The sequence below is a fragment of the Leptolyngbya sp. AS-A5 genome, from assembly GCF_039962495.1.
Classification (GTDB): Bacteria; Cyanobacteriota; Cyanobacteriia; order Leptolyngbyales; family Leptolyngbyaceae; genus Leptolyngbya.
The window spans coordinates 1-48111 of the sequence record NZ_JAMPLL010000027.1 but is presented as its reverse complement, the minus strand read 5'-3'; the positions used below and the strand labels follow the sequence as shown (position 1 = coordinate 48111).

Annotated in this window: 42 protein-coding genes; 22 read left to right on the top strand and 20 right to left on the bottom strand. The window is 48.0% G+C overall.

All coding sequences use genetic code 11. The features are described 5' to 3' along the window. Positions 1–36: 36 nt before the first annotated feature. Both NC980_RS21255 and NC980_RS21250 read left to right on the top strand, forming a co-directional pair. A complete protein-coding gene (locus NC980_RS21255) occupies positions 37–3726 on the top strand; it encodes an alkaline phosphatase (protein WP_199298509.1) in 3690 nt (1229 codons plus the stop codon). Positions 3727–3881: 155 nt separating this feature from the next. Beyond that, entirely contained in the window at positions 3882–4250 is a 369-nt protein-coding gene (locus NC980_RS21250; protein WP_199298508.1) for a Dethiobiotin synthetase, read from the top strand. A gap of 21 nt (positions 4251–4271) precedes the next feature. Here NC980_RS21250 and NC980_RS21245 read toward each other — a convergent pair whose 3' ends face one another. Beyond that, on the bottom strand, positions 4272–5147 hold the full coding sequence (locus NC980_RS21245) for a DUF2267 domain-containing protein (RefSeq protein ID WP_190376763.1): 876 nt from the start codon (positions 5145–5147) through the stop codon (positions 4272–4274). 231 nt (positions 5148–5378) lie between these two features. Between NC980_RS21245 and NC980_RS21240 the strand changes: the two genes are divergently transcribed. Beyond that, entirely contained in the window at positions 5379–5867 is a 489-nt protein-coding gene (locus NC980_RS21240; RefSeq protein WP_190376761.1) for a YbjN domain-containing protein, read from the top strand. Positions 5868–5966: 99 nt separating this feature from the next. Here NC980_RS21240 and NC980_RS21235 read toward each other — a convergent pair whose 3' ends face one another. After that, positions 5967–6440 carry an orange carotenoid protein N-terminal domain-containing protein gene (locus NC980_RS21235; protein ID WP_190376760.1) on the bottom strand — a complete coding sequence of 158 codons (474 nt, stop codon included), beginning with the start codon at positions 6438–6440 and terminating at the stop codon, positions 5967–5969. A 384-nt stretch (positions 6441–6824) separates the two neighbouring features. Here NC980_RS21235 and NC980_RS21230 point away from each other — a divergent pair, with 384 nt between their 5' ends. Continuing rightward, on the top strand, positions 6825–7532 hold the full coding sequence (locus NC980_RS21230; protein WP_190376759.1) for a biotin/lipoate A/B protein ligase family protein: 708 nt from the start codon (positions 6825–6827) through the stop codon (positions 7530–7532). Here the strand turns inward: NC980_RS21230 and NC980_RS21225 are convergent. The 3 genes from NC980_RS21225 to NC980_RS21215 are packed head-to-tail and all read right to left on the bottom strand — an operon-like array spanning position 7516 to position 9326. Continuing rightward, a complete protein-coding gene (locus NC980_RS21225) occupies positions 7516–8076 on the bottom strand; it encodes a molybdenum cofactor guanylyltransferase (RefSeq protein ID WP_190376758.1) in 561 nt (186 codons plus the stop codon). The genes NC980_RS21230 and NC980_RS21225 overlap by 17 nt on opposite strands. Continuing rightward, complete coding sequence (locus NC980_RS21220) at positions 8076–8468, bottom strand: TIGR02588 family protein (protein WP_190376757.1); 393 nt, start codon at positions 8466–8468, stop codon at positions 8076–8078. The genes NC980_RS21225 and NC980_RS21220 overlap by 1 nt, the downstream gene beginning before the upstream one ends. Before the next feature lie 9 nt (positions 8469–8477). Continuing rightward, entirely contained in the window at positions 8478–9326 is an 849-nt protein-coding gene (locus tag NC980_RS21215; protein ID WP_190376756.1) for a TIGR02587 family membrane protein, read from the bottom strand. Between the two features lie 75 nt (positions 9327–9401). Between NC980_RS21215 and NC980_RS21210 the strand changes: the two genes are divergently transcribed. Next, on the top strand, positions 9402–9719 hold the full coding sequence (locus NC980_RS21210) for a TIGR03792 family protein (RefSeq protein ID WP_190376755.1): 318 nt from the start codon (positions 9402–9404) through the stop codon (positions 9717–9719). Between the two features lie 42 nt (positions 9720–9761). Next, positions 9762–10112 carry a zinc ribbon domain-containing protein gene (locus tag NC980_RS21205; RefSeq protein WP_190376754.1) on the top strand — a complete coding sequence of 117 codons (351 nt, stop codon included), beginning with the start codon at positions 9762–9764 and terminating at the stop codon, positions 10110–10112. Positions 10113–10114: 2 nt separating this feature from the next. Here NC980_RS21205 and NC980_RS21200 read toward each other — a convergent pair whose 3' ends face one another. From NC980_RS21200 to purC, 7 genes are all read right to left on the bottom strand, one after another. After that, positions 10115–10792, bottom strand: a complete 678-nt coding sequence (locus tag NC980_RS21200; protein WP_190376753.1) for a GvpL/GvpF family gas vesicle protein — start codon at positions 10790–10792, stop codon at positions 10115–10117. Positions 10793–10850: 58 nt separating this feature from the next. After that, the gene (gene lpxB / locus NC980_RS21195; protein WP_190376752.1) at positions 10851–12044 is read right to left on the bottom strand and encodes a lipid-A-disaccharide synthase; all 1194 of its coding nucleotides are present in this window, start codon (positions 12042–12044) and stop codon (positions 10851–10853) included. After that, positions 12041–12850, bottom strand: coding sequence for an acyl-ACP--UDP-N-acetylglucosamine O-acyltransferase (gene lpxA, locus NC980_RS21190; RefSeq protein ID WP_190376751.1), 810 nt, complete (start codon positions 12848–12850; stop codon positions 12041–12043). The genes lpxB and lpxA overlap by 4 nt, the downstream gene beginning before the upstream one ends. 53 nt (positions 12851–12903) lie before the next feature. Further along, entirely contained in the window at positions 12904–13401 is a 498-nt protein-coding gene (gene fabZ, locus NC980_RS21185; RefSeq protein ID WP_190376750.1) for a 3-hydroxyacyl-ACP dehydratase FabZ, read from the bottom strand. A 42-nt stretch (positions 13402–13443) separates the two neighbouring features. Next, a complete protein-coding gene (gene lpxC, locus NC980_RS21180) occupies positions 13444–14298 on the bottom strand; it encodes a UDP-3-O-acyl-N-acetylglucosamine deacetylase (protein ID WP_190376749.1) in 855 nt (284 codons plus the stop codon). Continuing rightward, complete coding sequence (locus tag NC980_RS21175; RefSeq protein ID WP_190376748.1) at positions 14299–16731, bottom strand: BamA/TamA family outer membrane protein; 2433 nt, start codon at positions 16729–16731, stop codon at positions 14299–14301. 155 nt (positions 16732–16886) lie between these two features. After that, positions 16887–17615, bottom strand: a complete 729-nt coding sequence (gene purC, locus NC980_RS21170) for a phosphoribosylaminoimidazolesuccinocarboxamide synthase (RefSeq protein WP_190376747.1) — start codon at positions 17613–17615, stop codon at positions 16887–16889. Between the two features lie 227 nt (positions 17616–17842). Between purC and NC980_RS21165 the strand changes: the two genes are divergently transcribed. Together NC980_RS21165 and NC980_RS21160 are read left to right on the top strand one after the other, a co-directional pair. Further along, the gene (locus tag NC980_RS21165; RefSeq protein ID WP_190376746.1) at positions 17843–18097 is read left to right on the top strand and encodes a hypothetical protein; all 255 of its coding nucleotides are present in this window, start codon (positions 17843–17845) and stop codon (positions 18095–18097) included. A 205-nt stretch (positions 18098–18302) separates the two neighbouring features. Then, positions 18303–19274, top strand: a complete 972-nt coding sequence (locus NC980_RS21160; RefSeq protein WP_190376745.1) for an ABC transporter substrate-binding protein — start codon at positions 18303–18305, stop codon at positions 19272–19274. 172 nt (positions 19275–19446) lie between these two features. On the opposite strand, the gene NC980_RS21155 is transcribed toward NC980_RS21160, so the two are convergent. From NC980_RS21155 to NC980_RS21145, 3 genes are read right to left on the bottom strand one after another with little or no spacing between them, the layout of a single operon-like run. Further along, positions 19447–20562 carry a 5-(carboxyamino)imidazole ribonucleotide synthase gene (locus tag NC980_RS21155; protein WP_190376744.1) on the bottom strand — a complete coding sequence of 372 codons (1116 nt, stop codon included), beginning with the start codon at positions 20560–20562 and terminating at the stop codon, positions 19447–19449. A 9-nt stretch (positions 20563–20571) separates the two neighbouring features. Beyond that, complete coding sequence (locus NC980_RS21150; RefSeq protein ID WP_190376743.1) at positions 20572–21096, bottom strand: pentapeptide repeat-containing protein; 525 nt, start codon at positions 21094–21096, stop codon at positions 20572–20574. After that, positions 21047–21490, bottom strand: coding sequence for a cobalamin biosynthesis protein (locus NC980_RS21145; RefSeq protein WP_190376742.1), 444 nt, complete (start codon positions 21488–21490; stop codon positions 21047–21049). The genes NC980_RS21150 and NC980_RS21145 overlap by 50 nt, the downstream gene beginning before the upstream one ends. 177 nt (positions 21491–21667) lie before the next feature. On the opposite strand from NC980_RS21145, the gene NC980_RS21140 reads away from it, so the two are divergent. Next, positions 21668–22636, top strand: coding sequence for a tetratricopeptide repeat protein (locus NC980_RS21140; RefSeq protein WP_190376741.1), 969 nt, complete (start codon positions 21668–21670; stop codon positions 22634–22636). On the opposite strand, the gene NC980_RS21135 is transcribed toward NC980_RS21140, so the two are convergent. Beyond that, entirely contained in the window at positions 22633–23187 is a 555-nt protein-coding gene (locus tag NC980_RS21135) for an FHA domain-containing protein (protein WP_190376740.1), read from the bottom strand. The two genes, NC980_RS21140 and NC980_RS21135, sit on opposite strands and share 4 nt — an antisense overlap. Before the next feature lie 441 nt (positions 23188–23628). Between NC980_RS21135 and NC980_RS21130 the strand changes: the two genes are divergently transcribed. Beyond that, complete coding sequence (locus tag NC980_RS21130) at positions 23629–24849, top strand: M28 family peptidase (RefSeq protein WP_190376739.1); 1221 nt, start codon at positions 23629–23631, stop codon at positions 24847–24849. Positions 24850–24969: 120 nt separating this feature from the next. Here the strand turns inward: NC980_RS21130 and NC980_RS21125 are convergent, their stop codons facing one another. Next, entirely contained in the window at positions 24970–27033 is a 2064-nt protein-coding gene (locus NC980_RS21125; protein WP_190376738.1) for a PA14 domain-containing protein, read from the bottom strand. Between the two features lie 718 nt (positions 27034–27751). Continuing rightward, entirely contained in the window at positions 27752–29812 is a 2061-nt protein-coding gene (locus NC980_RS21120; RefSeq protein WP_190376737.1) for a polysaccharide biosynthesis tyrosine autokinase, read from the bottom strand. 562 nt (positions 29813–30374) lie between these two features. On the opposite strand from NC980_RS21120, the gene NC980_RS21115 reads away from it, so the two are divergent. Next, complete coding sequence (locus NC980_RS21115; RefSeq protein ID WP_242026841.1) at positions 30375–31706, top strand: O-antigen ligase family protein; 1332 nt, start codon at positions 30375–30377, stop codon at positions 31704–31706. Positions 31707–31895: 189 nt separating this feature from the next. On the opposite strand, the gene NC980_RS21110 is transcribed toward NC980_RS21115, so the two are convergent. Next, positions 31896–32816 (bottom strand): WecB/TagA/CpsF family glycosyltransferase, encoded by a 921-nt coding sequence (locus NC980_RS21110; RefSeq protein ID WP_190376736.1) that lies wholly within the window; start codon positions 32814–32816, stop codon positions 31896–31898. Between the two features lie 959 nt (positions 32817–33775). Here NC980_RS21110 and NC980_RS21105 point away from each other — a divergent pair. From NC980_RS21105 to NC980_RS21060, 10 genes are all read left to right on the top strand, one after another. Beyond that, the gene (locus tag NC980_RS21105) at positions 33776–34459 is read left to right on the top strand and encodes a sugar transferase (RefSeq protein WP_190376735.1); all 684 of its coding nucleotides are present in this window, start codon (positions 33776–33778) and stop codon (positions 34457–34459) included. A gap of 86 nt (positions 34460–34545) precedes the next feature. Next, a complete protein-coding gene (locus NC980_RS21100) occupies positions 34546–35532 on the top strand; it encodes a glycosyltransferase family A protein (protein WP_190376734.1) in 987 nt (328 codons plus the stop codon). After that, a complete protein-coding gene (locus NC980_RS21095) occupies positions 35529–36962 on the top strand; it encodes a lipopolysaccharide biosynthesis protein (RefSeq protein WP_190376733.1) in 1434 nt (477 codons plus the stop codon). The genes NC980_RS21100 and NC980_RS21095 overlap by 4 nt, the downstream gene beginning before the upstream one ends. Before the next feature lie 38 nt (positions 36963–37000). Then, positions 37001–37918 carry a DUF6625 family protein gene (locus NC980_RS21090; protein ID WP_190376732.1) on the top strand — a complete coding sequence of 306 codons (918 nt, stop codon included), beginning with the start codon at positions 37001–37003 and terminating at the stop codon, positions 37916–37918. Positions 37919–38000: 82 nt separating this feature from the next. After that, positions 38001–39158: a glycosyltransferase family 4 protein gene (locus NC980_RS21085; protein WP_190376731.1), complete on the top strand. Its 1158-nt coding sequence runs from the start codon at positions 38001–38003 to the stop codon at positions 39156–39158. A 49-nt stretch (positions 39159–39207) separates the two neighbouring features. Beyond that, positions 39208–40377 carry a glycosyltransferase family 4 protein gene (locus NC980_RS21080; RefSeq protein ID WP_190376730.1) on the top strand — a complete coding sequence of 390 codons (1170 nt, stop codon included), beginning with the start codon at positions 39208–39210 and terminating at the stop codon, positions 40375–40377. Between the two features lie 31 nt (positions 40378–40408). Beyond that, positions 40409–41401 (top strand): glycosyltransferase, encoded by a 993-nt coding sequence (locus tag NC980_RS21075; RefSeq protein ID WP_190376729.1) that lies wholly within the window; start codon positions 40409–40411, stop codon positions 41399–41401. A 9-nt stretch (positions 41402–41410) separates the two neighbouring features. After that, complete coding sequence (locus NC980_RS21070) at positions 41411–42364, top strand: glycosyltransferase (protein WP_190376728.1); 954 nt, start codon at positions 41411–41413, stop codon at positions 42362–42364. Between the two features lie 54 nt (positions 42365–42418). After that, entirely contained in the window at positions 42419–43597 is a 1179-nt protein-coding gene (locus tag NC980_RS21065; RefSeq protein ID WP_190376727.1) for a glycosyltransferase, read from the top strand. 139 nt (positions 43598–43736) lie between these two features. Continuing rightward, positions 43737–45074 carry a hypothetical protein gene (locus NC980_RS21060; RefSeq protein WP_348254066.1) on the top strand — a complete coding sequence of 446 codons (1338 nt, stop codon included), beginning with the start codon at positions 43737–43739 and terminating at the stop codon, positions 45072–45074. Between the two features lie 135 nt (positions 45075–45209). Here NC980_RS21060 and NC980_RS21055 read toward each other — a convergent pair whose 3' ends face one another. Then, positions 45210–47012: a M3 family metallopeptidase gene (locus tag NC980_RS21055; protein ID WP_190376725.1), complete on the bottom strand. Its 1803-nt coding sequence runs from the start codon at positions 47010–47012 to the stop codon at positions 45210–45212. Between the two features lie 112 nt (positions 47013–47124). On the opposite strand from NC980_RS21055, the gene NC980_RS21050 reads away from it, so the two are divergent. After that, positions 47125–47664 carry an NADPH-dependent FMN reductase gene (locus NC980_RS21050; RefSeq protein WP_190376724.1) on the top strand — a complete coding sequence of 180 codons (540 nt, stop codon included), beginning with the start codon at positions 47125–47127 and terminating at the stop codon, positions 47662–47664. The last annotated feature ends 447 nt before the right edge of the window (positions 47665–48111 follow it).

The following is a 48111-nucleotide window of genomic DNA, read 5'->3' as shown; positions in this document are numbered from 1 at the left end:
GCAAAAGAGTTCTTCTAGACTAGACATGAGGGCAAATTGGGCGGGATTTTTAGCAATTTCAGCCTATCGAGTTTGCCCCTTTCTTGTCCCATTCCTTATCCCGAACTCAGGTTTGATCTAGGGCCAGATGGTCGGCTCAACTGGGATCGTATGGATCAAGCCCGTGTGTATTTAGGACACATGGAAGATCAGTTGACCGGAACCTCGAATGCAGGTGCAGTCACTCACGCAACTGGTGTGAAAGTGTTTGCTGAGTCCTTCGGCTTAGATCGAGCAACTGCGATCGATCTCGATCCCAGTCCCACGGTTTCTCGCTATGAAGATGCACCCCTGCAAGCGCTCTCTGGCAAAGTTAATCAGACGATTATGGAAGAAGCAGTTGCCGCAAGTAAGGCAACTGCGCTGATTAACTCTGGCGCGATCGCAGAACCCGGTACAGGAGCCTTTGTCGCCCAAGTCGGCTACGCAGATGTGCCCCCAGGACTCTCTAGATTTGATGTCTTTCCCCGCGCCCAATTTGCCCTAATCACAGAACAAGTGGTTCGTTCTGGAGTCGATGTGATTCTAGGGGGTGGCTTGGTGAACTATCTGCCCGTTGGCACCCAGCCGCCATCGGGAGCGAGTGCCTATGTGCAAAGCGCGGCTCAACTTGATGCGATTTCCACCAGTGCCAGCCAGCGCCCCCAAATCAACCTGATTGAACTGGCAGAGTCTCTTGGCTACACGGTGGTCTACACCGAAGCGCAACTGAATCAGGTCGCTGCAAATCCCGCAATCACAAAGGTTCTCGGTATTTTTGCCTCAGAAGACACCTTCAACGACAACATCCGCACTGCCACTGGCAACCTCACCGGCGTAGAAGAAAACCAGAGTGCTACCAATACTCCCCCCTACGTGCCTTCTGCCCCCACAGTAGGCGAGATGTTAGCGGCGGCTCAAACCATTTTAGAGCGCAACCCCAAGTTTCAAAATGGTTCACTCACGGTGCTAGAAGAAGAAGGCACCGACAACTTTGGCAACATCAACAACGCTTCTGGAACGCTAGAGGCTTTGCGCCGGGCGGATGCAGCTTACGGTGTTGCCCTTGACTTTGTAGAAAAGCACCCGAATACCTTAGTAGTTACGGCGGCTGATAGTGATGCGGGCGGTCTGCAAATTGTGGAACCCCTGCCTGCTGGCAATGTCGGTACCGTGAATGCTAACCCAACGAACACGACAACGGGCGCAGGTGCTCCCTTTCCTAACCCGTTAGATGGAGTCAACGGTCGCGGAACCGCAACCTTTACCTCGGCTCCGGCTGCGAATGGTCTCGTTTCTAACTTTGGTGTGGGCTGGGTTGGGACACCGGACTTTGCAGGATCGATCGTTGCCAAAGCTCATGGTCTGAATGCAGACAAACTGCCTGCAACGGTAGACAATACTGATATTTATCGGGTGATGTACGAAACTCTGTTTCCCGGAGTGGATCTACCCGATCAACCTGTGAAAATGCCGATCGCTCCGCCTGCTGCCACTCAAGCCACCGGAAACGTCATTTTCATTCACCCAGATGGACACAGCCCTTCACTGTTTGGTGCGGCTCGGTTTGTGTCAGAAGGCCCTGATGGTCGCCTGAACTGGGATTTGATGACAAATAGCGGAGTTTACCTCGGACACCTCAGCGATCAATTAACTGGCAGTTCCGATGGGAGTGCCGTCGTTCACGCAAACGGGGTGAAGGTGTTTGGCGATTCCTTCGGGCTGAATGCAGACGGGAGCCGCGTCACGTCCCTGTCGGGTAAGCTAGGCACCACGATTTTGGAAGAAGCGCGGGATGCGGGCAAAGCGATCGCGATTATCAACTCCGGTCGCGTTAGCGAACCCGGTTCCGGTGCCTTCTTAGCAGAAGTAGCCAATCGCAGCAACCACAGCGAAATCATTCGCCAGCTAGTCATGGAGTCTGGTGCTCAGGTGATCATGGGCGGCGGTGAACGCTGGATGCTGCCGACGGATCAGTCGGGTACATTTGGCGGCGCTTTAAGCGCGATGGGTGCCCGCACTGATGGATTAAACCTGATTACAGAAGCCCAGAATCGCGGTTATCGAGTGATTTATACCCAGGCAGAACTAGCAACGGTGCGCCCGGATGAAAAGATCTTGGGTGTATTTGCTTGGGAAGACACTTACAACAGCAGCAGCGAAGAAGTGCAGGCGGCACAAGGGCGCAATCCCTACGGGCAACCTGGTAATGCAAATCCGGTATCGGTTGCCGAGATGTTGCAGGCTACCCTGACTGCGGTTTCGAGCGATCCAGATGGATTCTTCGTGGTGCTAGAAGAAGAAGGCACCGACAACCTGCCCAATGCCAATAACGCGATCGGTGCAATTCAGGCAACCTTGCGAGCTGATGCCGCGATCGGGGTGGCGCAGGAATTTATTCGCAATGTCAATCCCAATACGCTGTTGCTCACCGCAGCCGACAGTGAAGCCGGAGGATTACAAGTCTGGCAGCCGACCCCCTTCGCGCCTGGCTTACCGTCTACTCCCTTGACCACCCAACCGACCGTGGGCGTGAATCCTACGAACGTTAGCACACAAAACCTGACCAATCCGCTCGACGGAACCACAGGACGCTTGCAAAGTGGAGTCACCGATGTCCCCGACTCTTGGACAGCGTTTGAGGCACAGCCTGGGCTAGAAGGCCCCGTTGGCAACTTTGGAGTCGGCTGGGTCAGCATGGGCGACTTCCCCGGCAGCACTGTCGCGAAAGCTTACGGAATGAACGCTGACTTGTTGCCTAGCACCCTAGACAACACCGACATTTATCGCCTGATGTACCGGACTGCTTTTGGGATTGACTTAACGACTTTGACCGATGGCGAAGGCGGACAAAAAACGATTACGATCGAGCAAGGCGAAGGTGTTGCGGTGGTGGTTGACTTTGGCGGAGTTGGGCTGGGGACGCATCCGAGTGCAGCGACGATCGCTGAAGCCGATACGCTCAAGTTTGAAGGGACAGGACTGACTGCGCGCAATTTGCTGCTGACTCAAGACGGTGGCGATGTGGTGCTTGCGTTTGATGGCGTTGCCAACACCGGCGCAATCCTGCGAAACTTCCAGCTAGAGAACCTAGACAACCTGCTCCAAAAGACTGGCGCAACTGTGGATCTCGGTAATTTTTTGTTCGATGGTCAAGCTCGCGTTGAAGATAGCTTTGATGTCTTTGATGCAGACTCGCTGCAGTCGCGCATTTTCAACCGCAACACCGTCACCTTCCTCAACGACCTGGATAACACGACCAATGGCTTCAGCAACTCGGACGATGTGATCAACGCCCAAGGCGGCGACGATCGTATCTTTGCGTTTGGTGGTGCTGACTTGCTGCGCGGTGGCGAAGGCAACGACCACCTCAACGGTGGCAATGGCAACGACAGCCTGTTCGGTGGCAATGGCAACGACTGGCTAGTGGGTGCGGCAGGCGAGGATCTGCTAGTTGGCGGGGCTGAGCGTGATGTGTTTGTGCTGAAAACAGGCACCGGGACAGACACGATCAGCGACTTTAATTCCGACGAGGACTCGATTGCGCTCTCCGGCGGACTGACGTTTGGGCGGCTGTCGATTCTGCAAGGAACTGGGGCAAATGCAGGCAATGCTTTGATTCAGGCGGGTAGCAGCAACGAGCTACTAGCGATCGTCGCGGGCGTTCAGGCAAGCTCATTGACTAGAGCGAACTTTCTCCTAACCTAAGCCAAAGTGCGATCGCCCGCAGCACTGCGAGCGATCGCACCCTAAATTCCCCATTCTGGGGGCTTTGAAGGCTTAGGCAGACTGCGTTAATTCTCACGATCGCGTCTCTCTACCTTCTGCAATCAAATCTAGCAAAATTGCAAATTCGCGCTAAAGTGATACAGTCAATCTTTCTGAAGCGCTCGATCGTGGATTACGAAACTGCTCGTCGGTTACTCATCGATCACACGAATGTTAACGCTGCTGATACCTTCCTCGGACGGTTAAGGCAGGGTCAACCCCCTTTGCCGGGACAAGTTACTGCGATTTTGCTGGCATTGAAGGTGGTGTTTGATGCGCTGCAAGATCAAACGATGATCGATCGACAGCTAGCGACTGCATTATTTCTTGTTTCGAGTGAAGCAAGACAGTTATTTAACGGCGGACTGGCAAAAAGCTTAGAGTGTCCGCCGTTGCTAAATGAGGATTTAGGAAGAATTACGACCGCGGTAAAAAGCATTTTCTCAGGCACTTGGCAGGCTTAATTCCGCGATCGCTTCTATTCGCTACGCTTTTTCCCACAGTTCCCGAACCTTATCGGGCAAGAACTGTGCAACTTCTTGAACGCGCTCTTGTGAAAGCTCATCTTTGGTGGCTGAAAAGACTGCCGAAACGACTTGTTCAGGCGTAGTGTTCGGTTGTAAGCCAGCTTCTTGTTTGACTCGGAACAAGAATGTATCTGCTTTAATTTTCAGAGGCGGACGAATGTGGCTGAGGAAATGCACGATCGGGTTTGTATCTTCCCACAAGTCAGAGACTTGGGTTGCAAGTGGTGTTGCCGTGTAGAGGGTGCGATCGGGGTTGCCTTCATCAAGCGGCACATGCAGCTCTTCGGAGACATGTTCGACGGCTTCATTGGTCATCATGTCGCGCATGGTACGGAAGACCACTTCGGTAATGTCGCGAGCATCATACAGGTCAGAAATTCCGCCTTTGAGGGCGACTTTTTCGAGAAAGGGCGTGTCTTTGGTCGCGATCGGAACCGTTTGCCCCTTTTGCATGGTTTTCGGCGGATTGACTTCCATATCTCGGAGCATATCCCGCCCCCGCTGAGTCAGTTCCGCCTTTTTGAACTCAATTAAATGCGGCAATGGGCCATCAGGCGCACCATAGGTATTGGCAACTCTAAAGCCAAACTCTTCTTCATTCACAACATTCGGCACGTCGTCTTGATTGCCGTAAGCGTTTCCGGAGAATTCAGCGTTAATGTACTGTCTTTGGTTGAGATAGTCTAAGTGACCGAGAAACTCAGCAGGAGTCATTGGAATGCCAGTAAAGTCGGTTTCAGTAAACTTTACTGGATCAGGGCCAGGGCCTTGATCGCTCTCATCAATCTTTTTCAGCATGATGTAAACCACGTCGTCGCGGATCGTGATCGTCATAATTCTTCTCCTATAAATTGGGACTTCCCAACTATTCCGCGATCGGGCAGAATCCATCATCCATCATGTGAGACATTCGTAACTTTGATCTGCGTCTACCAAAAGTAGGAAGACAAACCGATCGTTGCTCCGCATTTTTATAGTAAAAATGAAGAAATCCCCAAGGCGGAGGTAAACCAGGGGCAGATAGCGCTACCGTAGACACAACTGCGGATTTTTACGAGCGACTGTATGACGAACTATCAACAAACTTTGGAAACTTCTGGCGCAAACACAGCCGCGCTGGGCAGTGAAGCGATCACTAGCGTTGACCTGATTCAAGTGATCGAAACGGTGATCAGCAGCTTAGACCAGACCGATAGCGCAATGGTTAGCCACACTGAAGGCGAAGGTGGTTATGTTTGGAAGTTCAAATATGGCAGCGTAGAAACCTTCGTGCAGTTGACTGGTACAACTGATGAAGATACGTTGACTGCATGGGCGAGTGTTCTAAAGCTACCTGTGCAGAATGAGGCGCAATTAACGCGCAAATTGCTGGAGATGAATTGGTTAACGACGCTGGAGGCGCACTTTGCGATCTTTAACGATCAAATCGCAGTGGTTTCTTCGCGCACAGTTGCAGACTTATCGCCAGGTGAGATTTCTCGATTAATTACGCTTGTGGCGACGATCGCAGACGAAAAGGACGATGCTTTACGAGCAGAGTTTGGCAGCGCTTAACTCAGACAAAAGTTCAAGTTCAAAAGCTTCAAGTCCAAAAGCTTCAAGTTCAAAAACTCCAAGAGTTCTAAACCCTTGGAGTTTCACAGCATCTAAAAATTATGCTTTCGATGTTGTACCCATGCGTTGTACTCCGGCTTGCATGAATCCAACTCGTTCTTCAAAGCTCAGCCCAGAAATAAAATCGCTAAATTCATGGGTCTGTTCTGGCAGTTTGTAATCGGAAGGAACGTTAATGATCTCGCCGCTTTCCATGCCCTGTCCTAAAAGCAGCCAGACTTCAATTCGCGCACTGTTGCTCATTGCACTATAAGTCTTTCCAAATTGGCTGTCTGCGCCGCTGAGAATATCGCGTTGTGCTTGCAGTTGCTGTTCTTGGGGAAGAGCCTTGATTTCACCATAAAGGATATGAGCAAGATTATCCGCAGTTGCAGGGGGAGCAGGTGTTAGCTCATCTTTGATGTCTAGATAGCCATACCATAGTAACGCAAGCTGAGTGTCGATGTCGTAGCGTTGAAACATTGATAACGCGCGCTTAGTATTTTCGCTTTGAGAATCAATTGCGTAAGACATAAAGCTCCTAGAAAATATGTGTGAATGTCTTCACGGTAGTTGTCGGACTCGATCTCTTAACCTTGCAAAAGATAGATACGATACAGTTACCTTTTAACAGATGTTGGTTCTTATACCGAATTGATCTTTAATCGCTACAGATCTTGCAAGCCCCCCTAAATCCCCCACAAGTGGGGGACTTCAAGCCAAAGAAGGATTGAATTCTCAAAGTCCCCATTCTGGGGGATTTAGGGGGCGGAGGATCTGTAGCATTAACAAATTGATTGGGTATTAAAGCTGCGATCAGACGGATTGAGCCTATTTTCTCTACAAGCTTTTATCATTGCTACACTTTTATCACTGCTACAATAGAAAAAGAAGAAGCTTGAAACTGAGCTTGATTAGATGAATGAGTGGCGGTTGATTCCCATAATTCAAGCTCCTGGACAATTGCAAATGGCGATCGATACCTGGTTGCTAGAGCAGCATCGCTCTGGCTCACATCCACCCACTTTGCGCTTTTATACTTGGTCGCCCACGGCCATCTCACTCGGCTATCATCAGCGCCATTATCCTGATGCTTGGCAGTCTTTGGCTTGGAATGGAGGTGCGATCAACCTTGTGCGCCGTCCAAGCGGAGGTCGAGCCGTGTTGCATCAGGGTGATTTGACTTACGCTGTGATTACGTCTGGCTTGGGGCAGAAGCGAATGCAGGCATATCAAGCGATTTGTGAGTTTCTCATTCAGGGATGGAAGCGGTTAGGCATTCAGCTACAGTACGGGGACGCAGGACGGGGATATATTCATAATCCCAACTGTTTTGGAACGGCGACAGGGGCAGATTTGATCACACTTGACGGGATTAAACTGATTGGAAGTGCTCAGTTGCGGCGAGAGGATGCGATTTTGCAGCATGGATCAATGCAGATTCAAACGGACGTGGAATTGTTTGAGCAAGTGTTTGGTCAACCGTTAACGTTATTGGAGTTATCAGTTTCGATCGAGACGATCGTAGAAACGCTAATTGATGCTGCAAGGGATTGTTTTGGAATTGATTTTACGATTCAGCCTTTAACAGAATTGGAATGGAATCAGATTACTGAACTTCTTTGAGATCATCCGGAGTATTACAGTTTAAGAGCATTTGCCGATCGCGAAGCTGTAATTCCTGCACCGTTTCAGAATCAAGCCACTCCTGAAACGATCGCTTTCCTCCCGCAATGTAGCTTTGCAAGCTGAGGAGTCGATCGCGGCGATAAAATCCACACAAAGGTTCCCATCTTTCCTGGCTTCTCGCGACCACAATAGGCACGTCGGAAAGTTGTGTCGTGCATTCTTTAAGTGATTTACCTTCTAATCGAGGTAAATCACAAGCCAGCAGTAACACCCAGTCCGTTGAAACTTGCGTTAGAGCTTCAGAAAAGGCAATCAGGGGCGATCGTGGGCTTGTTTCTTGAATCCACTGCACCTCTGAAACAATTGATTGATAGCGATCGCACCAAGAAGTCACGATATAAATCAAATCAGTACAGTGCCTTGCTGCATCACAAGTTCGTTTTAGCAATGGAACGCCATCTACCTCAATCAACGCTTTATCGCGTCCCATGCGGGAACTTTTGCCGCCTGCAAGAACGATCGCACTTAGAGAATGATTCATCACGGAATTTTATAGCTTGCGACTCGGACAACTAATTGACCCTGACGCGGATCGCGCTGAAACACAAATGCACCTTCTTCCTTCTCACCCCTCGATAAGAAATCAATCTGCTGATCACCCGATTCTAATACGCGATCGCCCGCCTTTAACTCTGCAACCACTTGCACTGATTCTACAGTTTCACCGCCCGTATTCGTCACTTCAAAGGGGACATAAAATTTCCCATTCGTATTACGAATCTCACGCTGTTCGATTGAAATGGCGGCAGGTTCATAGCGCTCGCTAACCCACACATAAATCACCAAGCCAGCGATCGTGCCCAAAATGCTGCTCGCAATTCCAAACGTGATCCATTCAGCAGGCGATCGAGTTTCTCGTTTTGCTTGTGGCATCCTTTTCTCCTAAGCTGCTAATCGTCCTGCTGCACCCCCAACCGCCGCAGGCAATCCGAGTAAAACCGTGTATCTTAGCCACAACTGCCACGGATCATCGAAGTGCAGCTTTTGAAAGAACACTAACATCAGCATTGCAGCAAACAATGAGACTAAATAGGCTGCGATCGTTTCACCCCAAGGACGCTGAAACACACCCTTATGCTGATAGCGTTGGGATTGATTTGTGAATCCTGCCGCAAACACAATGCAGTACGACACCAACAAGGATGCTGCAATCATCGCAAGCAACCATCCACCTGTTACCGCTGATGCCAACATAGGAATCTCATCAGTGGGGGCAATGTTAAATGCAATCACAAGCGCACCGATTAAAGTCGCTGAAATATCCGATAACGTTGCATTACCTTGACGTGCAGGTGGATCATCGCCTGATCGCGATTCATCTTTCCCTAAAAACTGATTCGCCAATGCCACACCGAATGTAAAGGGAACACTTTCGTAAATCAATTTACCCAGCACTTCAATTAACGGCGCATCGAATCTGATTTCTCGCAGTAATACTAAGGTTGCACCACTACACACTAAACCGATCGCTAAAGCTTTAATCGTATCTTTCACAGCATCGATCGTTCTGATATCGTTGCCGTGGCGAAATCCCGAAGCCTGGTTTAATAGCAATACAATTAAGAATGTCAATACTAAAGCAAATAGCATTCTGAATGGACTGACATAGGAACCAATCCACCAAACCTCCATCGTATAAAGCAATGGAATCCCAAGCAAAAAACCACCCGATGCGCCCCGAACTAAATCTGTTAGCTCAGTTTTCCACTGCTTGTTAAGATGAGTCAACATAAGCAATGCCCGAAGCGTTAGACTCTAAACTAATGAGTTTGCGATCGTGGTGTCATTCCTCTACAGATAGAAAGTATGGTTATCGAATGGCTGAAAGTTAAAGTTCCGCTAGAACTTCGGGAAACTTATATTCAAAAAGATGCTGAGATTTGGACAGAAACTTTGTCAAAATATCCGGGTTATGTCGGTAAGGAAATTTGGTTCAATCCCAAAGATGACACCGACTTGATTATGGTGATTTACTGGCAAACCAAAGACGCTTGGAAAGGCATTCCCGCCTCGGTTCTCGAAGAAACTGACCGACGATTCACAGCAGCAATGGGACAATCCTTCCCATTTGCCGAAGAAGGCGAATATCAAGTCCGCAAATTTAGCGAACCCTCTGTGAAGTAAAGCTACGCACTCTATGATTAGCTACGATTAGCTACGCACTCTATGATTAACTGTCCTCGCTGCGGTCAATCCGTTCGATCCGATGCGATCGCTTGTCCTCGCTGTCGCACCTCACTCAGAGCTCATGGTCATCCCGGCATCGTACTTCATCGCGCTACCGGAACCGAACCCCTCTGCAAAACCTGTATCTATGATGCGGATGATACCTGCAACTATCCCCAGCGTCCTGATGCTTGGGAATGCACGATGTATCACAATGCCACAGTGCCGATCGTTAGCAATCCATCCCGGTATGAAATGACTCCGGCTGCTTGGGCACGACGAAACGCGGGATGGATTGCTTTAGTGATTCTACTTGTATTCAGTTTCGGATTAGCCTTATCGCGCCGCTAGTATTACACAAAATGATACGGCGGTAATGCTTCTCCTAATCCTAATTCCCATTGTGGATATTGATTTTGCCATTTACTCAGATGTTGATAAAGCGACATCTCATCCTGTTTATTAATCAATAAATACAGCTTCTCAACCCCATCTGAACCTGCTTTGAGTTTGGCATCCGGATAGACCTGTTCGATTTCTGCCAAAATCTGCTGAAATTCCTGCTGTTGCTGGTCTTTTTGGTCGAGATGCGCTTGATACTGCTGCTTTTTTGCCTGAAAGTAATCCCGTCCTTTCGTGCTGCCATTCATTTCTGGATTGCTTGGTAACTCAAGCTCGATCGGGGTTAGCTTCAGCCGATATTCTGCCTTTCCTTCTAGCTGATTCAGTTTGCCTAAATACTTGTCGCGATTTTCGTTCAGATGAGCAATCAGATGATCGCGAGACAAAAACTGTGTTCCAAACCGAAGCGGCAAAATCGTCACTTGCCAAAACAAATCACAAATCACGCGATCGTGCGCGAGCACGGCTTGCACCAATCGGTCATCATCGTTCTGCACCGCTTCAAACTCTAACTCTGGTTCCACCAAAGCTGCTAAAGCACCCGTTTCAATGACTTCTAAATCCCCGTCAATTCCTGCACTCAGCTGTAGCGGTGTAGTTGGCGTTTTGAAGAAAGCGTAGGTATACATGGCTCGAACGATGCTCCATTCTGAGTCTATGCGATCGTGCAGGTTTTCCTGGTGCACTTCATACGAAAGTTTGGAATTCTGGAGCCTCACAAAATCCTAACCGCGCCAAAATAGATCGCGCGACTCGATCGCAAGCTCCTTCTCCACCTAAAGCCTCTCGCATCTCTTGATAGTCTGCAATCGTTTTCGCTCGATGTTCAGGATTGAGCAACTCTAGTGCCGACTGCGTTAAATTTTCAGACGTGGCAGCATCTTGGATAAATTCGGGCACGATCGCTTTCATGTTGACCAAGTTTGGCGGTGACGCAAACGGTAACTTGAGTTTGAGGATATGCTTTGCCACCCAATACGTAAACGGAGATAAGCGATACATCACGACTTGCGGCACATCGAGCAGGGCAATTTCAAGATTGACTGTGCCAGATTTTGTAATCGCCAGATCTGCTGCTGCGATCGCATTTAACGGTGAACCTTCGACAATTTGAGCTTGCAGTTGGTATTTCTCAATTCCTTGAACAATCTGCGATCGATATTTTTCTAGCGATAGTGGAACCAGAAACCGTACACCAGGAATCTTTGCTTGAATCTGCTGCGCTGCTTTGAAAATTACAGGCATCATATATTTGATTTCCTGTTGGCGCGATGCCGGAAGCAGCACGATCGCGGTTTGATTCGGTGCAATTCCTAATTTCGATCGAGCCGTTGAGCGATCGGGTGCGTTGCTCATGCGATCGATCAAGGGATGTCCGACAAATGTAGCGTTCGCGCCGTTTGATTTGTAATAGGCTGCCTCAGACGGAAAAATTGAATAGATGCAATCACTAATTTGCACAATCCACTGCGTTTTTTTCTCGTTAATTCGCAAAACCCATTCTTGCGGTGCAATAAAGTAAGCCGTTGGCACATCAGGCAAGTATTTGCGAATGTGTAGCCCAATACTGATATTAGGATCACTGTAATCAATCATCACCGCAAAATCGGGTGGATTCTCGCGGAGGTACTGCTTAGCGCGACGTTGAACGCTCAAGGTCGGCAACAAATACGGTAACCCTTCGATAATTCCAATCGAACCGATTTCCGTTGTATTGCCGAGCAATTTCGCGCCTGCGGCTTCCATCCGAACCCCGCCCAGTGCTAGCACCTCAATTTCTGCTCCCAGTTGTTCCGCTTGGGAATACAGCGCTCTCACCAGCATTGCCCCTTGCAAATCGCCGGACACTTCACCCGTACTGATAAAAATCCGCTTCTTCATGAGCTTCTTACCACTGCGCTCGGTGTCAGTCCTCTACGCCCGGGCGACAAAGAGAGTTGAATAAACTGCTGCAAATGCTGAATATGCTCGTTTTCAGGCAGCAGATCTAATTGCTCTAGCCCCTGGTTCATCGGCAAACCAGACCGAAACACGGTTCGATAGGCTTTTTTCAGCAAATTAATCTCTTCTGCCGAAAAGCCCGATCGCTGCAATCCGATCTGATGAAACGCCCGAATCCGTGAAGGATTGCCCTCGACAATCACAAACGGCGGCACGTCGCGATCAATCCGACTCATCCCTCCGATCATCGCGTGTCGTCCAATCCAGACAAACTGATGAATCCCTAAGACCCCACTTAATCTTGCTTTTGATTCGATATGGACATGACCCGCCATCTGTACCGAATTGGCGATAATCACCTGATCTTCGATCACGCACTCATGCCCGACATGCACATATGCCATCAGCAAATTGCCGTTGCCAATCAGCGTAATGCGATCGGCAAAGGTCGGGCGATGAATCGTGACAAACTCACGAATCTGATTGCCATTGCCAATCCGCACCAAACCGAGTGAGCCATCGTATTTCAGATCCTGCGGCTCAAGCCCGATCGCCGCTCCCGGAAAAATCTGATTGCGCTCTCCCATTTCCGTCCAACCCTCGATTACCACATGATGCCCGACAACTGATCCCGCTCCGATTTTGACATGCTCTCCAATCACCGCATATGCACCAACTTGGACGGTTGGATGAAGTTGAGCATTCGGGTGAATCACAGCAGTCGGGTGAATCAAGGTAGTGGTCATAGATAGAGGGTAGAGGAACAAAGAGAAGGGGGAATCAGCGCATGGGGCTGTCTTCAATCGACGAGCGCAAACATTAAATCACCTTCACAGGCAAGCTGTCCGTCAACTTCGGCACGACCGCGCATCTTCCCAAAACGACGTGCTTTCACCGAGAGCAGTTCCACCGTCATGACCAGTTGATCGCCTGGCACGACCGGACGACGGAACCTGACCCCGTCGATCCCAGCAAACATGAATAGTCCCCCTTGCACATCCGCCATTTGAGTGAGAACAACTCCACCCACCTGTGCCATTGCTTCGACGATCAGCACTCCCGGCATAATCGGACGACCCGGAAAGTGCCCTTGAAACTGCGGCTCATTGAATGAAACGTTTTTAATCCCGATCGCCATTTTTGCTGGAACGTAATCGACAATGCGATCGACGAGGGCAAACGGATAGCGATGTGGCAGCAGTTGATGAATTTCTTCAACAGAGAAGGTGGTTTTGATGGCGGGCTGAGCGTCTGAATTCTCAGTTGGGGCGGTATGGGTTTCAATCAAGGTTGACATGGGGTTCCAGTTAAAGAGCTAGACAGTGACAGACTTACAGACTTAATGAGATGAGAGATTCGACAGTTGACGCACCAGTTGAGTATGTAACCCATGACTCGCTTTGTATGCCAAAAAGTGAGCGATTGGAAACGTCCCCAGTAAACTGAGATCTCCTATTAAGTCTAGAAGTTTATGGCGTGCTGGTTCATTTGAAAACCGCAATGGTGGATTAATCCATCCCTCAGCGCTACACACTAAGGCATTTTCAAGCGAACCGCCTTTTATTAAACCATTTGCTCGTAACTGTTCGATCTGATGAGCAAATCCAAACGTCCGCGCTGGCGCAATTTCCTCGGCAAACGTGGTGGGATCAAATCGCCAACTGTGCCATTGATTGCCGATCGCGCTCAGTTCAAAGTCAATCCCGTAAGAAAATCGCAGTTCCAGAGCGGGAATCGCTGCCACAAACGCATCCCCTTGCCGCACGAAGACAGGCTCGGTGAGGGAGATCGGTGAAGTCCGTGCCGTTTGCTCGATCGTTCCCGCTTGGAGAATGGCTTCCGTCCACGATCGAGCCGATCCATCAAGGAGCGGCACTTCTGCCCCATCGACTTCAATTCGCACGTCATTGATCCCCAACCCTGCAAGCGCGGCTAGTAGATGCTCAACAGTGCGAACTTTTGCTGCTCCATTCACAAGTTCCGTCGAAAGCATGGTTTCTCGAACTGATTCAATCCGAGCCGGAATCTCCGGAGCATCAGGTAAATCGGTTCTAATGAAATATCGCCCTCGTCCGGGTTCTGCGGGTAAAACTCGCGCCGTTGTCAGGTCTCCAGTATGCAGCCCGATTCCAGAGCAAGAAAAGGGTTGGGAGAGCGATCGCGCCTGTGTGATGCAGCCCTGTGTGTTGACCATTTAGAAGCGTTCTCCAAAGCCAAAGCGAATGTTGCTTCCGCCGCGATCGTTAAAGCCAAAGTCAATCCGAATCGGGCCTAGCGGGCCTGCTTGCACTCGGACTCCGACCCCGTAGCCGAACCCACTTCCGGGCTTACCCCGCGTTCCGGCTGGATCGCCCGGAACCGATCGACCCGATCCTAAATCTGTTGCCGCATCCACAAACAGCGCTCCTGAAATAATCGAGAAGACCGGGAATCGGTACTCTGCGGTAGCCTGCAAGAAGCTGCGACCGCTGCCCAAATCGCCTTCATCGTAGCCGCGCACTGAGTTCGTTCCCCCCAGCGGAAACGCTTCATACGGTGGCAAATCTCCCACGACCGTTCCGGCTTGGACATTAAACGCAAAAGCTTGGGCGCATCGTCCCTGCGGGGTTTGCTGTTGATCTAATCGACGCGGATCGCGATCGCGGCACTCTTGCGTGAATTTAGTCAGGCGCGTCGGAATGTAGAAGCTGTAGCTTCCTCGCAGTCGATTGAACAGAATGCTACCGGAACCAATCGGCACCGATTGCTCGGTACTCAGTTGCAGCACTGATCCACGAGTCGGGCGGAGGAAATCATCGCGTCGATCGCGTCTGACTGAAAGCTGTCCAGTCAGCAAGTCATCCTTACCCGATGGGTCAAACGTCAATGGTTTTCCTCGTTCGTCCACGGTGCGACGAATCCCTTCCGCATCGCTCGCGGTAACGCGCTGATACTGCAAACCAAGCGAGGCTGTCCATTCTGCCCGTTCAAACACATTTCTCGATAACGGACGAGCAAAGCTGATGCCGCCTCCGGTGCGATTAATTCGGGGAAGGTCACGATCGACGTTCGGCAATCGCACTTCTGGGTCGCCACCGTCGAAAATCAGCGAAATCGTTCTGCGGCGAAACACACTCAAGGTGTAGGAAGTTCGGAACGGATCGCCACCAATCCACGGGTCGGTAAAGCTCAATTCGTACTGCTGATCTCGCTGACCAATCTGCACTTCAGCGCTGAGCTTTTGATTATTGCCGCCCACGTTTTGCTGTCCATAGCTGACGCTGCCGAATAGACCACTCGCAGAACTAAAGCCGCCCGCAAGTCCGATGTTTCCGGTATTTCGCTCAACCGCATTCACTACCAGAACCACTTTGCGCCGATCTTCACCGACATCAAGAGAGGGACGTAAATCTTCAAACAGCCCCAATCCGAATAATCGCTGGAAGTCTCGCTCTAAAACAGTGCGGTTAAAGACTGATCCTGGCTTCAGTTCAAGCTCGCGAGTGATGATATATTCGCGGGTTCTGCCTCGAATCGGATTACCTTTTGCATCCTGAGCGTTGCCTTCTTTGTTGATAAATCGCACCTGAATCCGCTCGATTTCTCCTTCTGCAACCTGTAAAATGACGGTTCCATCCGGATTGACCTGGGGCTGCTGCGCGTTAATCACCTGTGCCAGCACAAAACCACGGTCTTGGTAAAACTTCGTAAGTTCTTGAATTCCAGTTTGCAATTCCCGAAAATTCGTGATTTTGCCGTACTGCGGGCTGAAAATTCGGTTTACCTCTTCCGGCGGTACGACTTTACTGCCTTCAAGCTGCACCGATCGTAGGACTGGATTCGCCGCCACTTCAAACGTCACCCGGACTCCAAGCGGGGTATCTGCTGGAGTTGCTCTCACGGTCGAAAAGAATCCGGTTGCAAAAACTGCGTTGATGTCGTTCTGAAGCTGAGTGCGCGTGGTTGTCCGTCCTGCCTGAGTTTGAATCACTCGGTAAACTTCCTGCTGGAGTTCAGGACTCACTCCTGTAACGACGACTTCAGAAACTAGCACTCTAGGTTCATCTGGAGCAGGTTGAGCAGGCTGTGGCGGTTCAGTTGGCTGAGCAGGCTGCTGCGGCTGAGTCGGTTGACTGGGTTGCTGCGGTTGCACCTCAACGGGCGGAGTTTGTTGCCCTTCGGTCGGAGGGGTTGTTGTCCCAGGCGGAGTTTGTTGTCCTTCGGTCGGAGGAGTTGTCGTTGAACCTGGCGGAACACTCGGCGAACTCGGCTGATTGGGAATGGTTGGAATATTTGGAGCCGAGGGCGCGGGGGCAGCAGGCGAGGTATTGATTTGAATGCGATCGGGCGTTTCTTGCTCGATCGAGCTACCCGCTTGAGCTACTTTCTTGAGCGGAGTGAGCGATTGAGTTCCCGCCGAATTTTGCATCACCGGAATCGCTTCGACCACGACATCGGTTCCCACAGGCTTCACGGTTGCGGGGACGCTCTTTACGGTCGATGCCTTTAGCACAGGGGAACCTGCTCGCGTCGTCGATTTTGCCTGCGGTTGGGCTGGCTGATTGGGCGATTTTGCTAGGGCAGAACGAGATAAGCCAAGCGTCGCCGTTAACGCAAACGCAGCCATCACAACAGGAGATAAGCGCATAGTATTCACAGGTTTTCGCACGTCCTCACACTTTTTCTGCTCAATGCAGACACAACATCAAATAGATTCCGATTAAACGGCAAAATTGTACCGCACCCTGAGTATCGTTACTCATTCCGGGTAGGACTGATTTTAAACTGGTCGATGCAGAAGCATCATACAGTTTGGTTGAGTACCCGTTGCATGACTTGCCGATACGCATCTTCAACGTTGCCAAGGTCGCGGCGGAATCGATCTTTGTCCAGGACTCGTCGATCGGGGTCAGTTTCTGCCTGATTCCAGAGCCGACAAGTATCCGGGCTGATTTCATCAGCAAGTAGAAGTTGACCTTGAGCATCGGTGCCAAACTCTAATTTGAAGTCAACGAGCGTAATCCCACATTGCTCAAAAAAGGCTTGTAGCACCGTGTTGATTTGCGTTGCCATGCTCTTAAGCTGATCGACTTTGGCGGCTGATGCTGGATCAACCACTTGTAAGCGCTCGAGCGTGAGCAGTGGATCACCCAGCGCATCGTCTTTGAGATAAAACTCGACAAGCGGCGGATTGAGTGGGGTGCCAAGTTCCAGTCCGGTTTGTTGACAGAGACTCCCGGCAGCAATGTTCCTGACCACGACTTCTAATGGAATGATGGTGACGGCGCGAACGAGCATTTCGTTCCCGGAGGTGCGATCGATAAAATGCGTCGGGATGCCGTTTTTCTCCATCAGTTTGAAGAGGTGCGATGCGATCGCGCAGTTGATTTCACCTTTGCCCTGAATGCTGCCGCGCTTTTGAGCATTGAATGCCGTTGCATCGTCCTTAAAATAGGTCAGCAGCACGTTTGGATCGTCGGTGCTATAGAGAATTTTGGCTTTGCCTTCGTAGAGTTTTTGACCAACAGTCATGGTGGATGGGCTGAATTTTAAGCTTCATCATTCTACCGCCCTCGTAGCAGGGTAATTAATTCAAGCGCTCAAACTCCAGTAGCTCCCGAATCGTTCTACTCGTTGCCTCACTGCAATGTAAATTTCTCATACAACCTCTCCGGCGAAGGATGAGAAACAGTATCATAAGCTACAAAATTATGTTACGTCTGAGATTCGGCGCACTTTTCGCCTCAGAGAGCTGGATTATGTCACTTGAATCAGAATTTGCTGCGATTAGCAGTTCTATCGCCACATGGGAAAATTTGCATCGATCAATTCCCTGTGCTCCCCGCTTCACGCCGTCGATGTGGGTGCAATTGCTCAAGCCACCGACCACTTACAGTTTTGATCAAGCCTGGCTGCTGTGCCAATGTGCAGAAGATCAGTGGCTTGCCTGGGTGCCAGACTATGGTGAAGTGTGGCTGACAACCGACGAGTTTTGCAGCCTGACAGAGGATTAGCGGCGCTGCTCCACCCTGGGAAATATAGACAGGATTGTAACTTTAGTTTCCAGCGGAACAAAGTAGGTTTGGTTTCGCTTCTGATTACTGAAGTTCATAATATTCTCGTCCTACAATTAATTGTTAACGTCAGTCTGAGTAGCGTTAATTTGAGCCAATGCTCGTTGGACTGATGGGGTTTTGTATTTCCCAAGGATTCCTGAAAATGTTCAAGCGTCGGTTTGTTAGCCTGCTCGTATTTGCGATCGCTCTATTTTGGACAGTTGCCTGCTCCACTCAAGAACCTCAACCCTTAGCGGTTTCCACCAATCCTTGGTCTGGCTATTCTGGGCATCATGTTGCGCTTAAACAGCAGTTTTATCGGGAAGCAGGACTGCAAATTCAAGACTTGCTGTTTCAGTCAAATACCGAGCAAATCGATGCGTTTTTGGCAGGTAAAACCCATTTAGCTTGGATGACCGCAGGCGATGTGATCCAGATGATTGAAAAATCGCCGGATTTAAGAATTATCTTTCTTTGTGACTACTCAAACGGCGCAGATGGCATCCTGGGACGGGGCATCAAAACAGCAGCCGCTCTAAAAGGTAAAACGTTAGCGCGTGAAGATGTGCTGTTTGAGAAAGTGTTTCTCCGGGCATTTCTTGAGAAAAACCGACTAACCGAGAAGGATATTAAAATCAAAGATATGCCTGCTCCGGCGGCTGCAACTGCATTTAGCACTCAGCAAGTCGATGCCGCTGTGACTTATGAACCCTTTCTGTCGAAAGCAATCAAAGAAGGCGGCGGAGAAATTATCTTTAGCTCCAAAGGCACTAATTTGATTGCTGATGTCCTGGTGACGCACAAAGATTTGATTGCAAACCGTAGAGAAGATTTGATCAAATTTCTCAAAGCAGCCGACAAAGGGATCAAGCTGCTGAAAGCGAGAAATGAAGAAGCAATTTTTGTCGCCTCTAACCGGCTGGGCATTCAACCTGAAGAACTGCGAGAACAACTGAAGGGAATTACACTATTTGATATTGAGGGCAACAAGGAGATCGCGTTCAATCTGAGCCATCCAAACAATGCGATTAAGAGCTTTGAACTTGTAGCGAAAGCGGCTTATGACTTCAAAGTGGTGCCACAGCCCCTTGATGTTCAGTTACTGTATGATGACTCTCTTGTTAAAGCGCTTTAGAAATCGTTAGATCTTCAGGTGCTTCTCTTACTGCTTCAGCAACATTAGTAGACAAGCCCAGTTCAATATAAAACCGCTAGATCCGCCCTCACCCTAACCCTCTTCTGCGGTAGAGGGAGCCAGAAGCCCAGTTCCCCTGCTTCCTTAAGGAGAAGGGGTGAGGGTATTCAGCCTACTTAGAAGAGGGATACCAGAGCGATTCGATCGCACTTGCCACTTCTAAAGCAGATTTCCGCAGATTCACAGCCGGATCCAGTAAAACCGTAACGTGTCCTAGCTTACGACCAGGGCGGGATTCTGACTTGCCATACCAATGAATAAACGAGTTGGGCAGTTGCGCGATCGCCGCCCTTTTGTCTAAATAATCACTTTCTGCCCGCTCAAATCCCAGCAAATTCACCATCACCGCTCCAGGACAAATCAGCGCTGCACTTCCCAAAGGTAAACCACTGACAGCACGAAGCTGCTGCTCAAACTGTGAGGTTTCACAACCCTCGATTGTATAGTGTCCCGAATTGTGAGTTCGCGGTGCAATTTCATTCACCAAAACGCGATCGTCTTTGGTTAAAAAGAGTTCAATTCCATAGATTCCAACCACTTCTAGCCGATCAAGCAAGGTATGAGCGATCTCCGAAATCTCCTTTGCAACAGACTCCGAAATTTCAGCCGGAGCAATCACGCGACGACAGACTTGATTCTCTTGCTGAGTCTCGACAACTGGATGAACAACAATCTCGCCCGTGATTGATCGCGCTGCCATCACTGCCAATTCACGCTCAAACGGAACGAACTCTTCTAGTACGATCTGCACCGCATCGAGTTTTGTCATTGCCAGATCCCAAGCCGCTTGATCTCGAATAATCCAGGTTCCCTGACCGTCATATCCTAAGCGGCGAGTCTTCACAACGATGGGAAATGAAACAGGTTGCTCTCCAGGTTGCCAGAATTTTGGAGTGGGTAAACCATTCGCTTTGAGAAAACAGCGCTGATCATACTTATCTAAAAGCGACTTTAAAGCAGACAGGCTAGGACGAAAGCAAGCCGATCGGATCTGAGACAGAGCAGCGAGATCCACGAATTCGTTTTCAAACGTGATCACATCCACCCGATCGCTTAACTTTGTCGTCGCGGCTGCATCGTTGACGGGCGCAAGGAGGGTATCTTGGGCGATCGCCACTGCCGGATCATCTGAGCTTGGGGTTTGAATCACCAATTCTAGGTTCAATTTTTTAGCGGCATCTGCCATCATCCAGGCTAACTGTCCGCCGCCAATTACTCCAATTCGCATACTCGCCTCCTAAGATGGACAGCCGAGCGATTCCCGCGTGTCTGCTCCAGTTTTAGAATTCGTCCCCTGCGCTACTTTGCACAACTCGCGAATCTGAGCGCGATCGAGAATCGCTCCGGTAAAATCTGCCCCCGTGATATTAACATCGAGAAATGCACTCCGCAGCAGCATCGCATCGGTCAGATTCGCATCGCTCAAATCGACGCGCACCATCGGCACTTGATCAACCATCGCCTGCTGCAAATTCGCGCCGTGTAAATTCGTTTCCGTCATATTCGAGGCACTCATTGCTGCACCAGCCAGATCAGCACTCGAAAAATTTGCATCGGTCAAGTTGGCGTTGGTAAATTCGGCAAATCGCAGCGTCTGTCCGGAAAAATCTTGCCCCCTGACATCGGCATTACTGTAGGACAACGGCGGACGATACTGCTGATCGTAGCGTTTCCCCTGAATGGGATCAGCGATCGCGCTCATCATCCAAACGCTACAGATCAAAATCGTGAGTAGACCGATCGCAAATCGCTGCATCTTCATGTCCTACCGCCAAATCAACACTTTTCAGCTTACCTGGAATTTCCGCGATCGCAAGGGTTACAGCTTTACCGATCGCTTGCTTGGGCACTCGCAGAAAACCCGATCCGGCGGCGCACAGCGCTGCCGCTTCTGCGACACTCCGTGTTCCAATTCGGTCGATCGAGGGATTTGGCACCGGAATCGCCTGAAGCTGCTCGGCTGAAAAAAAAGACAGCGAGAAATTGTAGTCTTGGCAATATTCTAAAAGTCCGGCTTCATCGAATTTGCGATCGACCGTGGCAATTCCAATAATTTCACACTCGGATAGCTGATACTGCTTTAGAACTAGGGCGATCGCGTCGGCGATCGTTGCTTTTGAAACTCCGCGCCGACAGCCAATTCCAATCCAGAGCATCAGTAAAACTCACAAAGACAAAATGAAATTTTCACGAAACCATGATAAAACTTAAAAGTTCGTACAGAGCCAGCAGGCTCTATTTTGCATTTCATCTCTCTTAATGCAGAATAAGACGGATCGGGGTGCGATAGATACAGGATTACGACTTGTCACTAACCTATCGAGGCACCAGCAATGCAAGTTTCTAAACGCTCAGTTTTTCCTTTGCTTCTGACCTTAACGGCTGCGGCATTGACCACCGGATGCGACGATGCTTCCGATGCAGTTCGCGCTTCTACCCCACAACTGAAGACCGATCTGGCGCTGGGCGATCCGGCATATTACGTAAACTTGGGTTACGAACTTCAGCAAAGCCGCAAGTACGACGAGGCGATCGCCGTCTATCGTAAAGCAATCATCCTTGATATGGAAAACGCCGATGCCTATAACGGCTTAGGTGAAGTGTTAACGACTCAGCGCCGTACCGAAGAAGCACTCGCTGCCTACCGCCGCTCGATCAATATTAATCCCAAGAATGCCGCCGCTTATAGCGGGTTGGGAAACGCCCTCGCCGATCGCAAACGACTCGAAGAAGCGATCGCTGCCTACCGTCGCTCCATTGATGCCAACCCGCAGCAGATGAATGCTTATACGGGACTCGGTAATGTCTTGACGCAACAAAAGAAAATTTCGGAAGCGATCGCGTCCTATCAACAAGCCCTAAATGCTCCAGAGAAAACGGAAACAGCGCAAGCGATCGCATTTGTCGGTTTGGGTCGGGCACTACAAACGCAAGGCAGAGTTGACGAAGCTCTCAACCTGTTCTATAAAGCAACAGAAATTGCGCCAGAGTACACGTGGGCGCACGTTTTTCTGGGCCACACGCTGGCGAACCAAGAGCAATTCGATCAGGCGACCGCCGCTTACCAAGCAGTCTTGAGACAGCCGAACGAACGCAAAAGCAACCTCGGCAGCAGTCACGCGATCGCGCACAACGGGCTAGGCGCAGTGCTGCAACGGCAGGGGAAAGTGAAAGACGCGATCGCTCAGTTTGAGAAAGCAGTAGAAACGGATTTGAATTACGAGGCTGCACACGCCAATCTGCAACGAGCAAAGCAGCTATCCGCTCAGATCCCGTCGCTGACTGTGAAAAATTCGATCTAAGACCTTTCTGAAGCGCGAGTGGGTTCGTTCCACTCGTCAAACGTCTCTTTCACGCTGACGGCGAAAAACTCCACCAGCAAATGACTCAACGAGATCACATCACCATCTAGGAGCGAACGCTGCTCTAATGCAGGCAAGCGTTGATGGTTGAGAAAGGTGCCGTTGCTGCTCCCCACATCCATTAGATAGAATCCTTCATTCACACTGTGACCGATGATCGCATGACAGCGTGAAACTGAAGGATCTGGAACAACGATCGCGCACTTGCGGCTTCGACCAATCACCCAAGTAGAAGCAATCACACTGGGTTGAGAGTGATTCGGATTCGACAGATTTGTGGTGAGAAAAGCGGTTCGTCCGGTCGTGACTGCCTGAATGTAATAGGACGTAGCGCAACGCTTAGGAGCATCAAGAATAGGCTCAACCAGGGTCGAAATTTTATCGATGTCATGTCCGCAATCGAGTAGAAGCGATCGCGAAATCGCCGGATAAGTCTGCAAAAACTGGAGCGCACGATCGCCACTATTGTTTGGTTGCGGCAAATTTAACATAGCTGGTGTCCGCGCGTTAAGCGTTGAACAAGGTAAAACATTCTGTTGGACGACGACCCGGTTTTGAATTTAGCGACAACCCACGAAGCTGCAAGATTCCTTAAATATCGACATGAACATCTATAGAACAGGAGTTATAAAAATAATAAATCGCCTGCTTGCGAAAGGTGGGCTAGGTAGAATAAATCCTACCTTTTGATAGGGTGCAAGCATTTGAGGCAGTTTTTCTTACAAGCTTCATACGGAAGCGATTACGGAGAACGTTGTTTAAATTTTTATCAAGTCTAAGTAATCTAGTCACCAGAGTATAACGCTTCTATAAACGCGCTTTACTAAAATTCTAGTGACAAAGTAAATTCGGCGCTCTGTTGATGAGCGCGGCTCAAATCGCTGCGGAAATGACTGATTAAGCTAAAACAAACCATACTTCCTGAGATCTTCATGTTCTATTGGTTACATCGAACGCGACGTGTAGTGCGAGCATGGCATATTTGGCTTGGGGGAGCGATCGCGCTCTGTTTGATTGCGACTCATGCGCTAGTTGCAGCGGATTTGCTGTATGCCGATGTGCAGGCGCTGGTGAAGATAGGGGCGCGGGCGGCAGGATCTTCTAGGGCAGAGCAGGCAAGCGAGTATTTGATTACTGAATATCGCAAGGCGGGGTATCAGGTTGAAATCCAGACCTTTACCTATCCGAAGTTTGCAGATGTGGGGTCGAGTTTGATCGCCGATGGCAAAACGATCGGAGCTTGGGCACTGGTTCGCTCTGTTGCGGGGAATGTGACAGGTCAGTTAGTCGCTGTGCCGAATTTTGGGCGAGCTGAAGACTTTAAAGCGGTGAATGTACGAAATCGAATTGCGATCGTTCAGCGCGGCGGCAATCTTCAGTTTGCGGAAAAAATCGAGAACGCAGCAGCGGCAGGGGCGCTCGGGATTTTGATTGTGAATAATCAGCTTGGAAATACTCGCGGAATGTTACTCAAGGCTTCTGCAATCCCCGCAGCATCGCTTTCTCAGGAAGTAGGAACCTCTCTGCTGCAACAAGCTCAAGGTACAAGCATTCTTGCAACCTTGAGGGTTAAAGCACAGCCCAGCGCGATCGGGCGAAATGTGATTGCCCATTTGCCAGATATCAAACAGCCTCAGTTAATCATCGGCGGACATTACGATTCGGTCGAATACTCTCCGGGCGCGAATGATAACGCATCGGGAACCGCAGTTGTTTTAGGGTTGGCGCGATCGCTCTCAAAATCCCCACAAGCTCGTCAGATTTGGTTTGTGTCGTTTGATGGAGAGGAAGATGGGCTAAAAGGATCGGAGGCGTTTGTCGATCGAGCAACTTCGCAGTTTCTGGCTAGACTCAAAGCAATGCTGAATTTTGATATGGTCGGGATTAACGATCGATTGTTGCTGGAGGGTTCGGGTGCAATGAGCGAGATCGCATCCTCGATCAATGGGACTGTCAGTTCCAATCAGCTTGGCGGGAGTGATCATCTGTCTTTTAAGGCAAAAAATGTACCCACTTTGTTTTTCTTCCGGGGTAAAGACCCAAACTATCATTCACCAGGAGATACCCTTGTTGAGCCTCGTTTGCTGAGAGAAACCCAAGCAACAGCACTAAAAATCATCTCCACTATTCTCAATCAAGCATCACCAAGATAAAGCGATTCTAAATCAGTTGTGAAGTGGGGCGTGGGGTATCATTCCCATTCCCGCCCCCTACTCCCTACTTCTTTTAGCGCTCACAACTCAAACAGGATCGCTATCGATCTCATTCGCACACTAATCAGCAAAAGTTAGCAGAATCACTGAATTACGGGGCACAACAATGCCATTTTTGAGGTTTGACCAGTTGACTGTTTTCTGGCTATAGCCCGAAGGTGACATTGTGTGAGTATCGACGGATGATTGACGAGGACTCCATCCGGTGAAGTTCGATTGCACCTGTTGTGAGTCATTAGATTGATTGATAATCAGAAAGGATTTGTAACCTTGAGTGGTGTTACTCACAGCAAAAGTTGTAATTGCATTTTCGTTGCTCGTTGTGGTCGAAATTCGATTGCCAATCATATAGCGATTTAACAACTGCAAAAATTTCCCACCGGGGCGCAGATTTCCCTGGTCGTCCATCTTGCCATAAATGCCATCTTTTTCATTCCAGGCAAGCGTCCCAGCCGCGCCATTTGTGAGCGCTTGAGCAATACTTAACGCATCAAATACTACCCCTTTGTAGTTAGCCATGCGTGGATCGCGGCTTTCCCACGTCCAGCTAATGTTATATTCACCCAACATCGCCGGAATAGTTCGGTTTGGACTTGCAGCTTTTAACGCTTCAACAATGGCTTTAGTGTAACCACCGATAAATCGAGTTGCATTAAAGATGTCCTGGTCTGCGGTAGAAGCACTACCACTGGCGTAATAGTGATAGGTAAAAAAGTCTAGATGATCGATCGTTCCCTTGATGAATGGAACATAGAACGGCTGAAGATCCGGACGCGCGACCGCAGGCCCGCCAATTTTGATCGTCGGATCAGCTTGCTTCATTGCAACCGCCGCTTTGTTATAAATCGTGATCAGTTCATTTAAACGATCGGGCTTGCTCGAATCTTTCAATCCACCCCAGCCGTTATTGTCACGGAACTGCACAAAGTAGTCATTATCTTTTTCATTCGTCACTTCCCAATACTTCACCTTGAGCCGAGCATCCTGGTTGACGATCTTGACTAAATCGGCACAGAGCCGAGCAAAATTATCAAACTGATTGCGATCGAGGAAGCCATCACGATCGGCATCCATCCAATCGGGCCAAGTCGGAATGTTGATCATGCGCTCCGGTTGATTCTGCCCAAACGCTGCGAATGAAGCAGACAGCGCCGATTTCGCTTTGTTGGCATCCCAAGTTTGACGAGCCGTATTAATGAGACCATCTGAAGTGCTGGAATCCTGCATCGTACTGCCATTGTGAAACCGAATCATACCCGGACTCATGGTTGCCATGTTGCTTTTGTAAGCTGCGCTATCAAACGTTCCCGTCCGGAAGCCTTGATAAGCATTCACACCGTAACCGAAGGCTGTATTTCCTCCCTTGCCGCTATTCCAATCGACGGTAGTCGTGATGCTGTCTTTGCTCATGGCGCTAATAGATGCTGTGGGATCTAAGACAATAGGTTGATTGTCTGAGCCAGCTTGAGGTTGAATGATCGGAGCGACAATAGTATCAAGAGTGACCGGAATCATTGGACTAGTTTGAGGGCTAGTTTGAGCGGGTGCAGAGGATATTGGAAAGGGGGCAGCGATCGCATCAAGCTGGCTCTGTGGAATTACTTCTTTAGCCTGACTTGGGCTTGACCACAACAGTTCAATCACAGCATCTCCGCCGTTTTCATAGTATTCTAGCTTGATGTCGTGGGGTTGCCCAGCAGCAAGGGCAATGCTTCCCTGATCCTCAGTTACAGAGTGATCTGTCCAATGATCAATCACAATCTTTCCGTCCACCCACAATCTCACACCATCGTCAGAGCGCGTATAGAACGTATAGTTTTCAAAATGTTTTGACCAAATTTGTCCCGTCCATCGCACTGAAAAATCGTCCGCTTGCAGCGAAGCATCGGGTGCGTCTCTTTTCCAGTCAAAATTCACAGTTGCATCTGTGCGGGTGTGCTTGAGATTGCTGAACCCTTTTCCCTGGTAATACTCTGCCTGTAGACCATTGCCAGTACTGCTGCGGGTAAGCGGTGAGGTGCTGGTCAGATTGTTTTCAAGCGCGATCGTTTCGGGTCTGGTAGAAGATTCGATCGCGCTAAAGCTACGGCTTTCTGCTGAAAAACCGGGGTTTAAAGTTGCCATTGTTTTGTTCTGGGTAGTAATTGAGAAACTAAATTGAACAAGCCAAAGTCAATCACCTACACTGCGGATGTACTTGCAGCATAAAGTGATTTAAACGATCGACTTGGGTAAAACTCACATTGCACAATGTACTAGCGTAAGAACACTAGCATGAGCAGGAATAGTTCAGGATCTACAAAACCTTCCACTTGCCCCTCGATTGATCTGTCTTTTCGTTGTTCAACATGAATTAGCTCATGTGAATGAAAGCGAACTTAAGTGAGTGTGGTAGACGCTGAAACATAATAGCAGCACAGGTTAATCTACTGAGCTTTTAGTTTAGTAGATTAACCTGTGACATTTTAGCTTGATTTGGTAAAACGAACAGGAAAAGTTTGCGTTGCCCATGAGGTTGTTTGTCATAGCAGACACTGCAATTCCAGAGTTTGAAGATGAGCGGTCAGCCCAGAATGCCCAATCAATGCACTCAAACAATGCACTCAAAACAACTGTCGATCGACATTCAAATTGTCTACGGCAGCTTAATAAAATAGAAATTGAACAATAATTTTTTGTTGATATGATTTTTAACTATAGTGCTCTGGTTTAATTTACGAACACTAAAAGAAGTAGGGAGTAGGGGGCTGAAAAGGGAACGACACCCTGCCCCCCACTTCCACAACTGATCAATAAACCAAGTGATCAATAAACCAACCGATCAATGAACTAACAGCACAGGTCACGAATAATTTGCCAAAGTCGAGTTCGATCGATACGTATAAGGGCTTCCCTGAGCTTCTACACCATTGAGTACCAAGCCAAGCAATCTCGCTTGATGCTGCGTTAACTGCTCTAGACTATCATTCACTGCATTCCGGGCACTAAAACCTGGACGAACTACAAATAGCACATAAGGCACGATCGCAGCCATCAGCGCAGTTTCGCTAGTTGAGCTAACAGGCGCACTATCGACTAAAACATAGTCATAATCGTTCTGTGCTTCTGCTGCTGCTAAGTAGCGCTCAAACCGTCCTCGCGTTACCAGATCGACAATCTTCCCTTGATGTGGCATTGTTGGCACAAAGTCCAGATTCGGCTGCAACGACACCACGTGACCACTCAGAGCACGATCGTTCTGGAAGTTGCCTAAAGCATTGTGCGGATATCCAAGTTGATGGCTTAACTCGGCTTTACGGAAATCTCCATCGACAAGCAATACTCTAAACCCTAAATCAGTTAAAGCATAAGCAAGCTGGAGAGTGATTGTTGTTTTTCCCTCATCCGCCATCCCACTGGTAATTAACAGACGCGGACTCCTGAGCGATTGCAAGCTCACGGCTGATGCCAAGCGCTGAAACTCAATCTCGCTTTCAGTGCCTAGATTCGGGTCGATCGACAATCGCCTGAACATCGGAATCCGAGCCACTAAAGCAAATTTCATCGACTGCAAATCTTTCGGGCTGAGCAGCGGGTTACGAGCCTCCAGAAGTAACAGCAGCGCTATACTACCGATGATTGAAGCCAGGATCGCATTGATCAACATGACCGACCTTTTCGGGCTAGTTGGCTTCGGATCAACTACAGGTGCATTTAATTCCTGAATATTGGGATAAGCATTAAAAGCATCTAGATTCGACTGCTGCACCTGAGCCACTAGCCCTTTGTACAACCCTTCCGTCGCATCTGCTTGTCGCTGCAATGCGGCTAACTTAGCTTGATTCGCAGGAAGCGCGGACAACGATCTTCGTCGTTGTGCGATCTGTCGCCGCAGTTGTTCAGCGCGTTGCTGTTGTCCATTCGCATCGCTTTCTGATAACACCAACTGCTGAATTAATTCGGCGCGGCCTTCGGCTCCGGTTGTGAAATTGGTATTAGCGTTAATCCGTCCTGCTGCCTGTCCAACATACTGCTGGAGTTGAGATCGGAGGCTATTGCGCTCAGCCAGTGCTCTTTGAACTTGAGGAGTACGATCGGTAAAGGTCGCTCTCAATCTACCTAGCGTCGTTTCTACTTCGGTAAGCTTACTGCGAATTTGCTTGTAATCTTCGTTTTGATCCAACCCCAACGCTTGAACTGCGGCAGCGGAAGATAAATTTAATCGGGCTGCTAGCGTATTAGCACGATATCGGTTTGCTCTTGCTTCGGCTTCGGCTTGAGCTTGTTCAGTCTCTAACGTATTGATGGCTGTAACCAGCCCTTTGGTTTGCTCTTCATCATTGACCAAACCTGTAGCCTGCTTAAATCGCGCTAACTCAGTCTGTGCTTTCACCAGTCTTTGTCGGGCTTGTTCAAGCTGTCTTTGCGTCGTCGCATCACGTGCAGTGCTGTTTGCCTGCCGCAGTTCGCCAAGGCGCTGCTTGTAAGCATTAAGAATCGCGATCGTTCGTTGTTTCGCAACTTCTGGACTCGATCCAGTCACTGCTAGCTCCATAATGCTCGTCTGATCTAAGGTCGTCACGCTGAAGTACTGCCCATAGTGGCGCGGTTTGTCTGACCCAGTACGCTCTGGATCAGCCTTCCAGGCTTTTTCGAGTAAAGCATCACTCGACAACACCGCTTGCTGAATCTTGAGCGGGTTGATTTGAGATGAAAAGCTTGGATCACTCTCTCGATAAGAGCCAAGTGTGCCTAAGTTAGCATCCAGGTTCCCGCCATTTGTTAGGGGTAGAATGAGTTGAGCCGTTGCTGTCCAGCTTTTAGGAGTGGTTGTGATCGCAGCGATTGCTGCGGCTGCAACAAGTGCATTAAGGCCGAGCAGCGCTTTCCAATGCCTAGAAGCAATCGATACTACTTTTTTCATGCGATCGCTCCTAGAAGATTTTCAGGTATCCGAAATAGCAAATTATGGTCAAGCAACAACAATTCCATGTAATTTGTTTGTTAGTTCACTGAGTGTTTGTAGTTCACTGAGTCAGGAAGAGGGTTGCGTTTTTCAAACAAATTGTTTCACACACAAGTGTTCTTTACAGATATTTCTTAACAGGTGAATGTCTCTCATTCCCTTACTTCCGTAGATGCCTGACAAGTCTAGAGTTGACTTATATTTTACGAAGAATGTTACTGTATTCAATATGCAAATAGATAGAATTTTTTTGTTCCAGCAAAGCCAACTTTTGTCAGCAATAGCTAGGTAGCCTGAGTTCGGAGTCATTCAAGCTTGTGCAATGCATCGATCGGCTGATTTTTTTAATTTGGTTTAAAGTTACCCTTTCCAGACCAGTAGAACTAGCCTTGTCTTTGGTGTGTGATCTGCTTGATCGCGCTGGTTCTCTATCTGAAGCATGGTCTAAAGTACGCTTGTTCTCTATCTAAAGTAATAGAGTGACCCTTTAATCACTAACTGGAACTCCTCTAAAACCCGTATGTTCGATCTGCCTTCGATCAAACCGAAGTTTATCACTCCAGAAATGAGTCCTTTGTCGCGCTCAGAACGCGTAATTTACTGGACAATCATTCTCACACCGCTTTGGTGGTTGCTGGGAATTCAGCCCCTTTTCTATCCTGCTCTTGTCATTAGCTTGTTAGCCGTTCACTTTAGCCTTGATCACTTGATTCAAAAGTCATTACCCAACTATGTTTGGGCTTGGTTAGCGATGTCGATCGCCATGCTTTGGACGGCAGCACTGGGGATCAACGACATGGGGTTTGATTTAATGGTCGCAGCGGCAGCAGTAGTGACATTTGCAAAAAGCTACTTTCTCATTTTTGCTTGTCTTGCTTTGCCGTTTTTCAATCGGTTACGAGTCGAGATTGTGACGCGAGCGATCGCCTGGATGTCAGCAGGCTATTTGGTGACGATCAGCATTCAAGTTGCCATGCTGATTCTCAACATTGGCGGCGATGGTTACACACCACCACTGGCGCGGCTGCTTCCGGGAGATAAGGGTAGCTTGCGGGTAATGTTTGCAGATTTAGCGCCGTTTTTTGGGGTGCCATTGCCCAGAACAGTTCTCTACACACCTGATCCCCCAATTTTAGGACTGTGTTCGCTTTTGTGTTTTTTGATTTGTTTAGGAGAGCGCGATCAACAACTCCGACGTTTCGCCCTACTTGGTGCAGTTGCCGGATTGACCGTGAGCGCAAGTCGGAGTGCCTGGATTTGTTTGCCGATTGCTTTGTTGGTTGGTGCTTGTCTTGAAAGTGGATTGTTTCGCCAGCTTTCGTTGTGGAGTATGACAGCGACGCTGATGGGATGCAGCATCTTTGGTTTGACGATCGAGGAACTCTTGCGTAAGCCTGCCGAGGGTTTTACACAGGTGCGTGCGTCTTCTTCGCAGGAACGTGCGATCGTGGTGCGCGAAACGCTTGAGGCTTGGCAGCAGTCTCCTTGGATCGGCTGGGGTGTAATCCGAGGGAAAGCGCACCTCTACGAAGATGTCTACATTACGCTGGGTTCATTCTCGACCTACGCGGCTGTTCTATATTTGAATGGCATCGTAGGATTTATCGCTTTGATCGCTGCAATGCTTCTGACTCTTTTTGCGGCTTATGCGACTGCCATTCGAGGTAGCGCGAATTGTAAATGGGCATTCGCGGGGCTAATTGCACTCTATATTGCTTGTAATGCCACTCCGCTTAGCTGGATGGCAGTCAATCTGTGGTTTTTCTTTGTCTGGTTAGGAGCGGTACTGTGTGAAGCAGAATGTCAGCATGTTCGCTTCACAAACTGGGATCAGCTATCTGGACAAGATTAATTCGGACTCACTCACGCTCATCCCATCCAGGTTGCTCCCTAGATCCCTACAGACTTGCTACAAATACGGGTAAAGACACGAACACCGTAGGTGCAGTAAAGCACCTACGGTGTTCGTGTCTTTACGGGAGACTCGCGTCCTTATGGGGTACACGAAGCATCAGTGTGGTGCGTCACTTCGGATCGCTCTTTATCCAGAGATGGGATCAGCATCAACCAGTCGATTTTCAGCGGACTTCAACTCTGCTCTAATCGACTCAACTCCTGTATTAGAAAGCTTTTTAGAGCGGCTAAGCGGCTCCATAAGCTGCACCCTCAGCGAGAACGAATACGCTTTCGCTAAGGCAATATGGAGCAGAAATGCAGGATTGCCTAGTAAATAGCGAGTTGCTAGGCGCTTCGGCTCACGAAACAATCGATACACCCACTCTAATCCCAAATCAGAAAGCAGGGGTGGACAGTCTGGAACGATACCTGCCAAGCGATCGATCACTGCACCCCCCATCATGATCACATTGACATCCAACTGATCCCGATTGAGGCGAATCCAGTCTTCCTGAATGGGCATCCCCATACCAACTACCAAAATCTGCGGCTTGACTTGATTAATTTGTTGCACGACCTGTCCGTTTGCATCAGGATTGTGAATGTCAAAGTAGCCATGATGTCCACTAACTTGCACATTCGGGTACTGCTGCCGAACTTGTGCGATCGCGGCATCGACACATTCTGGCTTTGCGCCTAGCAGAAAAATCGAAAAATTCTGCTGGTTACAGTGCGACAACAATTTAGGCATCAAAAGGCTGTAGGAAGCACGATACTGCAAGGGTAGCTTCAGACCCATGAAGCCGATCGCTTTGAGAATACCGACACTATCACAGTGAGCAATCTCGGCGCTTTGAAGAAAGTTATGAAACCACGGAAGCTGCATTGACAAATTGAAGCCATGAACATTGTAATGTGCCACCGTGAGCTTTGTACCCTCAGTGCAAGCCGTATGAATGGCATCGACAATCGCGGCAACCGTCATACAAGTAATCCGCCGCCCTAGCAAATAGACACTCAAACTGGGTGAATCTTTTAATTGGTGCAATTTTGTTTGTCCGATCATAGCTGCTTGGATGGCTTTATCTAGCGATCGTTAGGGTGAGTTCAGCTAAAGAGTGACTTCAGTTCAAAGCATTCAGGACGCAATTATCGGTAAAAGCACAGCTTAGAGCGCACTCTCCTACCGAAGCTCTAAGTGATCAACATTGATAAATGATAGCAATTAGCACTCTTATAACCTCTGCCCCAACAGTCAGAACCGGGGAACTACAGAACCATTAAACTGGTTCAGACTGAGTCAAGCTGAGAAGCGAAAGCTGTCTGCGCTGTGTGCAGGAAAGCTTCATACCACACAGTTTATTTTCTCGAATCTCGGAGAGATGGCCTTAATGAAAAACAGGCTCTTTTCCGAAGCACGACTAATTCCTGTGCTAAGCGTAACAGCCCGAATCATAAGAAGCCGCAAATCACGGGAACATCTCCCAAAAGAGGTATGCAATGAATAAAAACTAGCTTGAATTTAACGCGCGAGTTGCAGAAGCCGTGACTGTGAGCAGGATTGGTCGAATTTAGCTGCTATTTTTCATCGAGCTTTACTTCATTAATTCTTGAAAAATTAATTGAACCTCCTCAAAGCGCAACAGGCATATTTATCAAGGCTTTACAGGAATTTCATAAATCTAGTACATTATTTATAGTTTTCATGAAGAATTACGGGCTTACACCTTTAGAGGGAGAAGATTCACCCTATTTTTTCCGTATACACGTAGGACGTAACAATTTTTAATCTAGAAATCTTCATTGCATCTTTACAAAAACTGCCTTATCCCTTTCGTGCTTGCCGCTATGATCTATATTAATACTCAGCGTTGCTTTTGATATTCGCTTTTACATCAATGTTTTGTTGACACCACAGTGCCTTGTTGACACCACAACGTTGCTGGAACTATTACTTTTTAAGATAGTCCTAGTTCTTTAGTAATCATCGATTAATCTATCTCCTGTTGATGGCGGTGACAAAAAATGAAGATCGTAGCTTTCTCAAATTTGGTGCCTACTGCTAACGATTTGATTCCTGTATCGCTCAATTCATTACCTCAGCATCGTTCTACGGTTTCGGTGTTTAAACGATCGATAGATGTAGTTGGAAGTATTGTCGGTTTATGTATCTTGGCATTGGTCTTTATTCCCATCGCCTTAGCCATTAAGCTAGACAGTAAAGGTTCAATTCTCTATGTACAGAAAAGATTCGGTCTGCGGGGACAGCCCTTCTATATCTGTAAGTTTCGCTCAATGGTGGAGAATGCAGACCTGTTGAAAGACCAAGTTCCCAATGAAGCGCAAGGATTAGTCTTTAAGAATAAGCATGATCCCCGCGTGACAAGAGTAGGACGATTTCTGCGGCGAACGAGCCTGGACGAACTACCCCAGTTTTGGAATGTACTACGCGGAGAGATGAGCTTAGTTGGGACTCGTCCACCTACAGAGGATGAAGTGACTCAATATGAATCGCATCACTGGCAACGCTTGAACGTTAAACCAGGTCTTACAGGAGAGTGGCAGGTGAGCGGTCGCTCTGAGATTCATGATTTCGAGCAGATTCTAAAGCTTGATTTTCAGTATCAAGCGAAGTGGACTCCACTCTATGATCTCCAGATCATTGGGAAAACGCTTTGGATTGTGTTCGATCGACGAGGTGCCTACTAGGTTATCAGCGCCGTGATTTTGCTGTGATTTCACGCGCTTGCAGCCTTTAGCGCATGGTGTAGGAGTTTTCGAGGTAAGAAATTTCCATGAGCAAACCTAAAGTTAGCGTCATCATTCCAGCCTATAATGTTGGTGCTTATCTTGAAGAAGCCTTGATATCTCTGGAGCAGCAGTCTCTAAGAGCATTCGAGGCGATCGTGGTCAATGATGGTTCAACCGATCGAACCGTTGAGATCGCTGAGCAGTTTTGTCAACGCGACTCGCGCTTTCAACTGATCACAAAGTCGAATGGGGGTTTGTCATCGGCTCGCAATGCTGGAATTCACAAGGCTCAGTCTGACTATATTGCGCTACTAGACGCAGACGATCGCTACGAACCCGATAAGTTAACCAACCATGTCGAGCGGCTCGATCGTGATCCCAGCGTTGGAATAGTCTACAGTGCTTCACACATCATTCGCGATGATGGGCAGCGCAGTTGGATGTCTTTGAGCGGCAAGCCAATTGCCGCTGATCCGTTAGTGTCTTTGATGTATAAAAACTTTGTCGGTCATGGTTCAAATGCCGTGTTTCGTCGAGTTCTGATAGATGAAGTGGGAGAGTTTGACGAAGCCCTGCGTAGTTGTGAAGACATCGATTTTTGGTTACGGGTCGCAGCAACAGGTCGATGGCGTTTCTACCGGGAACCTCGCCCTTTGTGCTGCTACCGGGTTCGCCCGTCTGGACTTTCGTTTAACGTGGCGGAAATGCAGCGATCGCAAGAACAAGTGCTTCAAGCGGCTTATCAACGCTCTAGAGAACAGCTTGAACCGTACCTACCGACTGGCTATGCCTATATGTATCGTTTCCTAGCGCGTTTGGCACTAACAGGAGGGGATACCCAACAAGCGCAACAATTGATACAGCAGGCCTGGAAGAGCGATCGCTCTATCTTTTACACTGACCCTCGATCGTTGTTAACGCTGATTGCAGTGAAGCTTTCACCCTTGTCTAAACAATTGATCCGGAGATCGCTTGATGTCTCTCACAATCGATCGACCCCTGCAAAAACAATCCAGAGCAAAAGTCTATGAAATCAACCTCACTGATTAAAAGTGGGTTGTGGATTACCTACGCCACGTTTGTCACTCGAATTTTTGTCTTTCTCAGTAGCGTGGTGTTGGCGCGATTGCTTCAGCCCGCAGACTTTGGCGTAATTGGGATTGCGTATGTGTTTTGGTCACTGTTTACGCTATTTACTCAAGACACAGCCGGAGCCTTTATTATCTACAAGGGCGCGGATAATCCGAAGTATGTTAATACAAGCTACACCGTTAGTTTACTGACGGGTGTGGTACTGGCATTGGCAATGGTAGTGACTGCTCCCGTAGTTGCTGACTTCTTTCGTGAACCTGCACTGACTGGTATCCTAATTGCATTCTCGTTTAATCTGGTGTTGTCCTCTGCTGCCTATGTTTACAGCGGGATCATGACGCGCCGAATGCAGTACCAAGCGTTAGCGCATATCAGTTTAGTCAGTTCGCTGACTCGATTACTCTGTACTACTGGAGCCGCCTTGCTTGGGTTCAAATACTGGTCGTTTGTGATTGGAGATACTGCTTCTTGGGTGATCAACTGCTTGCTATCGCGGCACTACTCAAGACACCGTTTCCGGCTGCAACTTGATCCAGAGGTACGATCGGAAGTTTTCACCTTTTGTTTGGGTTCTGTGGGGTCAAGTATCGGGCTATATCTTAGCTTTAATGCGGATAACTTCACGGTTGGCAAGATTTTAGGCAGTGCCAGCTTGGGGTTTTATAACCTTGCGTATCAGTTATCAATGACCGTCTCTAGCATTTTGAGTTCTTTGCTCAATCAGTTGGGAATGCCTGTTTTTGCACAGCTTCCGATCGAGAAGCAAGAAGATGCGTTGTTCAAGGTGGTTGAGCAGGTTGCGTTCTTTGCGGCTGCGAGCTACGCGATCATTTTTCTAGTCTTCGATCCCCAATTTGTGACGCTGCTCTTTGGTGCGAACTGGATACCGATTTGTACTGTGCTACCTGGATTATTGTTTTATGGATATTTCCGCGTGGTGAACTCGCCGCTTTACTCGATGCTAGTTGCGAAAGGTCGCCCGGATTTGAATGCGAAAGTCAGTCTTCAGATGGCTCCGATTGCGGTGCTTAGCTTTGTGATTGGGGCTTGGCAAGGTGGCATCGTGGGCGTGAGTTTGGCGGTAGCGATCGTGCTGGGGATCATCTGGACGCTCTTGTACTGGTGGACTGCGTGTAAACAGTTCCACTGGCCGCTGAGAAAATTTTTGCTTTCCTGCTTTATTCCAGTTCTACTCAGTGTTCCAGGAATTTTACTCTCACTGCAAATGCCTTTGATTCTAAGACCTTTTACCTTCTTACTGGCTTATGTGTTATGTCTCCGCTTCTTTGTTCCTGAGCAGTTTTTTCAATATCAACTGTTACTGACTAAGTTGTTTCATCGCGTGATTGCTTTACGTCATAGTCGATAATTCCTGTTGTTTTGTGTAATTCGGTGTGATTGAGGCTTATGCAGAAAAAGATTATTCTATTAATGCCCTATTTCGGTCAGTGGCCTGAATGGTTTAGGTTTTATCTCGAATCTTGCCGCTGGAATCCGACGATCGATTGGCTTTTCTTTACAGATTGTCCGATTCCTGAGAATGCTCCGACCAACGTTCGATTTATTCCGATGAGCTTTCCAAAGTATCAACAAATGGCTTCGGAGCGCTTGGGAATTAACTTCAACACCCAATCTCCCTATGCTATCTGTAATCTTAGACCTGCGTATGGAGTGATTCATCAAGACTATCTAGAGGGTTATGATTATTTTGGCTTTAGTGACATTGATGTCATCTACGGCAATCTAAGAGCGTTCTACACAGATGAAGCCCTATGCCATAACACCTTGTCAACTCATCCCGATCGCGTCTCTGGGCACCTCTTCCTCATCAAGAATAACGAACAATGGATTCATGCTTTCCGTAAGATCCCCGGTTGGCAAGACCTCATGAGCCAACCCTTAATTTCGGGGATAGATGAAGCATTTTTCGGCAAGTTGCTGCTGGGGCATCGGCGACTTCCATCGCCTGTGCGTCGAGTGTGGGCAGTTTTCGATCCCTACAAGCGAAATCATCTCTTTAAAGAGCGCTTCAGCACCATTTTGTCTGATTTTCCGTGGGTGGATGGGACATACCGCTATCCGACAAAGTGGTCTTGGTATCAAGGTAAATTAACCGTTGAAACGGGTGAGGAAATGATGTATCTGCACTTCATGAATTGGAAGTCAAGCCGATACCTACAAACTCAGTTTGGGGATCAGGCTGCTTGGGAAAAACTACCTCGACTTGCTGATCCGAGCCTAACTGACTTGAGCCAAGGGTTTTGTATTAGCCCTGAAGGATTTACTCCTTTATCGGTTGCAGAGCCAATCAAAGCCAGTATGTAATTGTCACCTAACTTTATTGGCTTGTCGTGTCTTCATCCTTTGTGGCTGTACTTTAACTCGCATAAAACACTCCCATAAAACAATGGAAATTAAATCTCTTTTGGTGACAGGTGAATCGATCTTTTTGGAGCGTCACCAGTTTCTATTCAACGCTTTATCAAGTCATTTTAGTCGGCTAGACTTTCTGCCTCGGCAAAGTGAATGGTACGAAGCCAAGTTACCGAGAACAGTTCTCAAAGGACTGCTAACGCTACGGACAGGCTCTTTAAGTCAAGCGAATGCTGTGTTTCAAAAGAATAAAACGGCGTTTGTACTCAAGTCCCAACAAGCAGAGCGCAGAATTCAGCACCTGAGCGAACCACCAGATTTCGTGCTTCAGATTTTTGGCACCTATAGTCCGGTGTGGAATAACACGACTCCTTATGCGATGTTGCTAGATTACACAACCGCCCTTGCAGAACGAAATTGGTCTGCTTGGGCGACTTTTTTGAGCGATCGATCCCGTCAGGACTGGTTTGAGTGTGAGCGTTTAGCCTACAACCGAGCAACCCATATTTTTAGTATGAGTCATGTGGTGAAGCGATCGCTGATTCAGGACTATGGTATGCCTGCGGATAAGATAACTGTTGTCGGTTCTTCTGGAGATTTTCAGGAACCTTATGCGGGTGAAAAAACGTTCGGTAGCCGACAGATTCTATTTAATGGTTCAGATTTTGAGCGCAAAGGCGGAGAGATTGTTTTGGCAGCGTTCAGACAAGTTCGGCGCGTGATCCCCGAAGCTAAGCTTGTCGTTGTGGGTAAAAAACTGCCGTTTGAAGAAGCAGGCATTGTGAATCCAGGTCATATCGCCTCGCGTTCGGACTTGCATCAGTTATTTCTGCAATCCGATCTAGTCGTTGCCCCTGCCTATTGCGATCCCTTCCCAACTTTTTTAATGGAAGCGATGAACTATGGTACTCCTTGCATTGTTTCCGATCGCGATGGAATGCCGGAGATTGTGGATCACGACATCAATGGAATTGTTATCGATCAAATAACACCAGAACAACTAGCAGAAGTGATGATCAATACGCTCAATGGCCCCCAGAAGCTAACTGTGATGTCTCAGGCAGCACGACGCAAAATGAAAACGCAGTTGAACTGGAACACGATCGCGGATCAAATTGCACATACAATCTTTGCTACGGCGGAAGCAGATCGAAGCGATCGAGCATCTGTGAGACTGCGAGAGCCTGCATAACACAACGATCAGAAATAATTAATCACAATCACAAGAGGTAAAACCTAAAATGCTACAAGCTAATATTCTGGCAACCGGAGAAGCTCCCTATATAGCGAGACACAATTTTCTTTTTCAAGCTTTAGCTTCGCGCTGTAATCAGGTACAAATTTTGCAGCGCGAAAACGAGTGGTATGACGCAAAAATACCAAGACTACTATTGAAATATCTCTACGCTTTGAGGGTCTTCTCCAAGAGCAAAGCAGACACTTTATATGAAAAAAACAAACGAGAGTTTATTGCTAAATCTCGGCGGTTTGAGCAGGCAATTAAGCAGCTAGAGTACAAACCAGATTTTGTATTCCACCTTCTTAATACCTTTAGTCCGTTGTGGGATCAGCAAGATATCTCTTATGTCTTGTTGTTAGACTATACAATGCGCCTTTCTGAAAAGAGTGAAATTCCTTGGGGTTACTTTCTCAACCGCACACAACGAGAGGAATGGCTTGAGTGCGAACAACAACTCTTCGAGAAAGCCAAGCATCTATTTGTTCAAAGTCATGTAGTGCGGCGATCGCTAATTGAAGATTATCAAATTCCGTCCGATCACATCACTGTAGTGGGTGGAGCCGGTGATTTTCTGGAGCCTTATCAAGGCAAAAAAAACTTTGGTAGCCAGCAGATTCTATTTAACGGGTCGGACTTTGAGCGTAAAGGTGGGGACCTCGTTCTCGCTGCTTTCGAGCAGGTCAGACAAGTTTTGCCAGATGCAAAATTAGTGCTAGTTGGCAGAAAGCTACTCAAGCAACGGGCGGGGGTTGAAAATCCAGGAGACATTTCACGCGAACAACTAAAGCAGTTGTTTCTTGCTTCCGATATCGTGGCTGCTCCTGCTCCTTGTGATCCTTTTCCGCGCTTTATTATGGAGGCGATGAATTATGGTGTGCCCTGCATCGTGAGCGATCGGGACGGAATGCCAGAGATTGTAGATCATCAGCACAATGGAATCGTGCTTGACCAGCTCACACCTGACGCACTAGCAGCCGCTATGATTGATCTCCTGAGCCATCCTGCTCGTCTAGAGTCAATGTCTCAAGCTGCACGCCATAAAATCAGAACTCAATTAAATTGGGACGCTGTAGCAGACACGATCGTGCAGGTTTTGTCTGTGGGTACTAACGAAGGCAATTCTGATGAATCCAGTGATTTAGAAAGTAAGCGTGCTAGCTCCTTGTACTAAGCAAATACATTTATATTGTTAGGTGAAGAAGATGCCCGTAATTTCTGTAATCATTCCAGTGTTCAATGGCGAACATACTATCACAGAAACAGTCCAGTCCGTGTTGAATCAAACCTTCACAGAGCTAGAGATCATTGTGATCGATGATGGGTCACAAGACTCTACCTTAAGCGTGGTTTCCAGTATCACAGACACACGAGTCAAGGTATTTTCCTACAACAATGCAGGAGTATCAACGAGCCGCAATCGCGGATTCGCTCATGCAACAGGAGAGTACATTTCCTTTCTCGATGCGGATGACCTGTGGACACCAAACAAGCTCGAAGCACAATATCAGGCATTACAGTTACATCCTCAAGCAGCAGTCGCCTATAGCTGGGTGGACTACATCGATCAGGACGGGAAGTTCTTTCGCTCCGCGAACCACGTCACAGCAAACGGCAAAATTTATGAGCAACTATTGCTAAATAACCTTTTAGAAAACGGGTCTAATCCGCTAATTCGTAGGCAAGCTTTTGCTGATGTAGGCGGCTTTGATCCAACGCTAGCTTTCGGAGAAGACTGGGAGATGTGGTTGCGGTTGTCTGCTCGTTATGAGTTTGTTGCAGTGCCTTCGCCTCAAGTTCTATATCGGATGTCCAGTAATTCCGTGTCTTGTAACGTTCAAAGAATGGAAACAGGAAGTTTGCGAATGATTGAAAAAGCGTTTAGTCAAGCACCTCAATCCCTACAATACCTAAAACGTAATGCTATTGCTAATCTTTATCACTATCTCACCTTTAAGGCGTTTGAAGGCTCTCCGAAGCGGCAAAACGGGCTGATTGCAGCGCGATTTTTCTGGAACGCGATCGCAAATAACCCATCTATGCTCCTCGGTTGGAAAACCGTCTTAAGAGTCTTAGCAAAGGTATCCTTGGTGGCTCTTCTGCCGCCTGGACACTCATATGCAGCGATCAAAGCAGCAAAGCGAATCGTTCGTTTAGAGATAGCAAAAAAGCCTAAGCCAATCAGCACACAAAGTTAGGTGAAGAAGATGCCAGACATTTCTGTAATCATCCCAGCATTCAATAGCGAGAAGACAGTCCAGGAAACAATTCAGTCTGTGCTAAATCAAACTTTCACAGACTTTGAAGTGATTGTGGTCGATGATGGTTCAAAAGACTCGACCTTGAACGTAGTTTCTAGCGTCACAGATCCACGAGTTAAAGTGTTCTCCTACAAGAATGCAGGCGTATCAACGAGCCGCAATCGTGGGTTTGCTCAAGCAACGGGAGAGTACGTTTCCTTTCTCGATGCGGACGACCTCTGGACGCCGGACAAGCTGGAAGCACAGTACAAAGCATTGCAGAAGAACCCTCAAGCAGCAGTCGCCTATAGCTGGGTGGATTACATTGACCAGAATGGCAAGTTCTTTTACGCCGGAAATCATGTTACGGCATCGGGCAATATCTATGAAAAGCTATTGCTGCACAATCTTTTAGAAAATGGCTCTAATCCTTTGATTCGTCGGCAAGCCTTTGCTGATACGGGTGGCTTTGATCCAGCGTTATCTTCCGTAGCCGACTGGGATATGTGGTTGCGGTTGTCTGCTCACTACGAGTTTGTTGCAGTGCCTTTGCCTCAAGTGCTGTATCGAGTTACGGCGGGTTCGATGTCATCGAACTTCCTAAAAATGGAGGCAGAAGGTTTGCACTTCATTGAAGCGGCATTTAACCAAGCACCCATCTCCCTACAGCACCTGAAAAAGCGCAGCCTTTCTGTTCTCTACCGCTATCTCACCTTCAATTCACTAGGATCTATCCCAAGTCGGCAAAACGGATTGTGTGCGGCTCGATTTCTTTGGAACGCGATCGCAAACGACTTCTCGACAGTGTTCGAGTGGAAGAGAATGCTGACAGCATTGGTGAAAATCGCCGCATTTGTTTCCTTCCCTCCTGATCACTCACAAGTGCTTCTGATGAAAACAAAGCAATTGTTAGCAAGATAATTGCTTTTGTAGCAGCCTGTCCGCCCTAGCTTTTTTACTCTCTAGACTAACTCTATGACCGTCAATCTCCAGAAGCACAGTCCTCAATCTCAAACTTTACAGCCTGATCGAACATCTCAAACTGCTCCTGATGTTGCAATTTTTCTGCGCGAATTGCATGGAGGTGGAGCAGAAAAAGTATTGCTCAATCTAGCCCGAGGCTTTATCGATCGTGGTTTAAGCGTCGATTTGGTATTGGCTAGAGCGTCAGGACATTATCTATCACAAGTTCCTCCTGAGATTCGCATTGTTGATCTCCAGGCAAAGTGGGTGCCGCTGAGTTTGCCGAAATTAGTTCGCTATCTTCGACAAGTTCAGCCAGAACGACTACTCGCAGCACTACATTACCCTTGTGAGATTGCACTCTGGGCAAAGCGCCTAGCAGGGGTATCGACTCGAATCGTTGTGACAGAACATAATCACTTGTCGATCGAGTCAAAGCGCATTCCTCAGCTATCTGTTCGGCTTACTCCGCTTGCTGCCCGGCTATTTTATCCCTGGGCCGATGAGATTGTTGCTGTGTCTCATGGAGTGGCTGAGGATTTGAGCCGAATTACTCGGTTGAAGCGCGATCGCATTCAAGTCATCTATAACCCGATTATTCTGCCTGAATTATTCACGCTGGCGCAAGAACCTGTCGAGCATCCGTGGTTTCGGTCTGGAGAACCACCCGTTGTTCTGGCAGTCGGCAGGTTGCATCAGCAAAAAGATTTTCCGACCTTGATTCGTGCTTTTGCTCAAGTTCGGCAAGTTCGACCGGCTCGGTTAGCAATCTTGGGTGATGGCCCTGAAAGGGAACGGCTGATCGAATTGATTGAAAGCTTAAGCTTATCGAATGATGTGGCTTTACTTGGGTTTACTCAAAATCCTTATGCTTACATGGCAAAAGCAGCTATGTTGGCACTGTCTTCTGAGTGGGAAGGATTGCCCACCGTTTTAGTCGAGGCAATGGCACTGGGAACTCCGATCATATCCACCGATTGTAAAAGTGGGCCGGCTGAAATTTTAGCTCAAGGTCGCTACGGTGAACTTACCCCAGTTGGAGATAGTGATGCGATCGCGGCAGCAATTCTCAAGACCTTAGCGGCTCCAAAGCGTATCATTGATCCTGAGTGGTTAAATCAATTCACTTGGGCGACCTGTACGCAGCAATATGCAGACATTCTGGGTGTTTCTCAGCCGAAGATGAAATAGATCAGTTCTATAGTTACTCGTCGTTTCAACTCAATCAAATGTTATGACAAAGAAGAAAGCACTGTTCACTTTTGGAGCCGTATTTACGATATTATTTTGCCTTGAGCTTAGCTTTCTAGGCTGGAGCAATCTTCATAGTGTGCTTTCAAATCTTCAGGATCACCATAAACCTTTTCCCAATCAGCTTACGCGATTGCGCATCAATCTAGAGTTTATTGGAGCAACGATCGTCTATATTCTGTGGTTAATTCAGAAGCAAAAAGAGAATTTTCCAAGCTTTAACAAGATCTTGAGCGTTTGTGCTCTATTTTTAGTCGTACCATTTCTGACCTATCCACGCACATTCGATATCTATCAATATCTTCACTATGGGCTGATGGGATTAGCTGGAGTGAATCCTTATCTCAATTCTGCGGATAGTTTTTCTTCTAGCTTATCTTCATTTCTTGCATGGTCACAGTCTTCAACTTATGGCCCTGTTTCACAGTTGATTTTCATGGCGGCAGCAGCAGTTGTGAAAGTTAACTTAGTGGCAGGGATTTATTTCTTCAAACTGCTTTGTCTGATATTTCATGCGGTTAATGGATTTCTAGTTTGGGCATTGCTAAAGAACTCTGCTTGGCGAAGCAAAATTACTATTGCTTACTTAGTAAATCCACTATTGCTGACTGAGCATTTACTCTGCGCTCATATCGATGTGTTTGTTGCAAATGCTTTGCTGCTTTTACTGCTTTTCTTACAGCAGCGTAAGTATTCCCTGCTTGTATTAATGGTTTGGTTAGGATTTTTGGAAAAAACGTTACCGATTATTTGGTTGCCGTTTGTGTTCAGTTTTCTACTATTAAATCGCCGCTGGAAAGACATTGGAGTGTCTATCCTAACCTCGATCGCAGTCATTCTAGTCGTAAGTCTGACGGCTCTACCGACGATCGAAGCTTGGAGAAGCCTACTGAATCCAGGAGTTACAGACAAAACAGCGCTGTCGTTTCATTATCTTCTAAGTGCATCACTGTCATACTTTCCTGGAATGGCGATCGAAACCAAGCAAAACCTACTTTCTCTATTTACGCGCCTGACAACTCTAGGATTTGCCGCTTTCTATGGAATTACGTTACTCAAGTCTTATCTAAAACGGCGCTACTCCGAAACTAATTTAATCTCGGATATTGGTTGGGTAACATTGGTGCTGATTTTGTTTGCGACACCTTGGGTGATGCCCTGGTATGCTTCGATTTTGCTACCGATCGCGGCTGTTAATCTCACTTCGCCTGTGCTTGCTTTAGCGAGCTTAGCGTTTAGTTTATCAAGCAATCTGATCTATCGAGGAGCAGGAAGCGGAGTTTCTATTTTCAGCATTCTGTCTACGCTAACAGTGCTTTTACCGCCGATCGTCGTATTAGTGTTCGGCTCTAGGCTTCGCCACCTCGAACTGATGTCAAGACTGATGCCTGAACGCGAACCTTCTCTGAAGAGTTAACCCCTTTCAGCAAGCTGAGTGTATCTCTTCAAAGTCCTGATTTGGGAGACAAGAAGCTGCTCAAACCGAAGCCAAGAATCTATCGAATGTCGATAAAAAGACCTTCGATCAACGATCGAAGGTCTTTCTGTTAAACTACAGGCTTGCTTGTAACTGATCTAACAGCTTCTCAACATAAGTCAATGCACCTCGAATCGTGGCTGGATCTTCAATATCCACACCCACATATTGCCGCAGTGCAGTCACTTGATCTAAGCTACCTCCTGCTGCTAGAAGCTCCAAGTAACCCGGAATAAAGTCTTTACCAACTTCAAGATACTTCTGATAGCAAGCAAGGCTGACAATGTTCGATGCAGTGTACTGATAACAGTAGAACGGCTTGAAATAGATATGTCCAATCCGTGCCCAGTCATACTGATGCTCAGGCAGCACTTCAACCGCATCGCCACACAAGGTCTGATATAGCTTCATCCATTCCCCATTCACAAAGGTCTGATCAAAGCTACCTTGAGCCGCTCGATCGTGGATTGCCAATTCCAATCGGCTGATCGTACTCTGCCGGAACAGTAGATTCAATTGATCTTCAAGCTGTCGAGTGATCAACGATTTAGTCAATGCTTTATCGTCTTTCGCCTGCTTCAACAAATAATCCAGTAGTAGGAGTTCATTAAAGGTTGAAGCAATTTCTGCTAGCACCATTGGCGGATTACTATTGAAATAAGTTTGGCGATCGTCAATCCAAGCAAAGTGCAGCCCGTGACCCATCTCATGCGCCAAGGTAAACAGCGAATTATAGTCATCGGTGTACGACATCAATAGATAACTATGTTTGCCGTAGGTGTAGGAGCAGAATGCACCCCCCCGTTTACCGGGACGCACCTTCGCATCCACCCAGTTGTTCAAGAAGAACTCTTCTGCACGTCGAGCATAGTTCGGATCGAACTGATCCAAGGCAGACAGTAAAGTCTCAACACCCGCTTTGTAAGTTACAGGGGGAGCGCTTTCGGTTGTCCAAGGGGCGTAAAGATCAGCAGTCCGAATCTTTTGACCCAATGCTTGACCTTTTAGCTGGTAGTAGCGCTGGAATAAATCAAAGCGATCGCCCGTTCCCGTCATAATTGCCCGGAACACTGGTTCAGACACTTCATCAGCTAGCAATTGCTTATGCAGCGTTGACTCATAGCCGCGCATCTGGTTTTCCAGCTTGTGATCCTGGGCAACCGTATTCATGATGTAGGCATACAGCGAATTGTGCTGCTTCATCACTTTGCGAACCGATTGATAAGCAGCAGTGCGAATCTCTGGATCAGGATGATACAGCAGCGCACTCAGTTCGGATTCAGTATTGACCGTGCGACCGTCTGGAGTCGTGACCGGCTCATATTCTTGTTCACCGAGATGCACCGATCGCAGTTGAATAAAGGCTTGCCGTCCAGTCAAACTATCCTGATTACGAGTTTGTTCTACTTCTTCAGACAGCGTGTGCGGACGATATTTTGCAATTCGGTTTAGATAGTGTTGATAGGTTGAGAGCACTGAAGCTTTTTGTAGTTGATCAAACTTATCTGCCTCTAAACTTTGAAGCTCTAAATCAAAGAACAGTAGTTGGTTTTCAACTCCGGTCAGCGCTTCCATTACTTTGTCGAGGAATTGCTTTGCTTCGGTGTTGCGCGTGTCGGCGGAAAAAATCAGGGATGGGAAAGCGTAGAGATAGCCTGATTTTTCGGCGATCGCTTCTAACGCTTTAAAACATTCGGCTAACTGTTCTGCTGTTAACTCTTTAACTTTGCCGCGAAATGAGTCGCGAAATTCGCTGGCTTGCGTCTGCAACGCCTCTAGATCCTGCGTCAACTTCGGATCGTCAAAACCTCGATAGAGATCAGACAAATCCCATTCTTGAGGATCGTCTAACTGAGTGAGTTGAACTGCTTGCGTCATTGAAAATTCTCCTGTCGTTTTAACCGAATCGCTAAATTACAGCTTAAGGCGTAGTCATTACGAGTTTGTTTTGTCTATGATAATAGCATATCGTCTCCAAGGAATCAGCTCAATGGTAAAAGTAGTTGGCATTGCAGGAAGCTTAAGACCAGGCTCATACAGTCAGAAAGCGCTGAAAGTTGCCACCGATCGCGTTGCAGCTCTGGGTGCAGAGGTAGAGATCTTGGATTTACGATCGCTTGACCTACCCTTCTGTGATGGTAGCGACGATTATCCGGATTATCCAGGGGTTGCAAAGCTTAAACAGGCTGTCAGTGAAGCAGATGCCGTGATTTTAGCGACACCGGAGTATCATGGCAGCGTTAGCGGTGTGCTGAAAAACGCGCTTGATTTAATGGGATTTGAGGAATTCACCGGAAAAGTAACCGGCGTGATTAGTGTCTTAGGTGGACAGTCGAATAACAATTCTCTGAATGATCTGCGGATTATTTTACGTTGGATTCACGCTTGGACAATTCCTGAACAGGTTGCGGTTGGACAAGCTTGGAAGGCATTTAGCGAAGACGGTAAGTTACTCGATGAAGGATTGTCGAAGCGCTTTGATGCCTTTGCTCAGAGCTTGGTTGAGAATACTCAGAAATTGAGAGGTTAACGTACTTCCCTTGTAATTCCATGCAGCTTGATGTAATACTGTGCCTGAATTAACGTCAGCTCGATGAGTTTTTTCGCTTTGATTTGAACCGACCTGCCCCCTAAATCCCCCCTTCTAGCCCTGCTGCTGAAAGGGGGTTGCAGTGCGCTATCTTCTACCGTTGTCGGAATCACAGACGAAACCTGTGTATCGGGGAAAATGGAACACTGAACCGTTGCTTTGATAGTAGGCTCAATCCTTCGATCAACTCAAAGTTGCTTTACATCTCTACAGCAGTTCATCAAATCAAACATTGGCCTGTCACAGTATCAGTATTTCTGAGATGTAGAATCAGTTGCAAAATTGCATAAACTTCGGCAGGTGATTCTCACGTAACTTCGGCACCCGATTCTCAGTTATCTTCGGCAGGTAATTCTCATCGAACTTCGGCACCACGCTTTACACTGC

Bases quoted from the DNA above. Each gene is read 5' to 3' on its own strand.
- NC980_RS21245 (WP_190376763.1), bottom strand. From the start codon at position 5,147: ATGACGATCACGATCCGCGACGACGTGGTTTACATCATGCTGAAAAAG.
- NC980_RS21240 (WP_190376761.1), top strand. From the start codon at position 5,379: ATGACGAACTATCAACAAACTTTGGAAACTTCTGGCGCAAACACAGCC.
- NC980_RS21235 (WP_190376760.1), bottom strand. From the start codon at position 6,440: ATGTCTTACGCAATTGATTCTCAAAGCGAAAATACTAAGCGCGCGTTA.
- NC980_RS21230 (WP_190376759.1), top strand. From the start codon at position 6,825: ATGAATGAGTGGCGGTTGATTCCCATAATTCAAGCTCCTGGACAATTG.
- NC980_RS21225 (WP_190376758.1), bottom strand. From the start codon at position 8,076: ATGAATCATTCTCTAAGTGCGATCGTTCTTGCAGGCGGCAAAAGTTCC.
- NC980_RS21220 (WP_190376757.1), bottom strand. From the start codon at position 8,468: ATGCCACAAGCAAAACGAGAAACTCGATCGCCTGCTGAATGGATCACG.
- NC980_RS21215 (WP_190376756.1), bottom strand. From the start codon at position 9,326: ATGTTGACTCATCTTAACAAGCAGTGGAAAACTGAGCTAACAGATTTA.
- NC980_RS21210 (WP_190376755.1), top strand. From the start codon at position 9,402: ATGGTTATCGAATGGCTGAAAGTTAAAGTTCCGCTAGAACTTCGGGAA.
- NC980_RS21205 (WP_190376754.1), top strand. From the start codon at position 9,762: ATGATTAACTGTCCTCGCTGCGGTCAATCCGTTCGATCCGATGCGATC.
- NC980_RS21200 (WP_190376753.1), bottom strand. From the start codon at position 10,792: ATGTATACCTACGCTTTCTTCAAAACGCCAACTACACCGCTACAGCTG.
- lpxB (WP_190376752.1), bottom strand. From the start codon at position 12,044: ATGAAGAAGCGGATTTTTATCAGTACGGGTGAAGTGTCCGGCGATTTG.
- lpxA (WP_190376751.1), bottom strand. From the start codon at position 12,850: ATGACCACTACCTTGATTCACCCGACTGCTGTGATTCACCCGAATGCT.
- fabZ (WP_190376750.1), bottom strand. From the start codon at position 13,401: ATGTCAACCTTGATTGAAACCCATACCGCCCCAACTGAGAATTCAGAC.
- lpxC (WP_190376749.1), bottom strand. From the start codon at position 14,298: ATGGTCAACACACAGGGCTGCATCACACAGGCGCGATCGCTCTCCCAA.
- NC980_RS21175 (WP_190376748.1), bottom strand. From the start codon at position 16,731: ATGCGCTTATCTCCTGTTGTGATGGCTGCGTTTGCGTTAACGGCGACG.
- purC (WP_190376747.1), bottom strand. From the start codon at position 17,615: ATGACTGTTGGTCAAAAACTCTACGAAGGCAAAGCCAAAATTCTCTAT.
- NC980_RS21165 (WP_190376746.1), top strand. From the start codon at position 17,843: ATGTCACTTGAATCAGAATTTGCTGCGATTAGCAGTTCTATCGCCACA.
- NC980_RS21160 (WP_190376745.1), top strand. From the start codon at position 18,303: ATGTTCAAGCGTCGGTTTGTTAGCCTGCTCGTATTTGCGATCGCTCTA.
- NC980_RS21155 (WP_190376744.1), bottom strand. From the start codon at position 20,562: ATGCGAATTGGAGTAATTGGCGGCGGACAGTTAGCCTGGATGATGGCA.
- NC980_RS21150 (WP_190376743.1), bottom strand. From the start codon at position 21,096: ATGAAGATGCAGCGATTTGCGATCGGTCTACTCACGATTTTGATCTGT.
- NC980_RS21145 (WP_190376742.1), bottom strand. From the start codon at position 21,490: ATGCTCTGGATTGGAATTGGCTGTCGGCGCGGAGTTTCAAAAGCAACG.
- NC980_RS21140 (WP_190376741.1), top strand. From the start codon at position 21,668: ATGCAAGTTTCTAAACGCTCAGTTTTTCCTTTGCTTCTGACCTTAACG.
- NC980_RS21135 (WP_190376740.1), bottom strand. From the start codon at position 23,187: ATGTTAAATTTGCCGCAACCAAACAATAGTGGCGATCGTGCGCTCCAG.
- NC980_RS21130 (WP_190376739.1), top strand. From the start codon at position 23,629: ATGTTCTATTGGTTACATCGAACGCGACGTGTAGTGCGAGCATGGCAT.
- NC980_RS21125 (WP_190376738.1), bottom strand. From the start codon at position 27,033: ATGGCAACTTTAAACCCCGGTTTTTCAGCAGAAAGCCGTAGCTTTAGC.
- NC980_RS21120 (WP_190376737.1), bottom strand. From the start codon at position 29,812: ATGAAAAAAGTAGTATCGATTGCTTCTAGGCATTGGAAAGCGCTGCTC.
- NC980_RS21115 (WP_242026841.1), top strand. From the start codon at position 30,375: ATGTTCGATCTGCCTTCGATCAAACCGAAGTTTATCACTCCAGAAATG.
- NC980_RS21110 (WP_190376736.1), bottom strand. From the start codon at position 32,816: ATGATCGGACAAACAAAATTGCACCAATTAAAAGATTCACCCAGTTTG.
- NC980_RS21105 (WP_190376735.1), top strand. From the start codon at position 33,776: ATGAAGATCGTAGCTTTCTCAAATTTGGTGCCTACTGCTAACGATTTG.
- NC980_RS21100 (WP_190376734.1), top strand. From the start codon at position 34,546: ATGAGCAAACCTAAAGTTAGCGTCATCATTCCAGCCTATAATGTTGGT.
- NC980_RS21095 (WP_190376733.1), top strand. From the start codon at position 35,529: ATGAAATCAACCTCACTGATTAAAAGTGGGTTGTGGATTACCTACGCC.
- NC980_RS21090 (WP_190376732.1), top strand. From the start codon at position 37,001: ATGCAGAAAAAGATTATTCTATTAATGCCCTATTTCGGTCAGTGGCCT.
- NC980_RS21085 (WP_190376731.1), top strand. From the start codon at position 38,001: ATGGAAATTAAATCTCTTTTGGTGACAGGTGAATCGATCTTTTTGGAG.
- NC980_RS21080 (WP_190376730.1), top strand. From the start codon at position 39,208: ATGCTACAAGCTAATATTCTGGCAACCGGAGAAGCTCCCTATATAGCG.
- NC980_RS21075 (WP_190376729.1), top strand. From the start codon at position 40,409: ATGCCCGTAATTTCTGTAATCATTCCAGTGTTCAATGGCGAACATACT.
- NC980_RS21070 (WP_190376728.1), top strand. From the start codon at position 41,411: ATGCCAGACATTTCTGTAATCATCCCAGCATTCAATAGCGAGAAGACA.
- NC980_RS21065 (WP_190376727.1), top strand. From the start codon at position 42,419: ATGACCGTCAATCTCCAGAAGCACAGTCCTCAATCTCAAACTTTACAG.
- NC980_RS21055 (WP_190376725.1), bottom strand. From the start codon at position 47,012: ATGACGCAAGCAGTTCAACTCACTCAGTTAGACGATCCTCAAGAATGG.
- NC980_RS21050 (WP_190376724.1), top strand. From the start codon at position 47,125: ATGGTAAAAGTAGTTGGCATTGCAGGAAGCTTAAGACCAGGCTCATAC.